At 62.3% G+C, this 56554-nt stretch carries 52 protein-coding genes, 11 tRNA genes and 8 pseudogenes (1 of these 71 running past the window's edge); 22 read left to right on the forward strand and 49 right to left on the reverse strand.

The window, feature by feature from the left end:
• On the reverse strand, positions 1 to 405 hold the 5' portion of the coding sequence (locus ACFQDL_RS00865) for a retropepsin-like aspartic protease family protein (protein WP_379907386.1). Its footprint begins 114 nt before the window's first position; 405 of the gene's 519 nt are visible here — the first part of the coding sequence; the start codon lies at positions 403 to 405; its stop codon lies off the left edge, out of view.
• Between the two features lie 447 nt (positions 406 to 852).
• Between ACFQDL_RS00865 and ACFQDL_RS00870 the strand changes: the two genes are divergently transcribed.
• Positions 853 to 1023 (forward strand): hypothetical protein, encoded by a 171-nt coding sequence (locus tag ACFQDL_RS00870; protein WP_379907387.1) that lies wholly within the window; start codon positions 853 to 855, stop codon positions 1021 to 1023.
• Between the two features lie 184 nt (positions 1024 to 1207).
• Here the strand turns inward: ACFQDL_RS00870 and ACFQDL_RS00875 are convergent, their stop codons facing one another.
• Positions 1208 to 1969: an SDR family oxidoreductase gene (locus tag ACFQDL_RS00875; RefSeq protein ID WP_379907388.1), complete on the reverse strand. Its 762-nt coding sequence runs from the start codon at positions 1967 to 1969 to the stop codon at positions 1208 to 1210.
• Between the two features lie 300 nt (positions 1970 to 2269).
• On the opposite strand from ACFQDL_RS00875, the pseudogene ACFQDL_RS00880 reads away from it, so the two are divergent.
• Positions 2270 to 2853 (forward strand): annotated as a pseudogene (locus ACFQDL_RS00880) (ISAs1 family transposase); the annotation flags it as partial.
• Positions 2854 to 3302: 449 nt separating this feature from the next.
• Here ACFQDL_RS00880 and ACFQDL_RS00885 read toward each other — a convergent pair.
• Together ACFQDL_RS00885 and rlmKL are read right to left on the reverse strand one after the other, a co-directional pair.
• Positions 3303 to 4510: pseudogene (locus ACFQDL_RS00885) on the reverse strand (ammonium transporter).
• A gap of 313 nt (positions 4511 to 4823) precedes the next feature.
• On the reverse strand, positions 4824 to 6959 hold the full coding sequence (rlmKL, locus tag ACFQDL_RS00890) for a bifunctional 23S rRNA (guanine(2069)-N(7))-methyltransferase RlmK/23S rRNA (guanine(2445)-N(2))-methyltransferase RlmL (RefSeq protein ID WP_379907389.1): 2136 nt from the start codon (positions 6957 to 6959) through the stop codon (positions 4824 to 4826).
• A gap of 324 nt (positions 6960 to 7283) precedes the next feature.
• Here rlmKL and rmf point away from each other — a divergent pair, with 324 nt between their 5' ends.
• Positions 7284 to 7490, forward strand: a complete 207-nt coding sequence (gene rmf, locus ACFQDL_RS00895; protein ID WP_379907390.1) for a ribosome modulation factor — start codon at positions 7284 to 7286, stop codon at positions 7488 to 7490.
• A 76-nt stretch (positions 7491 to 7566) separates the two neighbouring features.
• Here the strand turns inward: rmf and ACFQDL_RS00900 are convergent.
• From ACFQDL_RS00900 to ACFQDL_RS00920, 5 genes and pseudogenes are all read right to left on the reverse strand, one after another.
• Positions 7567 to 8600: pseudogene (locus tag ACFQDL_RS00900) on the reverse strand (quinone-dependent dihydroorotate dehydrogenase).
• A gap of 102 nt (positions 8601 to 8702) precedes the next feature.
• Complete coding sequence (locus ACFQDL_RS00905; protein ID WP_379907391.1) at positions 8703 to 8948, reverse strand: DUF2835 domain-containing protein; 246 nt, start codon at positions 8946 to 8948, stop codon at positions 8703 to 8705.
• Between the two features lie 81 nt (positions 8949 to 9029).
• Positions 9030 to 11778: pseudogene (locus ACFQDL_RS00910) on the reverse strand (NAD-glutamate dehydrogenase domain-containing protein).
• Positions 11661 to 12902: a hypothetical protein gene (locus ACFQDL_RS00915; RefSeq protein WP_379907392.1), complete on the reverse strand. Its 1242-nt coding sequence runs from the start codon at positions 12900 to 12902 to the stop codon at positions 11661 to 11663. Before ACFQDL_RS00915 ends, ACFQDL_RS00910 begins: the two are co-directional and overlap by 118 nt.
• Before the next feature lie 107 nt (positions 12903 to 13009).
• Positions 13010 to 13909: a hypothetical protein gene (locus ACFQDL_RS00920; protein ID WP_379907393.1), complete on the reverse strand. Its 900-nt coding sequence runs from the start codon at positions 13907 to 13909 to the stop codon at positions 13010 to 13012.
• A 310-nt stretch (positions 13910 to 14219) separates the two neighbouring features.
• On the opposite strand from ACFQDL_RS00920, the gene ACFQDL_RS00925 reads away from it, so the two are divergent.
• From ACFQDL_RS00925 to ACFQDL_RS00940, 4 genes are read left to right on the forward strand one after another with little or no spacing between them, the layout of a single operon-like run.
• Positions 14220 to 14987: a BatD family protein gene (locus ACFQDL_RS00925; protein ID WP_379907394.1), complete on the forward strand. Its 768-nt coding sequence runs from the start codon at positions 14220 to 14222 to the stop codon at positions 14985 to 14987.
• Positions 14963 to 15322, forward strand: coding sequence for a hypothetical protein (locus tag ACFQDL_RS00930; RefSeq protein ID WP_379907395.1), 360 nt, complete (start codon positions 14963 to 14965; stop codon positions 15320 to 15322). The genes ACFQDL_RS00925 and ACFQDL_RS00930 overlap by 25 nt, the downstream gene beginning before the upstream one ends.
• Positions 15249 to 16265, forward strand: a complete 1017-nt coding sequence (locus ACFQDL_RS00935) for a BatD family protein (RefSeq protein ID WP_379907396.1) — start codon at positions 15249 to 15251, stop codon at positions 16263 to 16265. The genes ACFQDL_RS00930 and ACFQDL_RS00935 overlap by 74 nt, the downstream gene beginning before the upstream one ends.
• 11 nt (positions 16266 to 16276) lie before the next feature.
• Positions 16277 to 16762, forward strand: coding sequence for an ion channel (locus tag ACFQDL_RS00940; RefSeq protein ID WP_379907397.1), 486 nt, complete (start codon positions 16277 to 16279; stop codon positions 16760 to 16762).
• A 142-nt stretch (positions 16763 to 16904) separates the two neighbouring features.
• On the opposite strand, the gene ACFQDL_RS00945 is transcribed toward ACFQDL_RS00940, so the two are convergent.
• Positions 16905 to 17807, reverse strand: a complete 903-nt coding sequence (locus tag ACFQDL_RS00945; RefSeq protein WP_379907398.1) for a TIGR01777 family oxidoreductase — start codon at positions 17805 to 17807, stop codon at positions 16905 to 16907.
• A 139-nt stretch (positions 17808 to 17946) separates the two neighbouring features.
• Here ACFQDL_RS00945 and ACFQDL_RS00950 point away from each other — a divergent pair, with 139 nt between their 5' ends.
• The gene (locus ACFQDL_RS00950) at positions 17947 to 18558 is read left to right on the forward strand and encodes a riboflavin synthase subunit alpha (RefSeq protein ID WP_379907399.1); all 612 of its coding nucleotides are present in this window, start codon (positions 17947 to 17949) and stop codon (positions 18556 to 18558) included.
• A 50-nt stretch (positions 18559 to 18608) separates the two neighbouring features.
• Here the strand turns inward: ACFQDL_RS00950 and ACFQDL_RS00955 are convergent, their stop codons facing one another.
• The 13 genes from ACFQDL_RS00955 to ACFQDL_RS01015 form a co-directional block, all read right to left on the reverse strand.
• Positions 18609 to 19157, reverse strand: coding sequence for a hemerythrin domain-containing protein (locus ACFQDL_RS00955; protein WP_379907400.1), 549 nt, complete (start codon positions 19155 to 19157; stop codon positions 18609 to 18611).
• Between the two features lie 147 nt (positions 19158 to 19304).
• Positions 19305 to 19865 carry an HAD family hydrolase gene (locus ACFQDL_RS00960; protein ID WP_379907401.1) on the reverse strand — a complete coding sequence of 187 codons (561 nt, stop codon included), beginning with the start codon at positions 19863 to 19865 and terminating at the stop codon, positions 19305 to 19307.
• On the reverse strand, positions 19852 to 20661 hold the full coding sequence (locus ACFQDL_RS00965) for an AlbA family DNA-binding domain-containing protein (protein ID WP_379907402.1): 810 nt from the start codon (positions 20659 to 20661) through the stop codon (positions 19852 to 19854). The genes ACFQDL_RS00960 and ACFQDL_RS00965 overlap by 14 nt, the downstream gene beginning before the upstream one ends.
• A gap of 172 nt (positions 20662 to 20833) precedes the next feature.
• On the reverse strand, positions 20834 to 21097 hold the full coding sequence (locus ACFQDL_RS00970) for a hypothetical protein (RefSeq protein ID WP_379907403.1): 264 nt from the start codon (positions 21095 to 21097) through the stop codon (positions 20834 to 20836).
• Between the two features lie 101 nt (positions 21098 to 21198).
• Positions 21199 to 23829 carry an aminopeptidase N gene (gene pepN / locus ACFQDL_RS00975; RefSeq protein WP_379907404.1) on the reverse strand — a complete coding sequence of 877 codons (2631 nt, stop codon included), beginning with the start codon at positions 23827 to 23829 and terminating at the stop codon, positions 21199 to 21201.
• Between the two features lie 13 nt (positions 23830 to 23842).
• Entirely contained in the window at positions 23843 to 24673 is an 831-nt protein-coding gene (locus ACFQDL_RS00980; protein WP_379907405.1) for a DUF2797 domain-containing protein, read from the reverse strand.
• Between the two features lie 3 nt (positions 24674 to 24676).
• Complete coding sequence (locus ACFQDL_RS00985) at positions 24677 to 24946, reverse strand: YeaC family protein (protein WP_379907406.1); 270 nt, start codon at positions 24944 to 24946, stop codon at positions 24677 to 24679.
• Between the two features lie 68 nt (positions 24947 to 25014).
• Positions 25015 to 25677 (reverse strand): alpha/beta fold hydrolase, encoded by a 663-nt coding sequence (locus ACFQDL_RS00990; RefSeq protein WP_379907407.1) that lies wholly within the window; start codon positions 25675 to 25677, stop codon positions 25015 to 25017.
• A complete protein-coding gene (locus ACFQDL_RS00995; protein ID WP_379907408.1) occupies positions 25662 to 25880 on the reverse strand; it encodes a hypothetical protein in 219 nt (72 codons plus the stop codon). Before ACFQDL_RS00995 ends, ACFQDL_RS00990 begins: the two co-directional genes overlap by 16 nt.
• On the reverse strand, positions 25877 to 26728 hold the full coding sequence (locus ACFQDL_RS01000; protein ID WP_379907409.1) for a rhomboid family intramembrane serine protease: 852 nt from the start codon (positions 26726 to 26728) through the stop codon (positions 25877 to 25879). Before ACFQDL_RS01000 ends, ACFQDL_RS00995 begins: the two co-directional genes overlap by 4 nt.
• The gene (locus ACFQDL_RS01005; protein ID WP_379912793.1) at positions 26725 to 27675 is read right to left on the reverse strand and encodes a metallophosphoesterase family protein; all 951 of its coding nucleotides are present in this window, start codon (positions 27673 to 27675) and stop codon (positions 26725 to 26727) included. The genes ACFQDL_RS01000 and ACFQDL_RS01005 overlap by 4 nt, the downstream gene beginning before the upstream one ends.
• 43 nt (positions 27676 to 27718) lie before the next feature.
• Positions 27719 to 28600, reverse strand: coding sequence for an NAD(+) kinase (locus ACFQDL_RS01010; protein WP_379907410.1), 882 nt, complete (start codon positions 28598 to 28600; stop codon positions 27719 to 27721).
• A gap of 43 nt (positions 28601 to 28643) precedes the next feature.
• Positions 28644 to 29777 (reverse strand): 1-aminocyclopropane-1-carboxylate deaminase/D-cysteine desulfhydrase, encoded by a 1134-nt coding sequence (locus ACFQDL_RS01015; RefSeq protein ID WP_379907411.1) that lies wholly within the window; start codon positions 29775 to 29777, stop codon positions 28644 to 28646.
• On the opposite strand from ACFQDL_RS01015, the gene ACFQDL_RS01020 reads away from it, so the two are divergent.
• Complete coding sequence (locus ACFQDL_RS01020) at positions 29770 to 30234, forward strand: aminoacyl-tRNA deacylase (RefSeq protein WP_379907412.1); 465 nt, start codon at positions 29770 to 29772, stop codon at positions 30232 to 30234. The two genes, ACFQDL_RS01015 and ACFQDL_RS01020, sit on opposite strands and share 8 nt — an antisense overlap.
• A 326-nt stretch (positions 30235 to 30560) precedes the next feature.
• Here ACFQDL_RS01020 and ACFQDL_RS01025 read toward each other — a convergent pair.
• The 11 genes from ACFQDL_RS01025 to ACFQDL_RS01075 all read right to left on the reverse strand — a co-directional run bounded on the left by ACFQDL_RS01025 (position 30561) and on the right by ACFQDL_RS01075 (position 32335).
• Positions 30561 to 30637: transfer RNA gene (locus tag ACFQDL_RS01025), tRNA-Asp, on the reverse strand.
• 4 nt (positions 30638 to 30641) lie between these two features.
• Positions 30642 to 30717, reverse strand: a tRNA-Val gene (locus ACFQDL_RS01030).
• Between the two features lie 216 nt (positions 30718 to 30933).
• Positions 30934 to 31010 (reverse strand) — tRNA-Asp (locus tag ACFQDL_RS01035).
• A gap of 4 nt (positions 31011 to 31014) precedes the next feature.
• A tRNA-Val gene (locus ACFQDL_RS01040) sits at positions 31015 to 31090 on the reverse strand.
• A 216-nt stretch (positions 31091 to 31306) separates the two neighbouring features.
• Positions 31307 to 31383: transfer RNA gene (locus tag ACFQDL_RS01045), tRNA-Asp, on the reverse strand.
• Positions 31384 to 31387: 4 nt separating this feature from the next.
• A tRNA-Val gene (locus ACFQDL_RS01050) sits at positions 31388 to 31463 on the reverse strand.
• 133 nt (positions 31464 to 31596) lie between these two features.
• Positions 31597 to 31673: transfer RNA gene (locus tag ACFQDL_RS01055), tRNA-Asp, on the reverse strand.
• A gap of 4 nt (positions 31674 to 31677) precedes the next feature.
• Positions 31678 to 31753 (reverse strand) — tRNA-Val (locus ACFQDL_RS01060).
• 217 nt (positions 31754 to 31970) lie between these two features.
• Positions 31971 to 32047, reverse strand: a tRNA-Asp gene (locus tag ACFQDL_RS01065).
• Between the two features lie 4 nt (positions 32048 to 32051).
• Positions 32052 to 32127 (reverse strand) — tRNA-Val (locus ACFQDL_RS01070).
• 131 nt (positions 32128 to 32258) lie between these two features.
• Positions 32259 to 32335 (reverse strand) — tRNA-Asp (locus tag ACFQDL_RS01075).
• Positions 32336 to 32631: 296 nt separating this feature from the next.
• Here ACFQDL_RS01075 and syd point away from each other — a divergent pair.
• Positions 32632 to 33207: a SecY-interacting protein gene (gene syd, locus ACFQDL_RS01080; RefSeq protein ID WP_379907413.1), complete on the forward strand. Its 576-nt coding sequence runs from the start codon at positions 32632 to 32634 to the stop codon at positions 33205 to 33207.
• A 4-nt stretch (positions 33208 to 33211) separates the two neighbouring features.
• A complete protein-coding gene (locus ACFQDL_RS01085; protein WP_379907414.1) occupies positions 33212 to 33808 on the forward strand; it encodes a YajG family lipoprotein in 597 nt (198 codons plus the stop codon).
• 60 nt (positions 33809 to 33868) lie between these two features.
• On the opposite strand, the gene ACFQDL_RS01090 is transcribed toward ACFQDL_RS01085, so the two are convergent.
• Entirely contained in the window at positions 33869 to 34537 is a 669-nt protein-coding gene (locus ACFQDL_RS01090; RefSeq protein ID WP_379912795.1) for a DNA-3-methyladenine glycosylase I, read from the reverse strand.
• Positions 34538 to 34754: 217 nt separating this feature from the next.
• On the opposite strand from ACFQDL_RS01090, the gene ACFQDL_RS01095 reads away from it, so the two are divergent.
• The 10 genes and pseudogenes from ACFQDL_RS01095 (at position 34755) to ACFQDL_RS01140 (ending at position 45180) form a co-directional block, all read left to right on the forward strand.
• Positions 34755 to 35969, forward strand: coding sequence for a pyridoxal phosphate-dependent aminotransferase (locus ACFQDL_RS01095; protein ID WP_379907415.1), 1215 nt, complete (start codon positions 34755 to 34757; stop codon positions 35967 to 35969).
• Between the two features lie 151 nt (positions 35970 to 36120).
• On the forward strand, positions 36121 to 37857 hold the full coding sequence (locus ACFQDL_RS01100) for a mechanosensitive ion channel family protein (RefSeq protein ID WP_379907416.1): 1737 nt from the start codon (positions 36121 to 36123) through the stop codon (positions 37855 to 37857).
• A 2-nt stretch (positions 37858 to 37859) separates the two neighbouring features.
• Positions 37860 to 38327 carry a mechanosensitive ion channel family protein gene (locus tag ACFQDL_RS01105; protein WP_379907417.1) on the forward strand — a complete coding sequence of 156 codons (468 nt, stop codon included), beginning with the start codon at positions 37860 to 37862 and terminating at the stop codon, positions 38325 to 38327.
• Positions 38328 to 38538: 211 nt separating this feature from the next.
• Positions 38539 to 39123, forward strand: a complete 585-nt coding sequence (locus tag ACFQDL_RS01110) for a glycosyltransferase family protein (protein WP_379907418.1) — start codon at positions 38539 to 38541, stop codon at positions 39121 to 39123.
• Positions 39120 to 40898, forward strand: coding sequence for a glycosyltransferase (locus tag ACFQDL_RS01115; protein WP_379907419.1), 1779 nt, complete (start codon positions 39120 to 39122; stop codon positions 40896 to 40898). Before ACFQDL_RS01110 ends, ACFQDL_RS01115 begins: the two co-directional genes overlap by 4 nt.
• Positions 40895 to 41656 carry a polysaccharide deacetylase family protein gene (locus ACFQDL_RS01120; protein WP_379907420.1) on the forward strand — a complete coding sequence of 254 codons (762 nt, stop codon included), beginning with the start codon at positions 40895 to 40897 and terminating at the stop codon, positions 41654 to 41656. The genes ACFQDL_RS01115 and ACFQDL_RS01120 overlap by 4 nt, the downstream gene beginning before the upstream one ends.
• Positions 41653 to 43536, forward strand: a complete 1884-nt coding sequence (locus ACFQDL_RS01125; RefSeq protein WP_379907421.1) for a glycosyltransferase — start codon at positions 41653 to 41655, stop codon at positions 43534 to 43536. The genes ACFQDL_RS01120 and ACFQDL_RS01125 overlap by 4 nt, the downstream gene beginning before the upstream one ends.
• 14 nt (positions 43537 to 43550) lie before the next feature.
• A pseudogene (locus ACFQDL_RS01130) lies at positions 43551 to 44059 on the forward strand (glycosyltransferase family 4 protein).
• Entirely contained in the window at positions 44052 to 44645 is a 594-nt protein-coding gene (locus ACFQDL_RS01135) for a histidine phosphatase family protein (protein WP_379907422.1), read from the forward strand. Before ACFQDL_RS01130 ends, ACFQDL_RS01135 begins: the two are co-directional and overlap by 8 nt.
• 163 nt (positions 44646 to 44808) lie before the next feature.
• Positions 44809 to 45180: a hypothetical protein gene (locus ACFQDL_RS01140; RefSeq protein ID WP_379907423.1), complete on the forward strand. Its 372-nt coding sequence runs from the start codon at positions 44809 to 44811 to the stop codon at positions 45178 to 45180.
• 27 nt (positions 45181 to 45207) lie between these two features.
• Here the strand turns inward: ACFQDL_RS01140 and ACFQDL_RS01145 are convergent, their stop codons facing one another.
• Positions 45208 to 45699: a 3'-5' exonuclease gene (locus ACFQDL_RS01145; RefSeq protein WP_379907424.1), complete on the reverse strand. Its 492-nt coding sequence runs from the start codon at positions 45697 to 45699 to the stop codon at positions 45208 to 45210.
• Positions 45699 to 46475, reverse strand: a complete 777-nt coding sequence (locus tag ACFQDL_RS01150) for a class I SAM-dependent methyltransferase (protein ID WP_379907425.1) — start codon at positions 46473 to 46475, stop codon at positions 45699 to 45701. Before ACFQDL_RS01150 ends, ACFQDL_RS01145 begins: the two co-directional genes overlap by 1 nt.
• Before the next feature lie 531 nt (positions 46476 to 47006).
• On the opposite strand from ACFQDL_RS01150, the pseudogene htpX reads away from it, so the two are divergent.
• Positions 47007 to 47890, forward strand: a pseudogene (gene htpX, locus ACFQDL_RS01155) (protease HtpX).
• A gap of 97 nt (positions 47891 to 47987) precedes the next feature.
• Here the strand turns inward: htpX and ACFQDL_RS01160 are convergent.
• From ACFQDL_RS01160 to ACFQDL_RS01215, 12 genes and pseudogenes are all read right to left on the reverse strand, one after another.
• Complete coding sequence (locus ACFQDL_RS01160; protein WP_379907426.1) at positions 47988 to 48197, reverse strand: hypothetical protein; 210 nt, start codon at positions 48195 to 48197, stop codon at positions 47988 to 47990.
• A 51-nt stretch (positions 48198 to 48248) separates the two neighbouring features.
• The gene (locus ACFQDL_RS01165; protein ID WP_379907427.1) at positions 48249 to 49208 is read right to left on the reverse strand and encodes an ATP-NAD kinase family protein; all 960 of its coding nucleotides are present in this window, start codon (positions 49206 to 49208) and stop codon (positions 48249 to 48251) included.
• 224 nt (positions 49209 to 49432) lie between these two features.
• Complete coding sequence (locus ACFQDL_RS01170; RefSeq protein ID WP_379907428.1) at positions 49433 to 50080, reverse strand: flagellar brake protein; 648 nt, start codon at positions 50078 to 50080, stop codon at positions 49433 to 49435.
• Positions 50081 to 50115: 35 nt separating this feature from the next.
• Complete coding sequence (locus ACFQDL_RS01175; protein ID WP_379907429.1) at positions 50116 to 50409, reverse strand: DUF3410 domain-containing protein; 294 nt, start codon at positions 50407 to 50409, stop codon at positions 50116 to 50118.
• Positions 50352 to 50951 (reverse strand): NAD(P)-dependent oxidoreductase, encoded by a 600-nt coding sequence (locus ACFQDL_RS01180; RefSeq protein WP_379907430.1) that lies wholly within the window; start codon positions 50949 to 50951, stop codon positions 50352 to 50354. The genes ACFQDL_RS01175 and ACFQDL_RS01180 overlap by 58 nt, the downstream gene beginning before the upstream one ends.
• On the reverse strand, positions 50948 to 51262 hold the full coding sequence (locus ACFQDL_RS01185; RefSeq protein WP_379907431.1) for a Rossmann-fold NAD(P)-binding domain-containing protein: 315 nt from the start codon (positions 51260 to 51262) through the stop codon (positions 50948 to 50950). The genes ACFQDL_RS01180 and ACFQDL_RS01185 overlap by 4 nt, the downstream gene beginning before the upstream one ends.
• Positions 51263 to 51301: 39 nt before the next feature.
• Entirely contained in the window at positions 51302 to 51694 is a 393-nt protein-coding gene (locus ACFQDL_RS01190; RefSeq protein WP_379907432.1) for a hypothetical protein, read from the reverse strand.
• A 290-nt stretch (positions 51695 to 51984) separates the two neighbouring features.
• A complete protein-coding gene (locus tag ACFQDL_RS01195; protein ID WP_379912797.1) occupies positions 51985 to 52191 on the reverse strand; it encodes a group II intron maturase-specific domain-containing protein in 207 nt (68 codons plus the stop codon).
• 168 nt (positions 52192 to 52359) lie between these two features.
• Positions 52360 to 53229, reverse strand: a pseudogene (gene ltrA, locus ACFQDL_RS01200) (group II intron reverse transcriptase/maturase); the annotation flags it as partial.
• 814 nt (positions 53230 to 54043) lie between these two features.
• Positions 54044 to 54801 (reverse strand): annotated as a pseudogene (locus tag ACFQDL_RS01205) (ISAs1 family transposase).
• Positions 54802 to 55056: 255 nt separating this feature from the next.
• Positions 55057 to 55995 (reverse strand): hypothetical protein, encoded by a 939-nt coding sequence (locus ACFQDL_RS01210; protein WP_379907433.1) that lies wholly within the window; start codon positions 55993 to 55995, stop codon positions 55057 to 55059.
• A 34-nt stretch (positions 55996 to 56029) separates the two neighbouring features.
• On the reverse strand, positions 56030 to 56245 hold the full coding sequence (locus ACFQDL_RS01215; RefSeq protein ID WP_379907434.1) for a hypothetical protein: 216 nt from the start codon (positions 56243 to 56245) through the stop codon (positions 56030 to 56032).
• Between the last annotated feature and the right edge of the window lie 309 nt (positions 56246 to 56554).

Raw genomic sequence — 56554 nt, forward strand, 5'->3', positions numbered from 1 at the left:
AACATTGCGAATCAGAATCGCCCCAAGTCGCACTTCGTCCAGCTGAGTATCGTAGACGGTGGCCATGCCATTGGCCGTGGTGACACGCGTCGCAAACCCTGCGCGCAGGCCCAGACGCTGCGCCAGCGGTTCCGGTACGCTGATACGGGTCGCACCGGTATCGACCAGAAACTGAACCGGCTGGCCATTGATCAGCCCGGGGGCGACATAATGACCGGCGCGATTGCGCTGCAGCACCACCTCCGCCTTGCCGTCAACACTCAGGGCTCGGAGCTCGCTGTTGGGGTTGTACTGCCGCTCCAGCCAGCCGTCAAAGCCCAGCACCAGCAGCGCCAGCAATGACAGCCAGGCCGCGAACCACATCAGACGTCCACCATTGCGGGATTTTGCATCGAAATCAGTCATGCCTGTAGGGGCAACCTCCGCAGGCAAAAGTTCACTGCAACGAACGCCACCAGACCGAACTTGTCACCGGTTCTGCGGCTTGACCGTTGCACTGACCAGACATCTATCCCTGTCCCCACCAGGCGCGAGAGACGGGACCGTCCTGATAAGCTGAACGAAACTAACACCATCATCTTCTTATATTGCATCGCAACAAACCAGCAAAGACCCGACATCTCCTTATAAACAGGGCATAAAACGCCTACTCGTTTTCGAGACCAGCCATCGCCAAAGAACAAATAGATGAATATTTTTAATCTAAAGGTTGAAAAACTGTCGTTTGAGTCAGTGACAGCGGATGATTACTATAGCCTCCATCGAATGATTGCTGAGCTCTGAAGAGCCGATGGTTTGGGGACCACGTCGTATCAGTAGGCAATCTGTAACCGTGACACCGAGGTAGGCAGCATGTATAGCGCACAGCAGATGAGTGATATCAACCTGGAAGAAGTGATGGCGGCAGCTCGAATGGAGCGCGCCAGGATGATCCGCGAATTCCTCGTCAAGCTGGGTCAGCGTCAGATCCAGCCGTTCTGGAACAATGCATTCAAGCCACTGTTCCTGCGCTTCAGCCACTGAGTCGAGGCTGCTCCGCGACACCCGTTTTTTGATTGACTTGTTGTTCTTGTGAACTTCGGCCGGCCCCGGATATCGGGTGACCGGCCTTTTTTATTGATGAGCCAACAGTTGCGAGCTAACAGTACACAGACTGCCTCGGCGGAACTAGCCTGCTCTTACTGTTCACTGTCAACTGCCCACTCTCTCAGACTCTCAAGCCACCATCCATCTCGACGATCCGCCCGGTGAAGAAGTCGTTTTCGATGATGTATTGCAGCGTATGCGCCATCTCGGAGATTTCGCCCAGACGCCTCAGCGGTACGGCCTGCAGCATGCGCTCGATCGCCTCCGGCTTCATTTGTGCCGTCATGTCGGTTGCGATGACGCCCGGGGCGATGCCACCGACGCGTATGCCATGACGTGCCAGCTCGCCGGCCCAGCTGACGACCATGGTCGCGACGCCGGCCTTGGTGGCCGAATAATTGGTCTGGCCGATATTGCCGGCGCGGGATACCGAAGAGATGTTGACGATAACGCCGCCTTCGCCCTGTTCGGCCATGATCGCCGCAGCCTCGCGACCACAGAGGAAAGTGCCGCTGAGGTTGACGTTGACCACGCTGGACCACTGCTCATAGCTCATCTTGCCCAGCAACTGACCGTCCTTGACCTTGATGAGCATGCCGTCACGCATCAGGCCCGCATTGTTGACCAGGCCATGGATGCGGCCGAAGTCGCCCCGAATAGACGCGAACACCTCTTCGACCTGGGCTTCCCGCGCGATATCGCAGACATAGCCACGCGCTTCGCCTCCCCTGCCTTCGAGCTTTCGCACCGCCGCATCCAGCGCATCGCGGTCCAGATCGATCAGCGCCAGCCGGCCGCCGAGGCCGGCAAGATGTTCAGCCATACCAAGCCCGAGCCCTCGTGCGCCGCCGGTAATCACGAACACTTTGTTCTGGATCTGCATCGAATTCTCCCGTCGCTCTTTATTCAAAGTTTACGTTAACGTAAAGAATAAGATAGAAAGCCACAGGCGGCAAGCTCTGTCAGCGGGTTACGCAGGGCAATCGCACTATCACGAGGCGATGACAAGATCGTCAGGGTCGATGTGGTCGGGCCTGTCTGACACGCCGTGAACTCGTCCCTGAGGGCTCGGCTGCCGCCGTCCTGGCGGCAGACGGTCAGCCAGACCCGACCACATCAGCCTCGGAGAGCCCGGTGCCGGTACGAAAACGGCTTAGTTCCGGCATTTGCAGAAACCGTTGCCATGCTGCCGAACCCCAAGCCTTTCTTCGAATCCCTCCCCGATCCGCGCCGGACCACGCAAAACAAGCTGCATGGGCTGTCGGACATCCTCGGTATCGCCCTTTGTGCAACACTCTCCGGCATGGATGACTGGGAAGCCGTGGCAGAATTTGGCCGTACCAAGGAGGACCGGTTGCGACAATTCTTGCCGCTGCCCAACGGCACCCCTCCCACGACACCTTCGGGCGCGTCTTTTCCCTGATCGACCCGGAGGCGTTCGAGGCGGCGTTTTTCGATTGGGCCGCCCGTGCCCGAATCGGCGGCGACAGGCAGGATCAACTGGCACTGGACGGCAAAGCCGTCCGCCGCTCCCATCGTGGTTCAGCGGCTCGTGCACTGCGCCTGCTTCATGCCTGGTCCTGTGAGGCTCGCCTGTTGGTGGCTCAACGCCGGGTGGACGCGAAGGCGAACGAGATCACGGCCCTGCCCGAGATCCTGTCCTTGTTCGACCTGGACGGCGTCACGGTGACGATCGACGCTATCGGCTGTCAGAAAACGGTGGCCCGGCAGATCACCGAGGGCGGTGGCGACTATGTGCTGGCCCTCATCCGGCGCTTCGCCCTGAACCTCCTGCGCCAGGCCAGGGCTCCAAACCCGGGGTCAAGAATAAACGGCTGCGTGCTGCCTATGACGACGCCTTCCGGGCCTCGGTGCTGCAGCTGACGCCGCGAGTGCACGGATGGTTCTCGCCGCCGGCTTGCCTGGCCATTGTCGGGTAGCGAACCGGGTTCGGTGCGCCTGTCGGTTGGCACCGCGTTGTCGAGGGGTGGGGGTACCGCTTCAGGGCGACCGTCTGCCGCCAGGGAGGGCGGCAGCAGAGCGGTCAGGGACGACGTAAAGCGTGTCGCCCGGAAACGGTACCGCCGGCCCGGACTGGCTCTCGCAGTCGTCAGGTAGTGCGATTGCCCTGGCGGGTTACGGGCAACTGGCAACTGGCAACTGGCAACTGAAATTACTGCAGGAGCGGCGGGTACCGCTCCTGCCAAGATGGAAACCTATTCCACCGAGGTCGCTTCGATGCTGTGGATACTGAGGTCGGCGCCGTTGAACTCCTGCTCCTGGCTCAGACGCAGGCCAACCAACAGCTTCATGCCGCCGTAGACCAGCAAACCGCCGATCACCGCCACCAGGATGCCGGCCAGGGTACCGACCAGCTGTGACATCAGGCTTACGCCGCCGAGGCCGCCAAGGGACTCGCTGCCGAAAATACCCGCGGCGATGCCCCCCAGGCCCCGCAAAGACCGTGCAGCGGCCAGACACCCAGGACGTCGTCGATCTTCCAGCGGTTCTGCATCAGGGTGAACAGCCAGACGAAGATGGCACCGGCGATACCGCCAACCGCGAGTGCACCAATGGGGTGCAGAATATCGGAGCCGGCACAAACCGCCACGAGACCCGCCAGCGGACCGTTATGAATAAAGCCGGGGTCATTCCTGCCGAGCAGCAGCGCCACGATAATGCCACCGACCATCGCCATCAGGCTGTTGACCGCCACCAGGCCGGAAATGCCGTCGAGGGTCTGCGCCGACATGACGTTGAAACCGAACCAGCCGATGCAGAGGATCCAGGCCCCCAGCGCCAGGAACGGAATATTGGATGGCGGAAAAGCCACCAGCCTGTCGCCACGATAGCGCCCGTTGCGGTTGCCGAGCAGCAACACGGCCATCAGCGCGATCCAGCCGCCAACAGCGTGCACGACCACGGAGCCGGCAAAATCGTGAAAGGACGCACCGAAGCGGTTTTCGAGCCAGCCCTGGAAACCGAAATTGCCGTTCCAGATCACCCCCTCGAAAAAGGGATAGACCAGCCCGACGCTAAGGGCCGAGGCCATCAGCATCGGCCAGAAGCGGGCACGCTCGGCAACCCCTCCGGAAATGATCGCCGGAATCGCCGCGGCGAAGGTCATCAGGAAGAAGAACTTGACCAGGGCATAGCCGTTATCCGCCGCCAGAGTGGCGGCGTCGTCGAAAAAGGTGACGCCATAGGCGATCCAGTAGCCGACGAAGAAATAGGCCACGGCGGAAAAGCCGAAATCGGTCATGATCTTGACCAGCGCATTGACCTGATTCTTGTGCCGCACCGTCCCCACTTCGAGAAAGGCAAAGCCTGCATGCATGGCAAAGACCATGATGGCTCCAAGCAGGATAAAGAGCGTATTCGAACTCTGTACCAGTGCCTCCACCGCACTATTCACCGTTTCCACTGAGCGTCTCCTTCAGCCGCTGCGCCGGGCGCAATCGCACCTCTATGGTGCGCTATGTTATTGAATGACCCGTTCCGGTGCGCAAAACGCTGCAACTGAAACACAGGAGCCCAAGACCGGTAGCCATGGCCGACCGGTAGCCAGGCCCTGGCGTATTCAGCCCTCGATGCCCTTATTTGCTGCATGACAAGCACCCGTTTGGCGCACATCGGATCCTTTGATCACCAAAACGAAGCATGATTCATGCCACAAAACCATGCACCGGGACGCAAGGCGGGCGCCACCGGCTGGCGGTGGCACCCGGCGACGGGGATCAGCCGCGGTGGCGAATCTCGAAGCAGACATGGATACCGGCACTGCGCTTGAAGTCCGGATCCAGCGTCTGGGCGGTGATATCGCGGATATCGAAAGCCGCCAGTGCCTCGTAATCGAGCCTGAAACGACGGTAGTTGTTGGAGAAGATCAGCAGGCCATCCGGGCGCAGCCGCTTCATCGCCGCCTCGATCAGCATCACATGATCGCGCTGGATGTCGAGCACCGCCTCCATGCGCTTGGAATTCGAAAAGGTCGGCGGATCCATGAAGATCAGATCATAGGTCTGCGGATGGCGCTGCTGCAGCCAGCGGGTGCAGTCGGCCTGAATAAAATGATGGGGGCCGCCCCCGAAGCCGTTCAGGGCCATGTTCTTCATCGCCCAGGCGAGGTAGGTGGCCGACATGTCGACACTGGTGGTGGAAGCGGCGCCACCGACGGCCGCATGCACCGTGGCGGTGCCGGTATAGCAGAAGAGGTTCAGCACATCCTTGCCGGCGGCCAGCGCCTGGACACGGCGGCGCACCGGCCGATGGTCGAGGAACAGACCGGTGTCCAGGTAGTCGTGCAGGTTCACCCTGAGCCTGCAGCCATGCTCCTGCACTTCGAAAAAGTAGTCACTCTGCCCCTGGCGATCGTACTGACTGGCGCCCTGCTGGCGCTTGCGCTGTTTCAGCACGACACGCTCGGGCCGCACATCCAGCACTTCGGGTATGGCCTTGACGACATCCTGCAGGCGCTCGAACGCCTTGACCGGATCCACCGAGCGCGGCGGCGCGTACTCCTGCACATGCACCCAGTCGCCGTAGAGGTCCACGGCAACGGCATACTCGGGCATATCGGCATCGTAGACACGATAGCATTCGATACCTTCGCGACGAACCCACTTCGACAGTGCCTTGAAATTCTTCTTCAGCCGGTTGGCGAACATCTGCGCCTGCTCGCCCAGTACGACGGCCCCCTCCTCCGGCAATGGCCGCTCGCGCTCGGCATAGAGCGTATAAAGAAACAGGGTGCACTCGATGGCGCCATTGAAGAGACGGTACTGGCGATCGGCCTTCAGCCCGATCACCTTGCACTGCTCGGGGTTGCCGCTAAACAGCGCCACGCGCCAGCCGCCGAACTGCCGTTTCAGCCGCTCCCCCATCTGCCGGTACATGAACATCAGCTCGCCGGCATCACCGATGCGCTCGGCATAGGGCGGGTTGGTCACCAGCACCCCCGGCCCCGGCTGCGGCGGCGCCAGTTCGACCATAGCCTGCTCTCGCCACTCGACAAGCTCGCCGACACCCGCCCGCAGGGCATTGTCCCGTGCACGCTGCAGCACCTCGGCGTCGCGGTCGAAACCGAAGAAGCGCACCCCGAGACGTTCCAGCCCCTGTTCACGGCGCTGTTCCGCCTCTTCGACCAGCGGCTTCCACAACGATTTGTCGTGGCGCAGCCAGCGACTGAAACCGAAGCGCTGCCGCAACAGTCCCGGCGCGATATCGGCCGCCATCAGCGCCGCTTCGATCACCAGGGTACCGGAACCGCACATCGGGTCCAGCAGCTGCGAATGACTGTCGGCCAGCTGCGGCCAGCCGGCGCGATAGAGCACTGCCGCGGCGAGGTTCTCCTTCATCGGCGCCAGTCCCGCCTCCTTGCGATAGCCACGCCGGTGAAGACTGTCACCGGACAGGTCCAGGGCGATACTGGCCTGGCCTTTCGCCAGATGCACGCTGATGCGCACGTCGGGCTGGCGCCGCTCGACTGCCGGACGACTGCCGGTCTTCTGCCGCACCTGGTCGACGATCGCGTCCTTGACCCGCTGGGCACCGAAATGGGTATTGATGATCTTGCTCGAGCGACCGCTGAAGTCGACCGCCAGGGTTCCGGCCGGGCGCAGATGTTCGAGCCAGTCGACCTGCTGCACCGCCCGGTAGAGGTCGTCGGCACTGTCCACCGGCGCCTCGGCAAGCGGCAGCAACACCCGGTTGGCCAGTCGCGACCAGAGACAGACGCGGTACGCATCGACCAGCCCGGCGTCGACATGCACCCCGGCCGGGGTCTCTTTCGCCACGGTAATGTTCAGAGCGGTCAGCTCCTCGCGCAGCAGGCCTTCGATGCCCTTCGGGCAGGTCACAAAAAATTCATCCACTTCGCTCTTCAGTTGTCTTACCGGGCCGGGGACGCGTCGGGCCCGGCAACAAGAATTTCATTCAATCGTAATCATTTTTTAATGAAAACATTTCAGCAGCTGACTACATCCGGCGACAGCCCAATAAGTCATTGATAACACTACCGTTTAAAACCACATTCGATACTCGCGCTATGGTGGCTCAAATATCGATAGCTTTTTTGGATCGTAAGTCCGACCAATTTCCGATATCAATGAAGCTGTGGTCGACATCCGCTGTCGCCACTGCGTTGGGAGCGGCTCGAGAGCGCCGGCTCCGAATACAGAATTATAGAGAGGCGTACTATGAGAAGACAGAAACGCGACAAAACCTCTACTCTGTTCAATCGCGGTTTCCAAGCTGGTTTGGAAGGCAAGTCCATGAGCAGCTGTCCGGTCAACGAGGTTGCGATGCGCAGCTACTGGATGAATGGATGGCGAGAGGGACGGGAAGCCCACTGGAGCGGCCAATCCGGCGTCTCGGCCATACAGGCCAACCCTTCGCTTCACTAATTCCCGATACGACGACTGACTAATCCGATTTCAGCATGGCTCCCCACGGGGAGCCATTTGCGTTTTGGCCGTACGCTCAGCGCCCGGCCAGCTGCAGCGCCCTGATCGCTTCCACGGAATCGGCCACCAGACTCGGGCCCTGAAAGATAAAACCGGTGTAGATCTGCACCAGGCTCGCTCCCGCCTCGATCTTCTCTGCCGCATCAAAGCCCTCGGTAATGCCGCCTACGCCGATAATCGGCAGGGCGCCATCAAGCTCCTGCGCCAGCTGACGAATGGTACGGGTCGAACGGTTGCGCAACGGTGCGCCACTAAGCCCCCTTCCTCGTGACGCAGCGGGGAGTCCTCGATGCCGTCGCGTGACAGCGTCGTGTTCGTGGCGATCACACCATCCATCTCGTAGGTCTTCAGCGCCTTGGCCACCAGTCCAATCTCGTCGTCGGTCATGTCCGGTGCGATCTTGACCGCAATCGGCACATACTTGTCGTGCAGCCGTGCCTGCCGCGCCTGCTCGCCCTTGAGGCGGTTGAGCAGGCGGTTCAGCGACTCGCCGAACTGCAGACTGCGCAGCCCCGGGGTGTTGGGCGACGAGATGTTGACCGTGATATAGCTGGCCCGCGGATACACCTTGCGCAGACAGTAGATGTAATCCTCGTCCGCCTTTTCGTTGGGGGTGTCCTTGTTCTTGCCGATATTGATCCCCAGCACGCCGTCATAGCGGCTGCGCGAGAGGTTGTGCAGCAGTTGATCGACGCCAAGGTTGTTGAACCCCATGCGGTTGATGATGGCCGAATGCTCGGGAATCCGGAACAGCCGGGGTTTAGGGTTGCCCGGCTGCGGCCGCGGTGTCACGGTGCCCACCTCGACGAAACCGAACCCCATGGCCGCCAGACCATCCACCGCGGTGCCGTTCTTGTCCAGCCCCGCCGCCAGTCCGACCGGATTCGGAAAGCGAATACCCATGACCTCAACCGGACAGCTTTCCGGACGGGCACCGAACAGCCGGTGCAGCCCCAGGTTCGCCACCAGGTTCATGCCCCCGAGGGCCAGGTCATGGGACAGCTCCGGCTCCAGTCTGAACATCGAATAACGTGCGAGCTGATACAACATCGGTCATCCATTAGCGTTGGCAAAATAAGGCGGCATTATAGGCGACGTATCAGAATCTGAACACCCGCTCCGAAGCACGGGTCAGGTGCATGGACAAAAGACCTACGACAGCCGCTCGATCTTCAGGAAACGCCCCCGGGCATCGAAGTGTATCCTGAAGCGCCCGCGGACGCCGTCATGGAGTACGAATGGCTGAAGGATACGCGCCGGGAACCGCACGCGGCGCCCGTCCCGCGCGGTCACGACCACATCCAGGGCGCCCGCGCTGCGGTAGTACCGCAGGTATTCATCGCGGCTGATGTTCAGTTCGACTTCTATCTTCTGGTTCATCCTGATCGCAGATGTCATGGGGCTTTAACGGCTTCGCGTCACGCGTCACGCATATTAGACGCCTGATCCGTAACCTGTCACCTGCAACCTGCCACCGATCTAGTCGCTGTAGGCGCTGTTTTTCGCCAGGTCGAACAGCTCCCTGATCGCCACCGTGTACATCGAGTACTCGGCCCGATCCGCCGCCCTCAGCTCGCCGAGCAGGTAGCGCCAGCGCTCGACCTGGGCACGGTTCTGCACTTCCCAGTCCCCGATCAGGTCCGCCATGCTGCGGCCGCGCCTGAAGCCACGCAGCAGCGACGCTACCAGCGCCCGATGCTGCCAGTCGAGATCGTCACGGAAGGCTTCGCGCGCCAGCGCCTGCCAGTAGTTCTCGACCACCAGACCATCGAGCTGCTCGGCAAACCAGTGCAGATCGAGCTGCTGGCCAAGCTCGTAATAGGCGCGCACGACCTGGTCCATGGTCAGCCCCCGTTCGGCGGCCACCTCGGTCATGCCCAGTATCGAATAGAGGCTGCGGGTGGCCGCCACCAGGCGCGCCAGCTTGTCGGGTACCCCCGCATCGGTATAACGGTCGCGGGCCACCTGCCAGACCTCCAGCGGACGCCCCACCATGAGTTCGCCCAGGCGGGACGCGGCACGCATGACCTTGTCGCCGAACTCCGCGGCTTCGCGGGCGCAATCGAGGGTGCCGCGACGGTTGCGCACAAACCAGCGGCAGGCACGGCGGATCAGGTGTTGCAGATCATGCATCATCGCCACCTGGATCTCGACCTCCACCCGGTGGTCCAGAGCCTCTATCTGCTGCCACAGAGACTCGAGACTGAACAGCTTGCGCACCAGCGCATAGGCACGGGCGATCGTTTCGATATCGGCGCCGGTCGAGGCCTGTAGCCGGTCGAAAAATTCACCCCCATGAAGTTGACGATGTGGTTCGCCAGCTGGGTTGCGATGATTTCGCGTCTCAGGCGATGCTGCTGGTGCAGGGACTCGCCGAAGCGACGCACCAGCAGCGGCGGAAAGGCGGTATCCAGCTCCGGCTGCAGGTAGGGTCCTCCGGAAGGGTCGAACTCAGCAATCGCTCCTTGAGCTCGGCCTTGCTGTAGGATATCAGCACCGAGAGCTCGGGCCGGGTCAGCCCCTGCCCCTGGTTGTGCCGCTCGGCCAGCGCCTCGTCATCCGGCAGATACTCCAGCGCCCGATCCAGCCGATGGCTGTTCTCGAGATGGGTGATGAAACGGCGGTACTCGGCCATCGACTCGGCCGAACGGATCTCCATCAGACTGATCGACTGCACCTGGCGGTAGTTGTTCAGCAGCACCCGTTCGGCCACCTGCTCGGTCATGTCCTGCAACAGCCGGTTTCTCTGCTTGCCGGTGAGGTCGCCGGCCGCCACCAGTTCGTTGAGCAGAATCTTGATATTGACCTCGTGGTCGGAACAGTCGACGCCGCCGGCGTTGTCGATAAAGTCCGTATTCAGGCGCCCGCCCGCCAGGGCATATTCGATCCGTGCCCGCTGGGTCAGACCGAGATTGCCGCCCTCGCCAATGACGCGACACTGCAGCGCGGCCGCATTGACCCGCACGGCATCATTGGCTTTGTCACCCACCTCAATGTGGGCTTCGCCGCTGGCCTTGACGTAGGTACCGATGCCGCCGTTCCAGAGCAGATCGACAGGCGCCCGCAGCAGCGCCGAGATCAGCTCGTTCGGCGTCATGCGCTCGCTGCTGATCCCGACCAGCTGTTGAAGCGGCGGGCTGAGACGGATCGACTTGGCGCTGCGCTCGAACACGCCGCCCCCTTCGGATATCAAGGCCGGATCGTAATCCAGCCAGGTCGAACGCGGCAGTCTGAACAGGCGCTCCCGCTCAGAGTAGCTCGCCTGGGCATCCGGCGACGGATCGATAAAGATGTGCTGGTGATTGAAAGCGGCGACCAGCAGAATCTGGCACGACATCAGCATGCCGTTGCCGAAGACATCGCCGGACATGTCACCGATGCCCAGCACCCGGAAGGGATCCTGGCGGGTGTTGAGGCCAAGCTCGCGGAAATGACGCTCCACCGAGATCCAGGCACCACGGGCGGTAATGCCCATTTTCTTGTGGTCGTAGCCCTGACTGCCGCCCGAGGCGAAGGCATCGCCGAGCCAGAAACCGTAATCTGCGGCAATACCGTTGGCGATATCGGAAAAGCTTGCCGTCCCCTTGTCGGCGGCGACCACCAGATAGCTGTCATCCCCGTCATGGCGCACCAGGTCACGCGGTGGCACCGGCTCGCCCTCCACCAGGTTGTCAGTCAGATCCAGCAAACCGCTGACCAGCAGACGATAGCAGGCGATCCCCTCCTCCTGACGCTGGTCGCGACTCATGCCATCATGCAGCTGCTTGGCGACAAAACCGCCTTTGGCCCCCACCGGTACGATGACCGCATTCTTGACCTGCTGCGCCTTGACCAGCCCGAGCACCTCGGTGCGATAGTCCTCGGGCCGGTCGGACCAGCGCAGGCCACCGCGGGCCACTTTGCCGGCGCGCAGGTGCACGCCTTCGACCCGCGGCGAAAAGACGAATATCTCATACAGCGGACGCGGCAACGGCGCCTCGACGAGTTCCCGCGGTGCCAGTTTGAGGGCGATGTAGGGCTTGGGTTCCCCGTCGGCATCGCGCTGATAGAAGTTGACTCTCTTGGTGGCCCGGATCAGCGTCAGGTATTGGCGAATGATGCGGTCCTCGGTCAGGCTCGGCACCTGCTCCAGCCCATCCTCCAGCGCCTGTACCAGCCGCGTTTCCTGCCCCCCAGCGGATGATCGGGATCGAAACGGGCATGAAACAGCTGCACCAGTTGCTTGCACAGACCCACCTGGTGATAGAGCGCCGCACTGATCGCCTCGCCGCTGATATTGAAATTGAGCTGTTTCAGGTAGGCTGCATAGGCTCGCAGCACCGACACTTCTCGCGAGCGCAGGCGCGCGGCCAGGACCAGGCGATTGAAGTCATCGTTGACCGCCTGTCCGTACCAGATGCCGAGAAAGGCCTCCGCGAAGATCTCCCTGAACTCCTGGAGGGCGATGATCTCATTGCCGACGAAGCGCAGATTGAAGTCGTGTATCCAGATGGACTCGTCCAGATGCATCACCTGATAGGGGTGCTCGTCGATCACCCGCAGCCCCAGGTTTTCCAGCACAGGCAGCACATCGGACAGCGGCAGTGAACGGTGCAGATGAAACAGCTTGAAGTTGAGCGCCTCCTCTTCTGCCTCCAGGTTACGATAAAAGCCCAGGCTCAACGCCTGCTCCTCCCCCAGCTCCATCATGTGACGGATATCGACCACGGCGGTGCGGGCCTGGAAATCCGCACGGTAACCGGCGGGAAAGCCGCCGCCGTATTCGTTGAACGCCCGGGTACCGGCCTCTTCTCCAAGCACCTCGACCAGCGCATCGCGAAGATCGTCGGTCCAGGATCGGGCTGCACGACGCACCGCCTGCTCCACCCGGTCGGGGTCGATACTGTCCGGCACCCGGCCGGATTCGGGCCTCAGGATGAACTGGGTGCGTGCCAGTACCGATTCCGAAAAATGGGTATTGAACTCGGCATGCTGGCAGCCCAGTTCCTCGAGCAGCACCGCTTCGACCTTGCGGCGAAACTCGGTACTGTAGACTTCCCGGGGCGAGTAGACGAGGCAGGAAAAAAACTGACCATAGGCGTCGCGATGAATGAACAGCCGAATCTGACGCCGCTCATGAATCTGCAGAATGGCGATGGCGGTCTGATACAGCTCGTTGACACCGATCTGAAACAGGTCGTCACGCGGGTAGGTTTCCAGTATCTGCAGCAGCTCCTTCCAGTCGTGTCCGCGGGGCACCAGCCCGGACTTGCGCATCACCGCATCGATCTTGCGACGGACCACCGGAATGCGGCGTGAACTCTGGATATAGACCGAAGAGGTATAAAGCCCCAGAAAACGCGCCTCGCCCACCAATTCTCCGTCATCACCAAAACGCTTGAGACTGATGTAATCGGGAAATCCGGGACGGTGGATCCGGGACTTGGCGACCGACTTGGAAAACGACAGCAGCTCCGGAATCAGCGTGAAGTCCCCCGCCTCCCGCTCGCCCCCTGGATCAGCTCGCTGCGCAGGTTCTCGTCGCAGATTTTCAACAGTCCCAGCTGAGAGCCCTCGACCGGCTCGAGTACCGACGCCCCCGGCTTCTCGACCAGCTGATACTCGTCGTAGCCGAGAAAGGTGAAATGATGCCTGAGCCAGCGAATGAACTCCGCGGCCTCGCGCATATCGGCCGCATCGAACTGGGCCGGTATCTGCCGCATCTCCTCGATCAGTCGGCCGGCACGCTCCAGCATGGCGTCGAAGTCCTCGACCACGACGCGCACTTCCGCCAGCAGAAAGGCCAGCGCCTGTTCGAGATCCGCCAGCTGGGCCGGGTCGGTATGACGGTCGACCTCGATCGACACCAGCATCTCGCGAGAAAGCTTGCGCGCGCGGCTGTCGAGGGGCAGCAACTGCCGGAGCTGGTGGCGCTCGCTGCGCCGCACCGCCAGCACGGCGCTGTGAATCGCATGGATGGTCAGATTGCGCCGATTCAGCAGAATCCGTACCGAATCGACGATGAAGGGCATGTCGGTATGCAGCAGCGCGATCACCGTATGAGTCGACTGCCAGCCATGCTCCTCGACTTGCGGATTAAACACCCGAACCTTGGCCGAGTCGCCCGAATATTCCTGCAGAAACTGCCAGCAGGCGATGGTGGCGCCATAGAGGTCGTCCAGACGCCACTCTTTCAGGTCCGTGCGCGCCGCTGTCGCGTAGAAATGACGGGCGAACTCCACCAGGCGCTGAACGCGACGTTTCGGCTGGCGGCAGCGCAAGGTCTCATAAAGGCGCTCGAGTTGCCGCTCGCGTTCGTCAGCGGCTTCGTTGACCCCGGCCATGACGTCGACCTCCCTGGGTTGAACTCCGATTTGCATGGACGACAGCGCCCCCGGGATGCTGGCCGTTTCGTGAGTATAGCCAAGGCGACAGACCGAGCCGGCCCGGCGTCCGGTTGCACGGCGGCGCCTTCCATAACAAGTCATTGATATACCGGGGGGTTACCCGATAATACTTCGTGACACAGGTCTCAGTCCCTGCCCAAAGCAATGCCAGTCCCGGAGATGGCATGACGTTCGGCAAAGGCTGTAAAACCTGTTACCAGCACAGGCGACCGGGGTAGCCTCCATGGCAATATTGCACGCGGCCCTGAAGGGGCCTTTCACAGCAGGCTGAAGCAAAGGCGATATGCGAAAGCTGCCGTTACTACTGAACCTGATATGCCTGCCCGTCCTCGCCGACGTAACAGCCTATCTTGATCGACGCACGATCACGGTTCAGGATACGGTCCGCCTTACGCTCGAAGCCGACGACCGCGTGCAGCAGCCCGTCGATGTCTCCCCGCTTTATCACGACTTCCAGTTTCTCGGCAGCAAGCAATTGACGCTTTCGAGCCACGCCAGTGGCGACAGCCGCTATCGCACACGCTGGGAAATCCTGCTGAGACCGAAAAGCGCCGGTGAACTGGACGTCCCCGCGCTGCATATCGGCACCGAGTCGAGCCAGGCCCTGAAACTGAAGGTCCTGAACTCGGGAGCCAGCCAGAGCGGCCTGCAGGGCGAGCAGGCCTACATCGAATCCGAACTCGATGCGCAAGAAGTCTATCTCGGCAGCCAGCTGCTCTACACCGTACGACTCTATCATGCCATGGCGCTCTCCCCCGGCGCGAAGCTCACCGCACCCTACGTCCCGGGCAGTCAGATCAAGCCCTGGGCGATCAACGGCATTACAGTCGACTGGTCGGAGACCGGGAATACGGCGTCGTCGAGCAGCGTTACGCCATCTTCCCGACCCGCACCGGCACGCTCAGACTCGACGGCCCCATCTTCGAAGGCCGCACCGCCCCCGACGACCGACGTCTCGAGCTGCAGGCAAGCTCCCGGGACTTCAATGTCGTCGAGCCGGCCTACCAGAGCGCGCGGGGCTACTGGTTGCCGGCCACCGCTGTTTCGCTGAGCGACAGCGGCCCGCCGGCCGGCGTCATCGGGGAGAACCAGCCTTTGCAGCACAGCATCACCCTCACCGCCACCGGCCTCCCCGCCTCCCGGCTGCCGGAGCTGGCGCCGGCCTCGAACCAGGCGTTCCAGGTCCGCGTAGACAGCGTGGAACTCGACGAGGAGATAACCGAGCAGGGCCTGGTCAGCCGACGGGTCGAGCATCTGAGCCTGGTGCCGCGACGTACCGGCGAGCTGAGCTTCCCCCGGTGGATATCACCTGGTGGGACCTGGGCGAAAACCGGGCACGCAATGCCAGCCTGCCCGAACGGGTGCTGGAGGTACCGACCGACGTGACAGCCCCCGCTACCGCCCCCGGAGCGCGGCGTTACTGGCGCTGGAGCCCACCCGTCTCGAGCCCGGCCTGCAGCAGGCACTGGACAACAGCCGCCTTCTGATCGGCCTGCTGACCTTCACCAGCCTGGTATCTTCCCTCGGCTGGTTGTATACCTTCAACCATCTGCGACTGATGCGACGGGAAAGCCGCCAGCAGGCTCAGGAAGAGGAGATGCGCCGCCGGCGCAAACTGCTGATGGCCCACCAGATGGCCGAGAAAAACACCTTCCAGGCCCTGGCCATGGCCTGCCAGCAGAACAATCCTGAGGTCGCCAAGCTGCGCCTGATCGAATGGGCCCAGAACTTCTGGCCCGACCAGCAGATATTCAGCGGCGAAGACATCAGCGACGCCGCCCGCAGCCAGGCACTGGACTTCCTGATCCTCGACCTGGAACAGCACCTGTACCAGGGGACGCCTCGCTCTGGCACGGCGACCTGTTGCTCGAGGCCATCGAGAAACTGCGCCAGCGCCGCCCCGAGGGCGCCGAGGCGTTGCCGATGCCGGAACTCCACTACGCCTCCTGACGACGAGGTACCGCTCCATGACGAAAAAAGCCGTCGTCGCCTGATCCATACCCTTGGCCTTGGCGGCGTCGCGCCCGACGAAAACCCGACCGCCAGACGCTGGGGCACCTGGTTCGAATGGCCGATGATTCTGGCGGCACTCTGGATACTGGTCGACTGGTACCTCGCCAGCCAGAAGGGGCTGCCCTCCACCTACAGCCGCTTCACCGACCCACTGGTCTGGAGCTGCTTTCTGCTGGAACTGGTGCTGATGACGATTCTGGTCGACGACAAGCTCGGTCACCTGCGCCGCAACTGGCTCAACCTGGTGATCGTGCTGGCGGGCCTGCCGATACTCTGGGGGCCGAAGTCTACTATGCCGGCGCCCTGCGCACGCTGAGACTGCTGCTGATGCTGGGCATTTTCCTGCGCGTCTGGGACGACGTCTATGCCATTCTGACCCGCCACAACCTCGGCACCACTCTGGCGATCGGCTTTATCCTGCTGATGATCGCGGGCGTACTGATCTCGGGCATCGACCCGGCCTTCGAGTCGCCCATCGACGGTATCTGGTGGGCCTGGGTGACGGTCACGACCGTCGGCTACGGCGACCTGGTGCCCTCAACGACCGAGGGGCGCATTTTCGGCGCGCTGCTGATCCTGATGGGGATCGGACTGTTCTCGATGTTGACCGCCAGCTTTTCGGCTCTCTTCATCGAGCAGGGAGAGGAAGCGCTGACCCGGCGCGAGCAGGAAAACCTCAAGCGTATTGGCCACCTCGAAAACCGGCTCGAGCGTATCGAACGGCAGCTCGAACGCGCCATCGCCGCGCTCGACCGGCTCGAAGACCGCGCCGGCGCGGACGATGACCCGCAACACCGCAAAGCGGATAAGTGACAGGCATCCCACTTTGGCAGGAAGGCAACCTAGGGTGCTGGTGAGCAACGCGAACCGCACCGCGAACCTTCCGGTGCGGTTCGCGGTTCGCGCATCACCAGCACCCTACATAATGTGCCGCCACATACAGCAGGTTGCCGTCTTAGCGCTTCACACTGGCCTCGAGAGCCGGCTCCAGTTGCGAGTATTGAAACTCGTAGCCGGCATCGAGCAGCCGGCGCGGATAGACCCGCTGCCCTGACACCAGCAGCTCACTGGCTTCGCCCAGCAGAAGCTTCATCGCCAGTGCCGGTACCCGCAGCACCGCCGGACGTTTCAACACCCGCCCGAGCGTGCGGCTGAACTCGCCGTTGCTCACCGCTTCCGGCGCGCAGGCGTTGAAGGGACCGCGCAGGGTCTTCTGATCGATCAGGTAGCGGATAATGCCCACCTCATCGGCCAGTTGCACCCAGGACATCCATTGCCGGCCATTGCCGATGGGACCACCGAGACCGAGCCTGAACGCCGGCAGCATCTTGGCCAGGGCCCCGCCCGGGCCCAGCACGATGCCGGTGCGCACCAGACAGACGCGAACGCCAAGCTTTTCCGCCTGCAGCGCTTCGCTTTCCCAGTCGGCGCAGAGCTGGTGTGCAAATCCGGGTACGAAATCGTCGGCCTCTTCGGTCAGCAGATGGTCGTTGTCCTGACTGCCGTAATAGCCCACCGCCGAACCACTGACCAGCACGCCGGGGCGCCGGTCCAGGCGCTCGATAAGCCGCAACAGGTCCCGGGTGATCTGCAACCGGCTGTCCCGCAGCAGCTGTTTGCGCGCATCGCTCCAGCGCCGGTCGACGATAGGGGCCCCGGCCAGATTGACGATCGCGTCGAGCATTTCATCATTGGCAATTGCGCCCAGCCCCTCGATCACCCGAACGCCGGAGCCGAGTTTCCTGGCGGCACGGCCGGTGGAACGGGTCAGCACCACAACTTCGTGACCATCGCCCTGCAGCGAAGCGATCAGCGCCGAGCCGATAAAGCCGGTACCGCCGGTAATCAGTACTTTCATCCTCTCTCCTTGCTGGCGTCTCGCCGGTGCCTCCTGGCAGCAGCGCTCCACCTGACGATTTGCGTCTGCGGACCTCATTGACACCGGAAGGTCAGCTACTTAAGCTGCGAGCTCAGACCAGCAGCCATACGGAATATCCATGTTTACCGGTATCGTCCAGGGCAAGGCCCGGGTCCTCGACCTGCAACGTCACCCACAGTTTATGCAACTCAGTGTCGAATTGCCGCCCGGTCATGCAGATCGGCTGGAACAGGGTGCCAGCATCGCCCTGAATGGCACCTGCCTCACGGTCACGGGCTTCGATGGCAACCGTGTGCAGTTCGACCTCATCGTCGAAACCCTGAGGGTCACAAACCTGGGAGACCTCGGGGTCGGGGACGAGGTCAACTTCGAGCGCGCGGCCCGCTTCGGCGACGAGATCGGCGGCCACTGCCTCTCCGGTCACGTCCATGCCTGCGTCGAGATCCTCGAGATCAGGAAAAGCGGGCACAACTGCGAAGTCTGGTTCGCACTGCCCGCTGCGCTGCACAAGTACATCCTGCCCAAGGGCTTTGTCGCGCTGAACGGCTGCAGCCTGACCATCGGCGACGTGCTCGAGGATCGCTTCAACGTCTACCTGATACCTGAGACCCTGGCCGTAACCGGATTCGGTACGGCGCAGACCGGCGAACGGATCAATCTGGAAGTGGACCCGCAGACACAGGCCACGGTGGATACGGTGGAGCGGTTCCTCTCGCAGAGAAACCTCTAAGCCGTACGCTGGGTTTCGGCCCTAGGGGCCTCTACCCAATCTACGTACAACTATGCCTTCATATCCTGCACCAGCGCCTGGTAAAGTTCGACATACTGCTCGGAGCGATTTTCCCCAAACAGCGGATCCTCGTTTTTCGGCAACTGCTCATCGAGCTTGATCCAGTCACCCTGCTCCGCCACCTGATCGATGCCCGGAAAGATCTCGGCTTCCTCGAAGTCGATGTGCGCCTTCTGCTCATCGACATAGCGTTCGAGCATGTCGATGAACTGGTCCATCGGCATCAGGGTATCGTTGAGAATGCTGTCGATGGCATCGCTCAGCTCGTGGGAGGAGGCATGCAGCTTTCGGTGCTGCGCGGTGCACTGTCGCATCAGTTCGTCGAGGCGGCTGTCCCGACCCTCGAAAAAGGCGAACAGCTGGTCTTCCAGTGGATGGTGATGGCGATCGGCATATTCGCTGATATAGTCGACCGCATCGGCCATCAGGCGAAAGTTCGGACGTGTTCCGGCACGCAACTTGCCAACTTTGGCCCGCAGCACATCCAGCAGGCGATTGAGATTGATATGGTCCTTGTGCAGGACGGACAGGATCGTCATCTTGAACCTCCGCTATAAAGGGATGCCTTTACTATAGACAAGACAACCGGGCCGTTGTTGACGACATTGACATCAAATAAGGCCAGCGGGTGACCCGTTACGCCACCAGGCGGTGAAGCTCGGCGAGACTGCCCACCCGCAGATCGGTCAGTTCCGGCCACTCGGGGCCTGACGGGGGACGACATGGACCGTCTGCATGCCCGCACCGCGGCCGGCTTCGAGATCATAGCGGAAGTCGCCCACCATCAGTGCCTGCGCAGGCGATGCGTTCCAGCAGGCGAGCAGGTGCCGCAGGCCGCCGGGGTCCGGCTTGGGCCGGGCCTCGTCGCGCCCCAGCACGAAGGGTGGCTCGAAATGGTGAGCCACGCCGATGGCCGCGAGCGACAGCAGCGCCAGCTCGCGACTGTTGCGGGTCAGTATCCCGAGCCGGCAGCGGCGTTGCGCCAGGGACTCCAGCAGCGGGTGCAGCCCCTCCGCCGGCTGCGCCTGACGGGCATAATGATGCTCGAGTTCGTCCAGCCGCCGCACGCGTTCGCTGCGTTCCGGCTCGGGCAGCGCCGCCAGCCAGTCGAGGATATCGGCCGCCTGCGGGATCCCGAGCTCGCACCGGATGTGATTGAAGTCATGTACCGGCAGCGTCAGGGTACCGTCCAGGTCGAAGATCCAGTGTCGACATTCACGCAGCCAGTTGATGTCAGTGTTCGCCACCGTTTTCTCCATCGATCGTCTCCAGGATGCCGGCCAGCTTGTTTTCCACCTCCTGCAACAGCCGCTGGTAACGCTGCTGACTGCCGTCGCCCTCACCAAGCAGCCGCTCGAGATTGCCGAGGCTGTCCTGGCTGTCGCGTATCGCCTGCAGCACGTTGCGCGAGCGTTTCTTGTGACTGTCGGTCAGTTGGCCGATACGGCTGAGGGTCCGTTTCAACTGGTCGTCGAGGTCGTGGATATGCTGACTCACCTGCAGGAGGCCGTCGCTGAGCGAATGGCTGATACCGCCGATCTGGTGCTCGAGGCGAAAGACGGCATTGCGGAACCGGGACAGGAACTGCTCCCCTTCCCGATCCATGAAGATCGACAGCAGCTCCTCGGGATAGAGCGCCCGGTTGCGGCCATCGGCACGAATGCTGTACTGACCGCCCTGGGTGCAATAGGGCTTGGCATGCCCCGACGGGATTTCGATCCTCAGGATCGACTTCGCCGCCAGGTTTTCCGCGAAGATTTCCACTTCGATATTGGGGTAGCAGCCGGTGGCCTTGTTGACGATGCTCAGGCGAGCGCTGTCGTCGACCTCGCAGCCGACAACCCGGCCGCGCTGGACACCATCGGTGGTGGTGTACTCGTCGATGCCGATCAGCAGGGTACCACCGGCTGCTGCATTGGCGAAGGCCACGAGATCCGCGGCATGAACCGCGGACGCCTCGCGCTTGAAATCGACGTTGACACCCTCGGGCATCTCCAGCAGACGCCGGGTACGCCCCGAGATCCGACGATACTCCCTTCTCATCTGCGCACCGTTTCAGGCTCGCTGAATAATCGCAGCGGCCGCCCTGCCCTGTCAGCCGTAAATGGCGTCATCGAAGGGGTCGAGGGGATGCTCCAGCATCTTGTCGTCACGGAAATAGAGGATGCGACCTTCAAACTTGAGCCCCTTGGAGGCAAACCAGCGGTCGGTGTCTTCACACCCTCTTCCGCCTTGCCGGTCTGCATCCGCGCCACCAGCAGGCGATAGAAGTAGATGCCGAACAACGCGGCCGCAGCCCCGAGGAAAAATCGGACGCCAGCGCAAAAATCAGCGTCACCAGGCCCGCGACCCAAACCCGGCTGGCCCGGGCGGTCTGCATCGCCCGGGTGGCATCGTCGAGCTGATCACGGAACTTCAGATAGCGACGATAGTTCTGCTGCAGATCGAACTTGTCGTGGCTTGAAAGCAATCTATCCATTTAATGCATCCCTGAGTGTTTTCTTGATAATAAATTTTCACTGCCTGCTCTGGGGCAGTATAACCAACCTGAACTTAATCGTTCATAACACGGCCGCCCGCCTAAAGGCTCTTGCTGACCACCTCGTAAACGTCTTTCGACAGCTCGCCGCTGTCGAGAATCCGCTGCAATGCCGACTGCATCAGCGCCTGGCGCGGGGCATCGTATTTGCGCCAGCGCGTCAAGGGCGTCAACAGACGGGACGCCACCTGGGGATTGAGCCGGTTCATCTCGATGATGCGGTCGGCCAGAAAGTCATAGCCTGCGCCATCAGCGGCATGGAAGTTGACCGCATTCTGGTTGCAGAAAACCGAAATCAGCGAACGCACCTTGTTCGGGTTGCGGATATCGAAGGCTTCATGCTTCATCAGCGCATCTACCCGTGCCAGAGCTCCCGGCTTCGGGTCGCTGGCCTGGATCGCCAGCCACTGATTGATGACCAGGGTCTCGCGCTCGAAACGGCGATAGAAATCCTCCAACACCGCGTCTGCCTCAGCCCCGAACGCCGAATGTGCGATCAGACTCAGCGCGCCCTGACGGTCGGTCATGTTGTCGGCGTCGTCATACTGTGCCCTCGCACGTGCCAGCTGGGCCGGCTGTTCGAGTGCCATCAGATAGGACAGACAGAGGTTGCGCAGGCTGCGGCGCGCCACCTGGACGGCGTCGGGCGCATAGACGCCGGCCGGCGCCAGTGCCAGGTAACGACGCTCGAAACGCCCGGACAGCGCCTGCGCCAGGGCCTTTTTCGCGAATTGACGCGCTTCGTGGATCGCCTCGACATCGATCTCGTCGGACAGCTCGCTCAGATAGGCTTCGGACGGCAGCGTCAGCACCTTGGCGACCATCGCCGGGTCCAGGGCTTCGTCATCCAGCACGGCGGCGAAGGCGTCGATAAGGGCGCAGTCGAGCTGCATCGGCCGACCGGCACGATACTGGTCCATCAGCTCCCGCAGTATATCGACCGCGAGGGCCTGCCCGGCATCCCAGCGGTTGAACCCGTCACTGTCATGGCTCATCAGGAACACCCGCTCATCCCGGCTGCAGGGATACTGCAGCTTCACCGGCGCCGAGAAGCCCCGCAACAGCGACGGCACGGGACGCTCGGCAACGCCTTCGAAGACGAAGGTCTGTTTCGTTTCGGTCAGTTCCAGCACCTCGGTGGTGGCACCGCCGGCCAGCGGCAGATCGCGGCCGCCCGGTCCCAGCAGGCCGATGGCCAGCGGAATATGAAAGGGCTTTTTCTCCGCCTGATCCGGCGTCGCCGGGCAGCTCTGCTCGACATGCAGACTGTAACGCTGCGCCGCAGCGTCATAGTCGTCGCTGACATGCAGGCGCGGCGTGCCGGCCTGGTCGTACCAGAGACGGAACTGGCTCAGATCGCGTCCGGAAACCTCCTCCATCGCCCTGACGAAGTCGTCGGTCGTCACGGCCTGGCCGTCATGGCGCTCGAAGTAGAGGTCCGAGCCCTTGCGAAACAGCTCGGGCCCCAGCAGCGTATGGATCATACGCACGACTTCAGCGCCCTTCTCGTACACTGTCAGGGTATAGAAGTTGGAAATCTCGATAAAGGATGCCGGCCGTACCGGGTGCGCCATGGGGCCTGCGTCCTCGGCGAACTGGGCCGTACGCAGCAGCGTCACATCCTCGACCCGCTTTACGGCGCGCGAGTTCATGTCGGCCGAAAACTCGGCGTCGCGGAATACCGTAAAGCCCTCTTTCAGGCTGAGCTGAAACCAGTCACGACAGGTCACGCGGTTGCCGGACCAGTTGTGGAAATATTCGTGGGCCACCACCCCCTCGACGCGCTGAAACGCTGCATCGGTGGTGGTTTCGGGACTCGCCAGCACGCAGGAGGTATTGAATATGTTAAGCCCCTTGTTCTCCATCGCCCCCATGTTGAAGAAATCGACCGCCACAATCATGTATATATCGAGATCGTATTCGCGGCCGTAGACCTTCTCGTCCCAGCGCATCGCCTTGACCAGCGACTCCATCGCATGATCGAGCTTGTCCAGATCCCTGCTCTCGGCATAGATGCGCAGGGTCACATCGCGACCGGAAGCGGTTTTGAACGGGCGTTCGATATGCGCCAGATCACCGGCCACCAGCGCAAACAGGTAGGCGGGCTTGGGGAAGGGGTCCTGCCAGGTGACCCAGTGCCGCCCCTCGTCCTCCAGGCTGCCGGATGCGACCGGGTTGCCGTTGGACAGCAGCACGGGGTAGCGCCTGGCATCCGCCTCGACGGTGGTGGTGAAGACCGACATCACGTCCGGCCGGTCAAGATAGAAGGTGATGCGGCGAAAACCTTCCGCTTCGCACTGAGTGCAGTACATGCCGTCAGAGCGGTACAGCCCCTCCAGCGCGGTATTGTCCTGGGGTCTTATGCGGGTCAGGCACTCGAGGGTGAACTCGTCGGGCACTGCGCGGATAAGAAGGCTCTCGCCCTCCCGCCGGTAGTCCTGCGGTGACAGCACCTGCCCGCTGATGGCCAGCCGGCAAAGCTCCAGACTTTCGTGTCCGTGCAGATCCAGCGGCGCCTGGCGCGACGGCGAAGCCGGATTGCGGCGCATCTTCAGCACCGATCGCACCAGCGTATGGTCATCGCCGAGTTCGAAGCGCAACTCCGTGGTATCGATCAGGAACGGCGGGACCTGGTAATCCTTGAGATAAATCGCTCTGGGTTGTTCGGCCATTACAGCTATCACCTTATTCGGAACTGAATTCCACCTGATAGGCGGTAAATTTGCGTAGATTGATCACGCCACTGTCGAGGATCAGGTACTGCCCCTTGATGCCCTGGAGCTGACCGCCGACTTCGGGCGTCTTGTCCAGATTGAGGGAGCTGACTTTGAGCGGATAGTTCAACACCGGATAATCGATCTGCAACTCCTCGGCGTCCAGGCGCTGGATGGCCTGCAGACCGAACTGCCGCTCGACCTCGCCGAGCGGTGCGGCAATGACATCGAACAGACGGTCGCGCTCCGCCTTCAGGTCGAGGGCTTCCACTTCGCCCTTGAGCATTTTGCGCCAGTTGGTCTTGTCCGCGACCTCCGCCTTGAACAGGTGTTCGACCAGCCCCGACTGATAGCGCGAATCGACCCGCAGGATCGGCAGCGCCTGAACCGCGCCCTGGTCGATCCAGCGCGTCGGCACCTGAGTGCCCCGGGTGATGCCGACCTTGATACCCGAAGAGTTGGCCAGATAGACGATATGGGACTGGAAGCAGTACTGCTCACCCCAGGCGGGATCCCGGCAGGTGCCGAGATGGTAATGGCATTTTTCCGGACTGACGATGCAGCTGTCACATTCGGCCAGTTTGGTGAAACAGGGATAGCAGTATCCCTGATTGAAACTTTTCTTGGTCTTGCGGCCGCAGTGAATGCAGTTGATTTCGCCAAGATGGCGCAATCGAACCTGACGTCCGAGCAGCGTATTCAGCGCCAGCGTCTGGTCGCCGCAGACCAGTTCATATTGCGCCACACCCTGGTCGAGCCCGACCCGCATTTTGCGCAGCGCGCCCTGTAGCTCTGCCTGCATCGATCAGTCCTGATTAATGATTTTCAGGGTCTGGGGCTGCAAGGGGTCGGCACCATGCTGACTGCCGTCCGGGCGCGTGCGGTCGATGTAACCGGTGCGTTCGTCTTCCGGCAGTCGCTGATCATAGGCGATCACCGCCCGCAGGCTGATACTGCGCTGCTCCTCGCTGAGACGTTCCCCATTCGGCCACTTGCCCAGCTCGACGGCGCGTTTCAGCGAACGGTGCATTTCCGGGGTCATGGACTCGATCAGTTGCTCGTAATTCATCGTCATCAACACTCCAGGGAGGCCTGTTCGGTAATGCACGCAGTGTACCAGACTCCGCACGCCCGGCTGAACCATCAGCGACCGCTATCGGCGAGAAAGGCCAGCACCCGCTGATGCAATTCGCGGCGGCTGTTGCGTCCGGGAATATGGCTGTCGTCCAGCAACAGGATATCGCTGAGTTTCGGCAGCGCTTCCCGGGCCGCCGCCTCCAGGGCTTCGGGCTCGAAGTAGAGATCGTGACGCGCCAGCACCAGTTGAACTGCGCCGTCGAAATGCCGCAGTTCGGCCGCACTGAAGGGACCAGGCGGCACCCGGACGGGCGGATGCAGGTCGCTCAGCACCGCCTGATAAAACTGACAGAGCTCCGGCCAGGGCTCGGCCATCAGAGGTTTCATCAGGGCAGCGAAGTGCGGGTCGTCCCGATGCCAGCGGTAGCTCAGCCAGGGTCGCAAAGTTGCCTTGAGCGTGCGCCAGAGGCTGATTTCCAGACCTGCCGGCACGATCAGCGAGGCCCGCTCAACCCGCAGCGGCGCCAGCCGGATCGCATCCAGCACCACGGCCCCGCCGAAAGAGATTCCGACCATCGCGCAACGTTCGATGCCCAGCCCATCCAGCATCGAAAGCAGCCAGCGACCGTAGCCGCCGTCGCGATCCGGCGGCACCTCAGCACTGAGACCGGCCTGCCCCGGTATATCCGGCGAAATCAGCCGAAAAGCGCCGGTCAGCGGCCAGAGCAACTCGAGATTGAACCCCCGCCCGTCTGCAGCCCCGGCACAGCCAGCAGCGGCCGGGCATCCGGGTCGCCGGCCAGCAGCAGATGGGTACGGCCACAGGGGGTTTCGACAAAGCAGGACTCGACCGGTTGCGGCAGGCGTTCGACCTGGCGACGGTAAAGGTGCCGGATACGCTCGCGCGCCGCCGGATCAGCGTAAAGACTCAATGACGGCGGATCCGAAGCAGACGCAGCCAGGCCCAGGCCAGACCGGCAACAAGCCCTGCCAGGTGCGCGGTATTGGCAATGGCGCCGAAGCCGAGCGCTTCCAGCAAGCCGGTAAAGCCGAGCACCAGCCACAGCAGCATCAGCCCCATCAGCGCCGGCGGCAGGCCTATCGAGGGCCGCCCGCCCTGCCGGTCCCAGAACCAGGCATAGGCCAGCAATGCAAACACCACGCCCGACATGCCACCGAACATCGGCCCACTGATCCAGAACTGAGCCAGATTCGAGATCAGCGCCGACAACAGCGCGAGCCCGAGCAGCGCCAGGGTACCGTGAAGCGCCTCGATGGCCCGTCCGGCCACCCAGACCCAGAGCAGGTTGAACAACAGGTGAGGCATATTGAAATGCAGCAACGCCGGGGTCAGCAAGCGCCACCACTGCCCGGTCGCCAGGCTGTGTTCGAGCCCGGCATAGTAGATATGATCGCCACGAAGCTGAAAATCGACGATCGTCAGGTGGCGCATCCAGTCGATATTGTCGCCGAAACCCACCAGCAGCGAAGACAGCACGCTGCCCGCGATCAGCAGCAGACTGAGCCAGGTACGGCGCAGCACCGCCGGGCTTAGCACACCTGGTGCGTTGCGGCGTCGCAGCCGCAAACGACTCGGATCGCCCCCTTCACGCCAGCGGCGATAAAGGCTCAGTACCTGCTCGGCATCGACCTGGGAGGCGATCCAAAGCTCCTGGACGGTCGCCTGCTCCACCACCCGGTGCGGCACCTCGTATTGCCAGAGTATCTCGGTAAAGCCGCTGAGATCCTCGGCCAATGGCACCTCGAGCACCTTGATCATGAAGGCCCTCCACCGAACCCCGCCGACACTTCACGGGCGACATCGACCCAGACGAACCTGGCCGGGTCAATACGCTTTTCATGGTCGTGGCGATAGGCAACCAGCTTGCCGAACTTGACGGCACTGTAATCGAGACAGGCGATATTGTCGGTAATCGGTTCGGGCTCGCCTTCGCGCCAGTAGTGGCCGATGAACAGCAATTTTTCGTCAGCCCCGTAGTGCAGCAGGTTTCGCCGATCCGAGGCCTTGAGACGCATGCGGGCGACATGCTCGGGAAGCGGGTCCGGCTGAAACACCACATCGGCGTAGTACTCCGGCGCCTCGACCCAGAACCGGGTACGGAAAAAGTGTCGCTGAAAGCCGTCCTTGCTCATAATCACTTCGTCGTTGGGAAGCTTGAGATGCGTGCCACGCAGCGCCTGATCCATCAACCGGCACTCGAACGACTGCGGCACCACCGAGCGGTGCAGAAAATCCGTGCTGATGTGATTGCCGCCATATTCGCGACGAAAGCGCTCGATCAGCGCTGCGGGCCAGCAGGCATGAATCACCCGGAACTCGTCGAATTCCAGAAACAGCGGCAGGCCCTGGATCCACTCGAGTACCTCCTGCTGCTCCTGCGGATGCCCGGCAAATTCCGCCAGCGTCTCCTTCAGAATACGGTGGTGACGGGGCGTGTGGCTGCGCAGGTAGTCCAGCCCCGAGCCCGGCCGCCCCGGCGTACAGTAGCAGAGAAAGTTGTATTCGTGATTGCCCATCACGATCTGAGCAGCCCCGGCTTCCACCATCCCTCGCACCAGGTGCAGCGACTCCCTGATCCGCGGCCCGCGGTCAATGATATCGCCGACGAAGATTGCCTGGCGCCGCGGATGACGATACACGCCTGCCACCCGACTGTATCCAAGGCGCTCCAGCAGCATGCGAAGGCTCAATGCACAACCATGCACATCGCCTATCAGGTCGTATCCCTCAAAGACCGCTGCAGTCAATTCAGTCTCCCAGCTTGGTGCCCCAGCCCAGTTTCTCGCGGCAGGTGCGGTAGAAATCGTAGTTCAGTGGATGCAGCAGCTTCAGCTTGTGCGGTTTCTTGTGCACGGTGATCACATCCCCCGGTGCCAGCCCGATACTCAACTGGCCGTCACATGAGACCGTCGGATAGGTCTTATTGTTCTCGCTGATGACCATTTTCAGCTCGCTGTTGCCATCAACCACTATGGGTCGACTCGAGAGAGTATGGGGAAACATCGGCACCAGCACCAGCGCATCGAGCTTCGGCGACATGATCGGGCCTCCGCCGGAAAGCGAATAGGCGGTGGAACCGGTCGGGGTCGAGACAATCAATCCGTCGGATCGCTGGGTATAGACGAACTGCCCCTCGATATAGAGCTCGAACTGGATCATCTGAATCGCCTTGCCGGGGTGAAGCACGATATCGTTCAGCGCCGTACCCTCGGCGATCGGCTCGCCGTCGCGCTTGACCACCAGATCGAGCAAAAAGCGGCTCTCGACCGTGTACTTGCCCTCCAGCACCTCGGTCACCTTCTCCTCGATCTCCGCCGGCGAAATGTCGGTCAGAAAGCCGAGACTGCCGCGATTGACCCCCAGTACCGGCACATGAGAGGGTGACAGAGCCCGTGCCGCGCCAAGCAAACTGCCATCGCCACCCACCACGATCACCAGATCGCAGATCTCGCCCATCATTTTCTGCTTGCAGGTCTGCTGGCCGTGACCCGGTATCATGTCGGAAATACGTTCATCGAGAACGGTGGTCAGCCCCTTGTCGTTGAGAAACCGAATCAAGAGCTTGAGAGAGTCGATTACCGTTTTGCTGCCCAGACGCCCGATCAATCCAACATTGCGAAAATAATCCATTTACCATTCCTGTTTGCAAACCCGGGCCACAATGCGCCAAGAATCAGAGCGGCAACGCCCCCTGAAACGCCAGGCGACGATCGTACAACGTTTTTGCCATTCCTCTAAGCCCCTGCAGGCCTCCGGTATGGATCAACAGTACCCGGGAGCCGGCTGGAACGTCTCCGTCAGCGACCTGCTGATTGAAGCGCAACAGCATTTTGCCGGTATATACCGGATCGAGCAGAATACCCGTTTCCCGCTCAAAAGCAGCAAGAAACGCCGCCAACTGAGTGGTGACGCAGCCATAACCGCCACCATGGGCATCCAGCTGCAAATGCCAACCCCCGGGGTCGGCAATACCGGCGTCCGCCAGCTGACTGCGGATGTCCCGGAACAGAAACTCGGCCCCCTTCAGCACCGGGAAGCCAAGGAGACGACAATGCGCCGGCCGGGATGCGATCAGTCCGGACAGTGTCCCACCCGTTCCCACCGCGACAGCGATGAGATCGAACCGGGCCAGCTGTTCGGCCGGCACCTGCCCCAGTATTTCTCTACACCCCCTCGTCGCCAGAGGTCCGCAGCCGCCCTCTGCAATGAGATAACAGGGCCCGAACAGCCCTTCCAGATGCGATAGAAAAGCCTGCTGCGCCTTCCGGCGATACGTCGCCCGGTCGACGAAGTGCAGCCGCATGCCCCAGGAAGCGGCGTCGCTCAACGTCGGGTTTCCGGCATAATCGGACTCGCCCCGGATGACGCCGATAGTATCGATCCCGCGAGCGAAACCGGCGAAAGCCAAGGCGTGGATATGGTTGGAGAAAGCGCCGCCAAAACTGAGAATCCGCGCAGCACCGCACGCCTGCGCCTCTTCGAGCGCATATTTCAGCTTGAAGCCCTTGTTGCCACTGACCTGAGGATGCAGGGTATCGAGCCTGAGCAACCAGACCTCCACACGACTGCGACGGTAGAGTTCCAGCTGCAACTTTTGCAGCAAAGGCGGGGACAGGGAAACGGTCTGATCGGAGACGACGGATGACATGGCGGCATAAGCTACCAGAAGCCCCGCCCAATGCCTATCGAGATTCGGATCGCCCCCAGGAACGGCGCCAATCCGATACTCTTGGGCTATGCTTGGAGTTGCAGAAGAACCTGCATCAATCCGAGTCCGAATTTTCGGGGAGGCTAGCACTATGTCCATTGCACCGACAGTGCAGATGTTCCTGGATCGCCAGCATGTGCCCTATCGCCTTTTGCACCACACCTATGCGGAAACCATGATGAGCTCGGCAATCGCCGCGCAACTGCCTGCCCGCCAGGTCGCCAAGGGCGTTGTACTCAAGGATGAAGAGGGATTTGTCATGGCCGTGGTCCCATCCGACCGCATGGCGGATATCGATGCTATCAACAGCCGCATGAACCGACTGCTGGAGCCCGCCTCGCAACAGGATGTCAAGATACTGTTCCGCGACTGCGACAAGGGGGCGGTCCCGTCACTGGGGCAGGCCTACAATATGCCGGTCATCTGGGACGATGCCCTGGCACAGGAACAAGACTGCTATTTCGAATGCGGAGATCACACCGACCTGATACGCATCGACAAGAGTTCGTTCGACCAGCTTATGCACACCTACCCGCATGGCAGCATCAGCCACTGACTGCGATCCGGCAGGTTCGAAACGGCGTCTCGATGGCGCCGTTTTTTGTTGAGTCACTATCGATAGTTAACAGTGAACAGCACAGGCGGGAAAGCCTGAAACACAGACGTGTGACGGAGATCAGAGAATACCAGAGAGACGACGGAACTGCAGGATGTGGCGGAACGGACGGTTTTCCCGCGACCGCATCCTGTGAAGAGATGACAGGCAGGTATTCCAACCTTTCTTCTCTTCAAGCGTTGGCGGAACGGACGATTTTCCCGCGACCGCATCCTGTGAAGAGATGACAGGCAGGTATTCTAACCTTTCTCTCTCATCACAAATGTTGGCGGAACGGACGGGACTCGAACCCGCGACCCCCTGCGTGACAGGCAGGTATTCTAACCAACTGAACTACCGCTCCGTTATGGTGGGCGAAGAGGGGTTCGAACCCCCGACCCTCTGCTTGTAAGGCAGATGCTCTCCCAACTGAGCTATTCGCCCATAACACTGGCCTTCGTACGACTCTTCAGCGCTTCGAAGAGAAGTGGCGGAACGGACGGGCTTCAACCCGGCACCGAACCTTGTGAAGAGATGGCAGGCATTCTAACCTTTCGCCTCCCCCACAAATGTTGGCGGAACGGACGGTTTTCACCGCGACCGCATCCTGTGAAGAGATGACAGGCAGGTATTCTAACCTTTCTCTCTCATCACAAATGTTGGCGGAACGGACGGGACTCGAACCCGCGACCCCCTGCGTGACAGGCAGGTATTCTAACCAACTGAACTACCGCTCCGTTATGGTGGGCGAAGAGGGGTTCGAACCCCCGACCCTCTGCTTGTAAGGCAGATGCTCTCCCAACTGAGCTATTCGCCCATAACACTGGCCTTCGTACGACTCTTCAGCGCTTCGAAGAGAAGTGGCGGAACGGACGGGCTTCAACCCGGCACCGAACCTTGTGAAGAGATGGCAGGCATTCTAACCTTTCGCCTCCCCCACAAATGTTGGCGGAACGGACGGTTTTCACCGCGACCGCATCCTGTGAAGAGATGACAGGCAGGTATTCTAACCTTTCTCTCTCATCACAAATGTTGGCGGAACGGACGGGACTCGAACCCGCGACCCCCTGCGTGACAGGCAGGTATTCTAACCAACTGAACTACCGCTCCGTTATGGTGGGCGAAGAGGGGTTCGAACCCCCGACCCTCTGCTTGTAAGGCAGATGCTCTCCCAACTGAGCTATTCGCCCATAACACTGGCCTTCGTACGACTCTTCAGCGCTTCGAAGAGAAGTGCTGGAACGGACGGGCTTCAACCCGGCACCGAACCTTGTGAAGAGATGACAGGCAGGTATTCTAACCTTTCTCTCTCATCACAAATGTTGGCGGAACGGACGGGACTCGAACCCGCGACCCCCTGCGTGACAGGCAGGTATTCTAACCAACTGAACTACCGCTCCGTTATGGTGGGCGAAGAGGGGTTCGAACCCCCGACCCTCTGCTTGTAAGGCAGATGCTCTCCCAACTGAGCTATTCGCCCATAACACTGGCCTTCGTACGACTCTTCAGCGCTTCGAAGAGAAGTGCTGGAACGGACGGGCTTCAACCCGGCACCGAACCTTGTGAAGAGATGACAGGCAGGTATTCTAACCTTTCTTCTCTTCAAGCGTTGGCGGAACGGACGGTTTTCACCGCGACCGCATCCTGTGAAGAGATGACAGGCAGGTATTCTAACCTTTCTCTCTCATCACAAATGTTGGCGGAACGGACGGGACTCGAACCCGCGACCCCCTGCGTGACAGGCAGGTATTCTAACCAACTGAACTACCGCTCCGTTATGGTGGGCGAAGAGGGGTTCGAACCCCCGACCCTCTGCTTGTAAGGCAGATGCTCTCCCAACTGAGCTATTCGCCCATAACACTGGCCTTCGTACGACTCTTCAGCGCTTCGAAGAGAAGTGGCGGAACGGACGGTTTTCAACGCGACCGCATCCTGTGAAGAGATGACAGGCAGGTATTCTAACCTTTCTCTCTCATCACAAATGTTGGCGGAACGGACGGGACTCGAACCCGCGACCCCCTGCGTGACAGGCAGGTATTCTAACCAACTGAACTACCGCTCCACTTTCAAGGCCTTAACTCGAGTACATTACCCCGAGCTGCCGACCTGCGCTCTGTGCATACCGCCCCAGAACGGAGTGCGAATTTTAATGATTTTATGAGTGCTGTCAAACGTTTAGCGCAACTTTTTTCGATCATCAAATCGCTCATATTTCAGCCAAGCCGCCATCGGCCGGTACCGCCTCTGAAGGCCAAACCGGGCCCGGTGTCGCTTTCCCGCACCAGCCTCCGTTTCCTTGTACAAGCAATTTGATAGCAGCTAGAGTAAGCCCAATCCTCGTCCTTGCATCCAGAGAACATGACTCGAAGCTCCAGCACCGCCGCAGCACTCGACCACTTTATCGAGCGCGCCCTGGCCAGACAGCTAGACCAGATCGGCAGACTGCCACAGCTGCCATACGACCCCGAGTGGCCTTCGGACTGCTATCAGACGCAAGCCACGCCGGGAGAGCCTGTCGGCTGGCGACCGGTACGGCAGCCCGGGACCAGCGATCTTTTCGCGCGCATCGGCTCCGCACTGCAACTGGACATCCATCCGGACATCGTCAGCTATTACGGCCGATACTGGTCGGACCCGCTGCCCGCCCGGCGGAGCGAGGGCCAGCTCAATCTGCTGCAGCTCTGGAACCCGGAAGATGGCGAACGGCTGCGTGCCAACCTGATTGGTCATGTTCTGGAACAGGCGCGCCGCAAAAGACCCCCGACCCTGTTCTTCGCCTGCATCGAAGACGATGACCTCTTCATCAGCCTCGATAACCGGGACGGCAGTATCTGGCTCGAAGCGCCCGGCAAAAAGCCCCTCCGTCAATTGCACGATACACTGGCAGACTTTCTGGACAGCCTGCAGCCCGACATCATTGCGGATCAGGAGTAGAGCGATGATCCATCTGAAACGACTCGCGGGACCCCTCCTCCTGCTGTCCCTGGCGCTGACCGGCTGCACCAGCCTGAGCCCGCAACAGGTGGAGCTTCAGCCCCGGATCGATACCCGACAGCGCCTGCCGAACGGACTGCAGGTCGAACTGGACGCCCGGGACCTGCGCAAGTCGCCGGTTCTTGGCTACCGCGTCTCGCACTTCGAACAGAACGCATTTCTCACCCTGGCCCGGGACGCCCGTTACAGCCTGCTCAGCAGCGCCCATCAGGCCCTGCGACAAATGGGGGTCTACCGTTTCGGAGCCGTAGCCGGGAATCCAGGCGGCCTCAAGCTGACACTGCTGCTGGACAGGTTGAGCTATGACGCAAGCCAGCACACGACTCAGCAACAGGTCCTGATGCAGATGGAGTTGCGCCTGGTCGCCGACTACAGGGGACGCACCTTTACCGGTCGTTACCAGTCCCAAAAGGAGTACCGCTCACCGCTGCCGCCCTCGGAAGCCAAGAACCAGACGCTGCTCAATGAACTGGCCGGAGACACGCTGACCCGGGCGTTCAACGACCCGAAACTGCTCGACTTCATACGCCGGGGCGGATAGCCCTGCCGCTTACCCGCAAATCAGCCTTCAGCAAGTTGTGGTAAAGGACTGAACTAACCGTTACCAGCCGACGGTCATCGACAGCAGCCTGCTGATCTGACAGAGAGGCCGGCCCGACTCTCGCTGCCACTGATTGAAGGCGTTCTGCACAAGTTGCAGATCCCGCTTCGCCGTGGGCTTCCTGTCGACAATGCCCTGGGCCTTCAGAGCCGCGACCACATCGTCGGTCAGCAGGAACGTATCCTTGCCCACCATGCGGAGAAAAGCCGGCCCGGAATTGCCGCCCAGCTGGGATCCGCGCTTTTTCAGCAATGCCCAGAGCCCGATAATATCCTCACCGGGCCAGTCCGCCAGAAAGCGGGCGAAGCTGCCGGCCTCGGCCGCGAGCTCGGTGACCATCAGCGCATTCGCACGCACCGACTTGATCTTGCCGAAGTGGCGAATAATCCGGTCATCATGCATCAGGCGCTCGAGCTGTTCATCGGACATCAGTACCAGCTTGTGCGGATCGAAACCCCAGAATACCTCCTCGAAGACCGGCCATTTGCTGTCCACCAGCGAATGCTTCAGACCCGCTCTGAACACCCTGCGCGACAGGTCGGACAGCAGGCGATCGTCTGCGACAGCTGCCAGTTCGTCGCGGCTTCTGGGGTGCGGCAACAACGCTTCCAGATCCTCGCCCGCGCGGTGGGCGCGCACATGTTCGTATAACCAGTCGAAGGATTTCATCATTACCTGTTCCTGTCTGCCACCGCACCGGCCGTGTCGAGCCGCGACCGGTGCCTCCCCGGCCCGGCAGGGCCGGGGATTCCGCGGCACGGATATTCTTTTGCCGTCGAATTCGGCGTATGATAACCGCCTTTTTCGTCGTTCGGCGCTCGCGCTAATCAAACCAGCCGTCCGGCTCGTCGCAGTGACTCGTGCAAAGGAGTTCAGGGTTGCAACCATGCCAGTAATCAGAAAATCGAACAAGCTGATCAACGTCTGCTATGACATCCGCGGCCCCGTACTGCAGGAAGCCAAGCGACTCGAGGAGGAAGGTCACCGTATCCTCAAGCTGAATATTGGCAACCCGGCGCCCTGGGGCTTCGAAGCCCCCGAGGAAATTGTCCAGGACGTGATCCACAACCTGCCGTCGGCGCAGGGCTACTGCGACTCCAAGGGTCTTTTCTCGGCTCGCAAGGCCGTGATGCAGGAAACCCAGCGCAAGGGTATCCGCAACGTCACCATCGAGGATATCTATATCGGCAACGGCGTCTCCGAGCTGATTGTGATGGCGATGCAGGGCTTGCTGAACGACACCGACGAGATGCTGATTCCGGCACCCGACTACCCGCTCTGGACCGCAGCCGTGAGCCTCGCCGGCGGCAACCCGATCCACTACGTCTGTGACGAGCAGTCGGACTGGTTCCCCGATATCGACGACATCCGCAGCAAGATCACCGAACGCACCAAGGGCATCGTGGTCATCAACCCGAACAACCCGACCGGCGCGCTCTACCCGCCGGAACTGCTCGAGCAGATCATCGACCTGGCGCGCGAGTACAAGCTGATCCTGTTCGCCGACGAGATCTACGACAAGATTCTCTACGACGGGAACGAGCACTGCTCCCTGGCTTCCCTCTCCGACGACGTGCTCTGCATCACCTTCAACGGCCTTTCGAAGACTTATCGCGCCGCGGGTTTTCGCTCCGGCTGGCTGATCGTCAGCGGGCCGAAACACCTGGCCCGCGACTATATCGAGGGCCTCGACATGCTCGCCAGCATGCGCCTGTGCGCCAACGTGCCGGCTCAGCATGCCATCCAGACGGCACTGGGCGGCTACCAGAGCATCAATGAACTGATCGTACCGGGCGGCCGCCTCTACGACCAGATGGACAGCGCCTGGCGGCTGATCAACGATATCCCGGGCGTTTCCTGCGTACGTCCGAAAGCCGCCATGTACCTGTTCCCGAAACTCGACCCGGCCATGTACCCGATCAAGAACGACGAAAAAATGGTGCTCGACCTGCTGCAGCAGCAGAAGGTTCTAGTGGTTCAGGGCAGCGGCTTCAACGTACCGGATACCCAGCATTTCCGGGTCGTTTTTCTGCCCCGCCAGGACGAGCTCGAGGATGCAATCGGCCGCCTCGCGGAGTTTCTCCAGCACTATAGCCAGTAATTCCCCGATGCCGGGGTGACAGGTTCGCCACCCCGCTCCACACTTAGTCTGACGTCACTCTTGCTGGAATTCGCCATGACTGCCCTGCTACGCCGCTGCCTGCTGGCCACCCTCATGCTCCTGCTGCCGGCCTTTCAGCTCCAGGCTGCGGATGCCGGAAACAGCCCCCACCACCAGCACCGAAAAAGTCGCCCAGATGAGCGACGGCGAGGTGCGCAGCCTGTTGATCAACCGGCTCGAACAGGAGTCGATCGCTCGGCGACCGAACCCCTACGACGCGCTGCAGCAGGCAGCGCCGCTGCCCACCGGCGACCTGGAAGACCGAATCGACCTGCTGCAACAGAGCCTTGGCCGCTGGCCGGAACAGCAGGCACGCATCTGGCAATCACTGACCGATGGGCGCGGCGGCGCCGGCATCCTCGACCTGATCACCGTATTCGGCCTGATGCTGCTGTCGGGATTCGCCGCCGAAGCCCTGATCGGCTGGAAGATGCGGCGGATGTCGACCGACATCGCGTCCCAGCAATGCGACCACTTCGCCACCAGTGCCGGTTACCTCCTGCTGCAGTCGGTATTGAGCCTGGTACGCCTCGGCGCCTTCTTTCTCGGCGCTCTGGCGCTCCCTGTACTGGCCTATGATCGCGGTGACGGCCTCAGACCGACACTGATGCGAATCCTGTTGACGATTGTCCTGCTCAGACTCGTCGGCATTCTCTCGCGTTCGCTGTTCGCCCCCTACGCCCGCGGTATCCGCCCCTTCCACATGGCCTGCGAGGAAGCGCGAAACTTCCACCACTGGATTCTGGGGTTCGCGGCAATCTATGTCATCTTCGCCCAGGGCCACAAGTTGCTGCTCCACCATGGTCTGGAGCCTGTACTGCTCAGTCTCAGCATCCCGCTCTGGGGCGTATTGCTGACCGGTACCGTCATCGCTTTCGTCTGGCTGCACCGCGATACCGTGACGGCCTTGTTCGACCGGGACGACGAAGTCGCCGACGCCTCGATGCGACGCATCCTGCGACAGAACTGGCCGCTGCTCGCCAGTCTCTGGCTGCTCGCGCTCTGGGGCTTGTGGAGCTACTACTGGTTCATCGGCGACATCGATACCGCTCTCGACATTCAGCCCGCCTGGTGGCTGACACTCGGCTTCATCCTGATCGACCGCCTGCTACATGCCCTGCTGCGACGGCTGTGCCGCATCGAGTGGCTGCAGAGCCATACGTTCGAGCAGCGCTCGCAGCGCTTCATCCGGGTGGTGCAGAACGGCACCCGCCTGATTCTGCTGGGCGTACTGTTGTTCGTGCTCTGCGAAGCCTTCGGACTTACCTCGATGTCGATGCTGGAAGAGACGCTGGTGCAGCGCGTACTCAGCGCCGGCATCGACATCCTCGCGGTGCTGTTGCTGGCCTATACCTGCTGGCAGGTGATCCAGTCGGCGATCGAGCGGCGCCTGCCGGAACCTTCGCCACTGGAGCAGGACGCGCTGGCCAGCCTCGATGGCGAAGGCGGCGCTGGCGGCGCCTCCCGAGCCGAAACGCTGCTGCCGCTGGTGCGCAGCTTCACCTCGGTGATCCTGGTCATCATCGTCGCCCTGATGGCGCTGAGCATTATCGGCGTCGAGATCGGCCCGCTGCTGGCCGGCGCCGGCGTGGTCGGCATCGCCATCGGTTTCGGTGCCCAGAAACTGGTGCAGGACATCATTTCGGGCATCTTCTTCCTGCTCGACGATGCATTCCGGCGCGGCGAATACATCGAGGCCGCCGGCCTTCGCGGCTCGGTTGAACAGATCTCGCTGCGTTCGATGCGCCTGCGACACCACCTGGGGCCGTCCAGACGATCCCCTACGGCGAAATCCAGACGGTCAAGAACCTGTCCCGGGACTGGGTAACGATGAAGCTCGAATTTCGCCTGCCCTATGACACCGATATCGAGAAGGTGCGCAAGATCATCAAGAAGACCGGGCTGGAAATGCTGGAGGACGAGGAGATGGGCCCTCACTTTCTGCTGCCGCTGAAATCCCAGGGCGTGATGCGGGTCGAGGAGTCGGCGCTGATCTTCCGCATGAAATTCACCTGCAAACCGGGCGAACAATGGGTCATTCGCCGCGAAGCCTACCGCCGGGTGAAGGAAGCACTGGCGGCCAACGGCATCGAGTTCGCCCACCGCGCGGTCCATGTGCTGCTGCCCCGGGAACTGTCGGAACAGCTGCAGCACTCAGATCCGCACACGCAGACATCGGCACTGAACGCCGTCAGCTCGGCCGCCGCCCAGGAAGGCCTGCACCCGGAACTCAGGCGCAGCGATCGCATCGATGACGAGCGCAGCAAGAGCCCGTTCGAGGATGAGGGTTCTGCTTAGAAAACAGATTACAGTCGACAGAACGAGCGGTTCTCGAGGGGCCACTTGCATCGGCGGTGTGTTACAGCGTATCGCCCGAACCTCTCGAACGGGGCTTCGGGCTGCACCCTGCCAGACCATTCGCCGCGGGGCGCGGCTCCTACGATCTGTTCCCTGTCTTCTATTCACCAAACTATACAAAGCGGGAGACAGTGCTTACCATGGCCGCTGAATGGACGCAGACGCTAAGGGCACCATTTTGAAAAGCCGTCGCTTGCTGATTTACAGCCACGATTCCTTCGGACTCGGCCACCTGCGTCGATGCCGGGCCTTGGCGCACGCCCTGGTGGAAGCCTACAAGGATCTGTCGGTGCTGATCCTGACCGGCTCACCGATCATCGGTCGCTTCGATTTCAAGGCTCGCGTCGACTTTGTGCGAATACCGGGCGTGATCAAGCTGCATAACGGCGACTACACCTCGCTGGCGCTGCATATCGACCTCGCCGATACGCTGGCGCTGCGCGAGTCGATCATTCTGCACACCACCCGGGTCTTCGCGCCAGACATCTTCCTGGTCGACAAGGAGCCGCTGGGGCTCAAGGGCGAGGTGCACAGCACCCTGAAGATGCTCCACGAAACACCGACCCGTACCATCCTGGGCCTTCGCGATGTCATGGACGCCCCGGAGCTGCTGACCGAAGAATGGCGTAACAAAGGGGTATTCGGCGAACTCGAACGCCTCTACGACGAACTCTGGGTTTACGGCACCCGGGCCATGGGCAACCCCTCGAAGGCCTGCCCCTGGATCCGGCGTTGAATCAGCGCATACGCTATACCGGCTATCTGCGCCGCGAAGTACCGGCGATTGCCAATACCGTCGACTATCCGCCGCCGGAACAGCCCTACCTGCTGGTGACACCCGGCGGTGGCGGAGATGGCATCGAGATGATCGACTGGGTACTGCGCGCCTACGAGAGCGGCGCCGAACTGCCTTGGCGCGCCCTCTTCGTGCTGGGCCCCTTCATGCCCCAGGTCGAGCGACAGCAGTTCCTGCAGCGCGCCGAAGCACTGACAAACGTCGATATGATCACCTTCGACGCCCAGCTCGAGCGACTGATGGCCAATGCCCGCGCCGTAGTGGCGATGGGCGGCTACAACACCTTCTGCGAGATCCTGTCGCTGAACCGGCCCGCGCTGATTCTGCCTCGCAGCCATCCGCGACGGGAGCAGCTGATCCGGGCGCAGAATGCCGCCCGGCTCAATCTGGTCAGCCTGCTCGATCCGGACGGCGACCGTACTACGGCGGAAATGGTCGAAGGCCTGCGTCGCCTCGCCACACAACCCGCCCTCCGTTGCCGGCGACCCGACCTGGCTGAACGGTCTGGACAGCGTTATCGAGCGCGTCGGCGAACTTTTCGGACAACCGGACGCATGAGCAGACCTGCAAAATACCGGGTGCTCTTCTATGTACAGCACCTGCTGGGAATCGGCCATCTGCGCCGCGCCGCGCTGCTCTGCGAAGCCCTTCTTTCCCGCGGGAACGAAGTGCATATGGTGCTGGGTGGCGAAGCGGTACCGGCGATCACCTTCGCCGGCGCCAACTGCCATTATCTGCCGTCTGTACGGGTGCGCGATGCGAACTTCACCGAGCTGATCGACAACGTCGGGCAACCGCTGACCGAAGCCTTTCGCCGCACCCGGCGGGACCGCCTGCTGAGCCTGGCCGCACAGATCGAAGCGGACGCGATCATCACCGAACTCTATCCTTTCGGCCGCCGGCAGATGCGTTTCGAACTAGAGCCCCTGCTGGACTGGGCACGGCGGCAACCGCGACCGCCGCTTTTGATCTGCTCGCTGCGGGACATCCTGCAGCAGCGCAGCCCGCAGCGGGAAGCGGAAACCCTCTGCCTGATCGAACGGTTCTACGACCGGGTCTGGGTTCACGGCGATCCGTCCCTCAACCGGCTGGACGAAAGCTTTTCGCTGACGCCGCGACTCGGAGAACGACTCTCCTACACCGGCTTCGTCGCCCCGCCAGCGCCCCGCCCCCGACCGCGCCGCGGCGTGGTGGTCTCGGCCGGCGGCGGCGCCGTGGGGCTGTCACTGTTGCAGGCCGCCATCGATGCCTGGCGCAGCGGCGTTCTGAACGACCGGCCCTGGACCCTGATCGCGGGCCCGAACCTGCCCGAGGCGGAATTCGAGGTCCTGCGACTGGCCCTCGCCGGCTCCGGGATGGAACTGATCCGCTTCTGCCCCCGCTTCGTCGAGCGGCTTGCCGGCGCCGAACTTTCGATCTCCCAGGCTGGCTACAACACCCTGATGGATGTACTGGTGAGCCGTGTGCCATCGGTGCTGGTCCCCTTTGCCGGCGACGGCGAGACGGAGCAGATCAGCCGGGCACGCCGGCTGCGTGACCTCGGCCGCAGCACCCTGGTCGAAGAGGAGCACCTTAGCGGCGAACGCCTCGCCCGGGCGGCCGAGCAGGCCCTGACCCTGTCGACCATCCTGCCCTCGCTGAACCTGGACGGCGCGGACCGGGCCGCGGCGGACCTGCAGTCGCTACTCGAGGCCCGCCCGGAAACGACATCATGAAACACTGGCGACGTCTGGAACGGGAGCTCGATTGCTGGGAGACGCCACCGACGCTCTGGTGGCGCGATGACGATGCGACGGCGCCCAGCGCCGCCCTGGAGCAGCTGCTGCAACTCAGCGACCGGCACGCGATCCCGCTGCACCTGGCGGTAATACCGGCGCACAGTGAAATCGCGCTGGCAAAGCGCCTGAGCCGCAGCCACCTGACCTGGGTGCTGCAGCACGGCTGGGACCACCAGGGCTATGCCGGGCCCGGCGAGCGCAAGCGCGAACTGGGAGGCCCTCGCCCCCGGCCGGAAATTCTGCAACAGCTGCGCCAGGGGCGTGAGCGGCTGCAGCAGCAGTTCGGCCCTCGCGCCCTGGATATTCTGGTGCCACCCTGGAACCGCATCGATGACGACCTGCTGACGCTGCTACCGGCACTGGGCTACCGCAGGCTCTCGATACTGGGACCTCGCCCGATGGAACCCGAGGGCCCACGGCAGATCAATGTACATATCGACATCATCGACTGGAAAGCCCGCCGTTTTGCCGGCCAGGAGGCGGTCATCCACCAGCTGGTCCGCCATCTCGAGGCCCGCCGCCTCGGTAGCGTGGACGCGACCGAACCGACCGGCCTGATGACCCACCATCTCGACCATGACGACGCCTGCTGGGACTTTCTCGCCGACCTGACCGGGGCGCTGGGAGATCGCGTGCGCTGGGTCGGGGGCCGGCCCTGCTGGACAGCTGAACGGCGACTGAGGAGTATTGCTTGAGCCGACAGATCACCCTGGTACTCAAAGGCTATCCGCGCCTGTCGGAAACCTTTATCGCCCAGGAAATCCGCGCCCTGGAAAAACGGGGCCTGAACATCACCCTGGCATCGCTGCGCCACCCCACCGACAGGGCACGCCACCCGATACACGGAGAGATCGAGGCCGACGTACTCTACCTGCCGGAATATCTGCACCAGGAACCCTGGCGTGTGCTGCGCGCCTGGTGGCAGGTGCGCCGCCGACCCGGCTACCGCCGCTGCCTGAAGCGCTGGTGGCAAGATTTCGGACGTGACCGCAGCCGCAACCGCATCCGCCGACTCGGCCAGGCCTTCGTACTGGCGAGCGAGCTGCCCCCCGACACCGAACAGCTCTATGCCCACTTCCTGCACACTCCGGCGTCCGTGACGCGCTACTGCGCCCTGATCACCGGCCTGCCCTGGAGCGCCTCGGCCCATGCCAAGGATATCTGGACCAGCGACGCCTGGGAGCTGCGGGAAAAGCTGGCGGAACTCGACTGGCTGGCCACCTGCACCGAAGCCAACCACCGCTATCTGAGCGGCCTGGCCGACGACCCCGACAAGGTGCACCTGGTCTATCACGGCCTCGACTTCAGCCGCTTCCCGGCCCCCAAGCCTTCGGTACAGTCCCGGGACGGTGGAGACAACAGTAACCCGGTACGACTGATCTCGGTCGGCCGCGCAGTCGCCAAGAAAGGCTACGATGACCTGCTCAGCGCACTGGCCGCTCTGCCGCGGGAACAGGCCTGGCAACTGACCCATATCGGCGGCGGCCCCCTGCTCGATACTCTGAAGAAGCAGGCCGACGCACTGGGAATCGGCGATCGTATCCGCTGGCTCGGCGCGCTGGCGCAGCACCAGGTGCTGGAACACTATCGCCAGGCGGATCTCTTCGTGCTGGCCAGCAAGATCGTCGAGGATGGCGATCGCGACGGACTGCCGAATGTCCTGATGGAGGCCCAGAGCCAGGGGCTGGCCTGCCTTGCCACCGGCATCTCCGGCATTCCCGAGCTGATCCGGGACCGCCAGACCGGCTGGCTGGTCGAACCGGCCGACCCGGCAGCGCTGAACAAGGCGCTACAGACGCTGATCGCCGACCCGGCCCTGCGATGGCGCCCGGCCTGGCCGGCCAGCAACGGGTACGCGAGGCCTTCGATGTCGAGCGCGGTATCGATCAGCTGGCACAGCTGTTCGACCCTGCGAGCGGCCACGGCCGGGACTGCGCCCTGCAGTGCGACATCAGCACCTGCTGCGGCTCTTCATGAAGCCGCCCGTAGCCTTCTATGCGCCACTGAAACCACCGGATCATCCGAATCCCTCCGGAGATCGCCTGCTGGCCCGCCTGCTGATGCAGGCGCTGAGCGAAGCCGGCTTCGATGTCCGGCTCGCCAGCCGACTGCGCAGCCGCGATGCCCTGGGCAACCCCGGGCGCCAACAGCGCCTGGAAGCCTTGGGGCAACGGCTGGCCGATCGCCTGCTACGCCGCTGGCGACGCCAGGGCTGGCAACCGAAACTCTGGTTCACCTATCACCTCTACTACAAGGCGGTCGACTGGATAGGCCCCAGGGTCTGCCGCGAACTGGCCATCCCCTATGTTGCCGCCGAGGCCTCCTGGCGGGCAGCCGCGCGGAAGGCCCCTGGGCACTCAGTCATCAGTGCCTCGACGAAGCGCTACAGCTGGCGCAACGGCTGTTCACTTTTAATCCGACCGACATCGAGGGACTGCAGGCCTGCCTGGGCGGACGGGCGCCAGTCGTCGCACTGCCGCCCTTTCTCGACCTGGCGAATCTGCCCCGGACAGCCGAGCCGGACCGCACGCGCCTGGCGGCGCTCTGGGGGCTCAACAGCCGTCTCCCTGGCTGATCAGTGTCGCGATGATGCGCCCCGGCGACAAGCTGGCGTCGTACCGGCAGCTGGCGCGGGCGATGCAGCGGCTCGACAGGCCCTGCCAGCTGCTGCTCGTCGGCGACGGCGGCGCCCGGGCCGAGGTTGTCGACGCCTTTGCCGGCGACCGGCGCGTTCGTCTGCTCGGGCGGCTCGACCAGCAGACGCTGATGCCACTGCTGGCCGCCTGCGACCTGATGGTATGGCCGGCGGTCAACGAAGCCTTCGGCATGGCCCTGCTCGAGGCCCAGGCCCAGGGCTGCCGGTGGTCGCCGGCCGCGAAAGAGGGGTTGCCGCCGTGGTGCACGACGGTATCACCGGCCGCCTGGTGCCACCCGGTGACCTGGCTGCGCTGGCCGGCGCCGTCGACCAGGCGCTGGCACAGCCGGCGCTGCTGCAGCGCTGGCGAGCCAACTGCAGGGTGATGGTCGAACGGCATCATTCCCTGAAGTCCGCTGCCGCCACGCTGAGACACGAACTGGAGCCCCTGATCGATGCTTGAACTGATCTGCCTGCGCCACTGGCCGACCCGCTGGAACGCCGAAAAGCGACTGCAGGGCCGGTGCGATCTGCCGTTGAGCGAGACCTCGATCGAGGCGCTGCAGCGACGGAGGATTCCGGCCTCACTGACCGCAATCCGGTGGTACTGCAGCCCGCTGAGGCGGGCCCGCGAAACGGCCGAGTTACTGGGCCTGGGCGCCACACCGGAAGCCTCGCTGATTGAGATGGACTGGGGTGACTGGGAAGGAAAGACCGTACTTGAACTGCGAGAGGCGGATCCCGACGGTATGGCCGAGCTCGAAGACCGCGGCCTCAACCTGCTGCCGCCGGGCGGCGAGTCACCGCGTGAGGTTCTGCAGCGGGTCAGCGCCTGGGCCGAGGTGATGCGCCTGGAGGGCCGGCAGCAACTCGGCGCCGTCTGCCACAAGGGCGTGATCCGCGCGCTGCTGGCCGCCGCCTGCGACTGGGACATGCGCGGCAGGGCGCCGGAGAAACTCGACTATCGCTGCCTGCAGCACTTTCTGTGGGACGGCCAACGCTGGTCGCTGGGCGAAATCAACCGTCCGCTAGCCGACAGGATGCCCTGAAAAGCGCGTTTCGATGCGCCTTGAATATGCCTTACTCCAATAAAATCAAAGAGATTCGCCGAACCGCTCAGCTCGCCTTAAGAGGCGTTCGGGGCTATGCTGTCATCGCAGCATCATCATACTGTCGTAATCTGCCAGCATCAGCCGTCAAGGAATCCCGGACATGTTCATCAAGATCAGAAAAAACAGCGGTATCTACATGGAGCACAACGGACTGGAGAAGCAGCACCTGGTCCCGGTGACGTCCAACTTCCTGATCAACCTCAACCATGTCGCCGAAGTCTCGTTCTACAGCATCAAGGAAGCCAAGACCCGGTATGACCTGGAAAACCATGAATTCAAGGTGCAACCGAACACCCGCGTGATTCACCTGCAGATGAGTTATCTCTACGGCACCTACAAGGAGACCATCAAGGGCAACAAGGGCCGCCTGGTGGAGCGTTGCTATTACAAGCTGTATTTCATGCCCGAAGAAGCCGGCCAGTACGACGAAATCCGCCACCAGATCGACGCGCTGATACTCAACGCCGACTGAACCACAGCGACTTGAAATAGACGCGCCTCAGCCGGACGACTGACCGGCAAAGGCATATTCCAGGGCACTGATCAGATCCGTCACATCGTCCAGTGCCCGATGCCGGCGCTTCTGACCGGCAATGCATTCGAGAAAACGTTCCAGCCGGTCGCCCTCCAGCCGGCTCTCGAGCCCTTCGAGCCGGAACAGCGGGCGCATCCCGGCCGCGTCATAAAGCCGCCGCAGCCAAAACAGATCGAATTCGAGTGCATCGCAATAGAGCGTACGGCCTTCCAGCGCCTGATTCAGCCGCTTGCAGGCGGTCTCCGGCGCCAGACCTTCGGCCAGCAGACGCGTCCGGGGGATCCCGTGAATACCCTCGGCGATCTCGCACCAGTCGCCCCAGCCGGTCACTCCGTCCGGACTGATCAGAAAACTGTCCTCGGCACCTGCCGCAGGGTCGCGCCAGGCCACCTCGATCGGATAGGAACGCGGCCCGAGCCCGCTGGCCTCGAAATCCAGACACACAAGATCGATCATCAAGCCCCCTGCTCGAACAACATGACTTTGAGTCCCCGTTCCGGGTCACGCTCGGGAAAATCGTCCGGATTCGGCAGCCGCTCCCGCAATCCGAACTGCGGACACGCCTCCGCCATCAACTGGCGCACGAATTCGCTTCCATGGAGCGGGTCATTGTGGCAGGCGAGAATCCGCGCCCCGGCGCTCGCCAGATCCGGCAAACGCCTGACCACCTTGCGATAATCCTGCTCGGCGACAAAGCTGCCCGGCTGGAAACTTGGCGGATCGACCAGGATCAGGTCGTAGGGGCCCAGCTTGCGCAGCTTGCCCCAGGACTTCATCAGATCATGGCCAAGAAAGCGCACCTCGGCTTCGCCCTGACCGTTGAGGCGATGATTGTCCCGCCCCTGCGCAAGGGCCGCGCGACTCATATCCAGATTCACCACGCTTCGGGCACCACCGGCGACCGCCGCCACCGAAAAGGCACAGCTATAGGCAAAGAGGTTGAGCACGCGGGCATCCTCGGCGTGTTCCCGAACCCAGCGCCGCCCTTCGCGCATATCGAGGAAGAGACCGCTGTTCTGGTTCTGCAGCGGCCGGACCCAGAATTTCAGGCCCGCCTCCGTGACGGCGAGCTGATCCGGCACCTGGCCCCAGGCGATACGCTGCCTGGCTTCCCGTCCCCGGCCGCGCTCCTGTACCACCAGAGCATCGATGGCGGGCAGCGCCTTCAGTGCCAGACAGAGTCCCTCGAGCCAGGCCTCGTCCACGGCTTCATAGAGGCGCACAACAGCCACGGGGGAAACCAGTCGATCACCAGGTGCTCGAGCGCCGGGTAACAGTGCCCGCGGCCATGGAACAGGCGGCGGGCATTACCCTGTGCGCGCCCAAGTTGCTGTTCGACTGTCGCAGTCAGTTGGTCCATAGAGGGTTCCGGGCGGTAAAAAGCGGCAGATTATAGCGTCGGGACGGTACAGCGGCCAGACAGTACTAACGTTTCAGGAAGTCATGTCGCCCTCAGCCACACTGTCCAGGTTCACGGCAAGGCGTGAGTCACGCGGTGTAGTTGCTCTACATAAGTGGCGAACAACGCAGTCGTGGGCCTGGACAGCGCGGCCCGGAGGGAACCCCACAAAGCGCCCCCCGCGGCGTTGCGCCGCCTCGACAGGGAACCACCCTGCCTTCGCCGGCGTGCCTGGCTGGAGACGCTTTGTGGGGCTCTGAGAATGGCATTATTTCCTGAAACGTTAGTATTCTTCACAGGTATTGAAACTTTGACTGGAAGGCCTTATCTAATCTGCAACTTTCCAGCCAGGTAATACACGACCATGATGAGGATCATCCTGTTTCTTGCCACCAACATAGCGGTACTGATCGTCGCCAGCATCACGCTGAGCCTGTTGGGCGTCGATCACTACCTCAGCGGTACCGGGCTCGACCTCGGCTCGCTGCTGATCTTCTGTGCGGTGTTCGGTTTCGCCGGCTCGCTGATCTCGCTGTTTCTGTCCAAGACGATGGCGAAGATGTCGACCGGTACCCGCCTGATCGACCAACCCCGCACCGACGCCGAACGCTGGCTGATGGATACGGTCGCCGAACTGTCGCAGAAAGCCGGCATCCAGATGCCGGAAGTCGGCATCTTCCCGGCTCAGCAGGCCAACGCCTTCGCCACCGGCTGGAACAAGAACGCCTCGCTGGTCGCCGTCAGCCAGGGGTTGCTGGAACGCTTCCGCCCCGAAGAGATTCGCGCCGTACTGGCCCATGAAATCGGCCATGTGGCCAATGGCGATATGGTGACGCTGGCGCTGATTCAGGGGGTGGTCAACACCTTCGTGATGTTCTTCGCCCGTATCGCCGCCTATGCCGTGGACTCCTTCCTGCGCCGCGACGGCGAAGAGTCGGGCCCCGGCATCGGCTACTACATCACGACCTTCGTGTTCGAGATCCTGTTCGGCATCATCGCCTCTGTCATCGTGGCCTGGTTCTCGCGCCGCCGCGAATACCGGGCCGACCATGCCGGCGCCACCCTGGCCAGCCCCCATGCAATGATCGGCGCGCTGCAGCGCCTGAAGGCGGAATACGGCATGCCGGACCAGCTGCAGGGCCAGTTCCAGGCCTTCGGCATCAGCAGCCACATGAAACAGGGGCTGATGGAACTGTTCTCCAGCCACCCCCGCTCGACAGCCGTATTGCCGCACTGAAAAATAGCTAACAGCGGCAAGTGTACAGTTAACAGAAGGCCCGCAGTGCGGGCCTTTCTCTTCCGTAAACTGTCAACTCGAAACTGTTAACTTTTAACGGTTAACCGCTCACTGCCAGCCGCTTTCGTCGAGAACGCAGAAGGAGAGACAGGTGCTGAACAGGGCCACCGCCATCATCAATGGCGGCTGCGCCAGCCACAGCATGAACAGGCCAGACAGTATCCAGATGTCGCGCACCAGCGCCCGCCTCGAATGGACCTGCCAATCACTCAGCAACCCCGACCACAGCAGCAGATATCTGAGCAGACCTGGAAACATGACGACCTCCCCTTTGCCGGCGCCGGACATACTGTCAGGTTAGAAGCCGGATCAGAGATCCGCCACCCGGTAGAGCACCGCATCGTGGTAGCCGGTCGTCACGCGGATCAGACCGGCCAGCTCGCGATCGAGCTGTGGATCACCGCTGTCGACGATCAACGGACGCCCTTCCAGCGCCTTGAGTTTGGTCTTGGTGGCCAGCAACTGAATGTTTTCACGGCCGATTCGGCGCAACAGTGCAGGGCTGAGCTGCTGGTTGCCGCGACCGATGATATGGCCCTGCCCACCGATCAGGGTGACCACCAGCCGGCAGTCGCGACCTTCTGTCAGGTCCAGCAGCTGCGCAGCGGTACAGTCGGCCGCGACCAGTTGCCCATCCTGCACCAGGTCGACACCGAGCAGCGTATTGGGCAATCCGAGTTCGTCCATCACTGCCTGAACCGTGGTACCTGAGCCCATTACATAGCAGACACCGGGCGCCATTGTCTCCACCACGTCCGCGGCGATATCCGCCAGCACCAGCTCTTCGGCCTCGCGGGCTCCGTTCTTGACATGCTGCAGGTAGCGATGCTCCTGGGGTACCAGCAGTTCACCATAATATTTGGCGCGCACCCGCCCCTGGCGGAAGGCCTCCTCGTCGATATCACGGACCTCCTCGTCACCGAGCGTCACCAGCTCACCCCGCACCAGCATCGCAACAATCTCACCGGCCGCTCTCGGTGTGACGCCATAGACACCGGAGTGGATCTTGACACCGGCCGGAATGCCGAGCACCGGTAAACGGTCCGACACGGCATTGCAGATATTGCGGGCGGTGCCATCGCCACCCGCAAAGAGCAACAGGTCGACACCGGCTTTCTCCAGCTCGATGGCGGCCCGCTCGGTATCATCGGGACCTGTATGGCCGGAATCAATGGCACCGAGTACCACCGGCTCGAACCCGGCCTCCCGGGCCACATCCGCCCCCATTTCCGCCGGCCAGGTGAGGATCTGGACGGGCAATCCACGCAAGGGCTCCAGCGCCTGCAGCGTGCGCAGCCCAGCCCTGGGTTCGGCGCCGAGCCCGAGCGCGCGACGGACCGTATCGACACCATCGCTGCCCTTGAGCGCGACACTGCCACCGAGACCCGCCAGGGGTTGATGATCAGTCCGAGTCGGAACACGTTACTCTCCTCAAAATTCATCGATAAAGCCGGTTTCCACCAGAAACTGCTGGTAAACGAAGGCCGCCAGCATCAAGCGCCCGTCCTCCTCGAGTTCCTGAAACTCGACCCCTGGCGAAATATCCGGGTCCCCGCAACCTGCTCGCTGCCGAGGTTGCGTACGATCGCCGGGACCAGCAACACCTGATCGATACCGGCGACCGCCATGCGCAAGGTCAGAAAGAGAGGGTCGCCGGGCTGCCCGACCGGACGAGAGGTCTCGATACAGGCCCCCTGCAGACTGATATCGGTACAGAGGCCGGGACAGGGCGGCGTGCCGTGCAGAGGGCTGTCGTCGTCCTGGCTGTCCACGGCCACCTGAAGACGCACCGGAACCCGGGCACTGGCGCGAATTCGGCGCACCTCAACCGTCGCCGGGTACTCAAGGTGCCAGCATCCGTAGGGTGTCGTGGTGATGTGCGACAATCGGGTGCTGAAAGCGCCGATACGGTTACCGGCCATCAGCCGGACCGTCACCTGCGCCCCCTCGACGATGCGGCCGGCCAAAGCGCCTGCGCGGGGCGCACTGATGAGTACGCTGGCACCACGCCTGTAACCGATCAGCTCGGATGCGAAACGACTGCGGGGCGACCGGCTCTCGACACGCAACCGGTCTCCCGGCCGTAGCTTGAGATCGTCCAGGCTGAGGCTTTCGGGCGTGTTTTCCAGGGACTTCGGCATGGAGATTTCAGTCGACAAAGGACAAACCGCCTAGCTTACGCCAATTCGACACTGAAACCGAGCGCCGCCAGCTCCCGCGCCCTGGCTTCACCGGCATGGCCGCAGATGGTCAGACTGGCGAATTCCCGTCGCACCGGGTAGTTCTTGCGAAGCTGATCGAACGCCAGGCCGCGCGCGCGCGCCGGCTGTGCCATCGTGTCACGCAGCGCCCGGTCATCGCGCCATGGATCGTAAAGCAGCCGCATCAGCTCCAACGGCTCGACGGTATCGGTCACCTCGATACGACGCACCGCCGCCGGCGGCAGATAGGCCGCCAGCGGCGCCTGCACAGGCATATCCAGGTAATCACAAACCGCCTGATAGAGCATAAAGGTACCGCGGATCTTGCCATCGAGGCTGTAACCGGCAATGTGAGGCGTGGCCATGCGTACCTGCCTGACCAGCTCTGGATCGATCTCCGGCTCCCCTCCCAGACATCCAGCACCAGCGTCAGGTCGGGGCGGCGCTGCGACACCAGGCGCAGAGCCTGATTGTCAATGGCACCGCCACGCCCGGCATTGAGCAATATCGCGCCCGGACGCAGCCGTTCCAGACGCTCGCGATCCAGCAAATGCCTTGTCGGCCAAGGCCCTTCCGTCACCAGCGGTGTATGCATCGAGATGATATCGGCGGACTCGAGCAGCTCGTCGAGCTCGACGAACCCCTCGGGCGACTGCTGGGCCCTGGGCGGATCGTTCAGCAGGAGCCGCACCCCCAATCTCTCGAGACGCCGCTGCAGGCGAGCACCGACATTGCCCACACCCACAATGCCGACCGTTTTGTCGGCGAGTTCGAACCGCTGTTCGGATGCCAGTTGATAGAGAACGGTCAACACGTACTCGACGACTGCGTCGGCATTGCAGCCCGGTGCACTGCTGAACGGAATCCCCTCTCGGCCAGATACCCAAGATCGACATGATCGGTCCCGATGGTGGCGGTACCGACAAACCCAACCGGCGTACCGGTCAGCAGTTCGGCCCCGACGTCGGTGATCGAGCGCACCAGCAGGAGATCGGCGTCCCGCAGGTCCCGGTTCGAGACCCCACGCCCGGGCACGCGACGAATGTTTCCGAGCGGGCCGAACATGGCATCCAGCGCCGGTATGTTCTCGTCCGCGACGATATTCAGGGGCCTCTGCTTCAAACTCACCTCCGGGGCTTTACAAATACTCAGGATTCGGGCTCAATGCGCCGTTACGTCTGTCGGCCATGGATGCACAATGGCTGCCGACAGGCCGCCGCGTTTTGATACCGCGATATTCTCCCCCGTTTGAGTTAGGGTAAAAGCCCCTTGATAGTACGCTGGCGCAAAGAACAGGAATACTTCGTCGTCCGCCTGTATCAGGATCTTGTCGGTGACTGGATCCTGAGCCAGAGCTGGGTCGACTGCCAGGCAGACGAAGCCAGCGTTACCCATACGGTACTTCCCTCCTACCAGGAGGCGCGCCGCCTGCTCAGCAGCATCGCACGACAACAGCGCCAGCGCGGCTATCGCCATGAAGGACGCAGCGAAGAGCAGCTCGGATTCGATTTTGGCTGAAATTCCGGTGACCCGTAACGCCTGACCTGTCACCATCGCCGCTCCTCGGTTTTGGCATCCTGCGTCACCCTACCTCCTACATCCTTGTAGTCGTGCGCATCCATGCGCCCGCGGCATACCGTTCGTCCTGAACATATCGGCATAGGGGCGGTCAGCACTGCTGACCGTTCCCCTGCCACACCACCCGGCATGCGGGTCCGCACCGGGCGGTTCGAGAAGTTGAGGTCATGAGAGACGCGGCACCCCCAGCCGGTCAAAGTAGGCAATCGTCAGCACATGGTGCCCCGCCGAGAGGCTGTTATGCCACCAGCGGCGGCTCAGCGCCGCTACCGATTGCGCCACCCACCAGCCCCCAGGCCGATCAGCTCCCGGTAGATCGTCTTGCCCCGGCGCCACTGCTTGAACTGGAGGGCCCTCAGGCGGCGACGTATCCAGCCATCCAGACTGCGCCAGATGCGCGGCGTCTGTGCCAAGCCGAAGTAGCCTTTCCAGCCCAACAGATAGCGTCGCAGCTTCTCGACCACCTCGGCCATGCTACGTCCGCCGTTTCGTCGGGTCAGTTGCCTGACCCTTTGCTTGAACGCCTTCAGCGCCTTTTCCGATACCGCGCGCCGCACCTCGCCATCCCGACCCTGCCACAGGGCATAGCCAAGGAGTTTGCGGCTGAACACGCGGGTCACCGCACTTTTGGATTCATTGATCTTCAGGCGCAGTTTATCGTAGCAACGCCGCAGCAGGCGCATCACCCGCTCGCCCGCCTTCTGACTGCGCACGTATACATTGCAGTCATCAGCGTAACGGGCAAAGCAGTGCCCTCGACGCTCAAGCTCACGATCCACCTCATCGAGCAACACCTTGGCCAGCAGCGGTGAGAGCGGACCGCCTTGCGGCGTGCCCTCCACCCGCTCGATCACCACGCCGCCTTCCATGATCCCCGCGTTCAGTTAGGCACGAATCAGCCGGATCACCCCGGCGTCCTTCACGCGCTTACTGAGTCGGTCGATCAGGATGTCGTGATTGACCCGGTCGAAGAACTTCGACAGGTCAACATCGACCACGATGTGGCAACCTTGCTGGACATAGCGCTGCGCGGCCAGCACCGCGTCCCGCGCCCGGCGACCGGGGCGAAACCCGTAGCTGTGCTCGCTGGAGGTCGGATCGATCAACGGTTGCAGCACCTGCAACAGTGCCTGCTGTATCAGACGGTCGGTCACAGTGGGAATACCCAACTCACGTTCACTTCCGTCTGGCTTCGGGATGCCCACACGCCGCACAGGCCGGGGCCTGTACGTGCCGTCCAGCAGTTGCTGTCGGATGCTTGGCCATGCCTGTTTCAGGCACGTCCCGGTCTGGGCTATATCCAGACCATCAACGCCTGCGGCACCCTTGTTTGCCTTCACGCGTTTCCAGGCACGCTGCATGTTTTCTCTCGCGAGCACCTGCCTCAGCAGGTCTCGCCCTGCGTCCTCCGACTCTTGTCGCGCAAGGCCGGTTTCATCGCTGGCCGTTTGGGGCAGGGCTTCACCCTGACCGGGCACGACCCGCCCCGCGCAGGCGGGCATCTGATGCATTACCGTTCTCGTCGACAAGACGTTTGACGCTCCTTCTCGTTTGGCCCTTCGCCCCTTGCCGGCGGCTACTATGGCCTCTGCTGACTTCTCGCTCCGTGTCTCCACGTCGCCCTTTCAGGCACAAGGCGAGACCTCCCCGGGTAAGAACACACGCCTTCACCGCACAACCGCCGGATATACGCCACTTCGCCTTGGCCACGAGAGCTTCGCGGCTTCTTGCCCGCTCGCCCTGCTCGGCGGCGCCTCATATCCGATTCTTGTTCATCGGCTCACGGTTTACGCTCCACGCTTCCTCCCCACGGTCAGTCACCTTTGCGCAGTTGCGCTTCACTTCGTTCGCTGTGGCCAGCTTACGGGAGGACTTGCACCTCAGGAGTGCGCCCGTGCCGGGCGCACAAAAAAACCGGCCTCGAAGGGCCGGCTTGCAACATGCAAAGTGATAAGAGCCTGAGGGATCTGTGAAGAGATCCCAATCGTCCTCAATTGAGGGGGTGGGCCCCGCCCCGCCAAAGGCAGGACCCTTTTGCTCGGCAATGCGTCAGTGAGGTGAGGTCCGAACATTGCCGATCACTTACGAGCGGGACAAATAATAACCTTACTGATAATTGTTCGCAATAGCATTTCGTGGCAATCGCACTACCTGACGACTGCGAGAGCCAGTCCGGGCCGGCGGTACCGTTTCCGGGCGACACGCTTTACGTCGTCCCTGACCGCTCTGCTGCCGCCCTCCCTGGCGGCAGACGGTCGCCCTGAAGCGGTACCCCCACCCCTCGACAACGCGGTGCCAACCGACAGGCGCACCGAACCCGGTTCGCTACCCGACAATGGCCAGGCAAGCCGGCGGCGAGAACCATCCGTGCACTCGCGGCGTCAGCTGCAGCACCGAGGCCCGGAAGGCGTCGTCATAGGCAGCACGCAGCCGTTTATTCTTGACCCCGGGTTTGGAGCCCCTGGCCTGGCGCAGGAGGTTCAGGGCGAAGCGCCGGATGAGGGCCAGCACATAGTCGCCACCGCCCTCGGTGATCTGCCGGGCCACCGTTTTCTGACAGCCGATAGCGTCGATCGTCACCGTGACGCCGTCCAGGTCGAACAAGGACAGGATCTCGGGCAGGGCCGTGATCTCGTTCGCCTTCGCGTCCACCCGGCGTTGAGCCACCAACAGGCGAGCCTCACAGGACCAGGCATGAAGCAGGCGCAGTGCACGAGCCGCTGAACCACGATGGGAGCGGCGGACGGCTTTGCCGTCCAGTGCCAGTTGATCCTGCCTGTCGCCGCCGATTCGGGCACGGGCGGCCCAATCGAAAAACGCCGCCTCGAACGCCTCCGGGTCGATCAGGGAAAAGACGCGCCCGAAGGTGTCGTGGGAGGGGTGCCGTTGGGCAGCGGCAAGAATTGTCGCAACCGGTCCTCCTTGGTACGGCCAAATTCTGCCACGGCTTCCCAGTCATCCATGCCGGAGAGTGTTGCACAAAGGGCGATACCGAGGATGTCCGACAGCCCATGCAGCTTGTTTTGCGTGGTCCGGCGCGGATCGGGGAGGGATTCGAAGAAAGGCTTGGGGTTCGGCAGCATGGCAACGGTTTCTGCAAATGCCGGAACTAAGCCGTTTTCGTACCGGCACCGGGCTCTCCGAGGCTGATGTGGTCGGGTCTGGCTGACCGTCTGCCGCCAGGACGGCGGCAGCCGAGCCCTCAGGGACGAGTTCACGGCGTGTCAGACAGGCCCGACCACATCGACCCTGACGATCTTGTCATCGCCTCGTGATAGTGCGATTGCCCTGAATAGCATTTAGTGCGTTATTGCGTATATACCCTCTATCGTCGCACACTACTGCCGCAAGGCATCGCTCTTCCCGATAAAGCGTACCCGAACGCTGTGAGCTCCCGGTGGCGGATCCGGTACTTCGGAACGAAAGGATATCGACTCGCCAGGCCCGATTTCCGCAGCGGGAGCGGCAAATTGCCAGCGCCTCAGTACCTGCCCGTCGCTGCGGTGCAGATAGCCCGACAGCGGCGGCACCGGCTGAGCGGTGTCGGACTCGTTGACGATCACGCCCTGAATGACCATCGCGCGCCCCTCTTGGGAAGCCATCGCCTGGGGCGTCACAAGGTAGAGGTTCAGGCCGCCTGAGGCAGCAGCGAGCGGCTGCTGGCCGCACCGGCGATACAGCTGCCCAGTGCCGGGATAACGGTCGACACAGGTGGCTGCTGCATAGTCTTTCCTGTTCACGGTCGGCCAGCCGATCCCGACGCGAGTGTTGTATACCCCTTCGGCCGTGCGGAACTTCAACGAATAGAGCCCCGGCTGCAAGGGCCTGATCGGGACCGCTACCAGCATGTCGCGGCGCAGGTCCACGCGCTGAAACTCCAGCGGCACCCGGAACGCCTCGAGGCGGGACGTCGCCCAGGTATTGGCCGGCACCGGTGTGACCGCGCCATCGGCCGCAACCTCGCTTCGCACCCAGGACACCTGTTCCAACCGGATAGCCGTTGCTGCGTCGCCGCCAGATAATTGCGCCACCGCGGGATGGTAGATCACGAAGTCCGTGCGGGGACCGAGGTTGGAGCGCTGAGCCCAGGTCTCTCTTTCCCATTCCGGAGAACCGTTCAGGCGCACCAGTTGCTCCCCTGTCGATGCGTATATTCCCTGTTCCTCGGGCAACAGTCGCGCCCGCTGATCCAGGCCTGCACAAGCCGTCAAAAGCGTTGCCATAACGCTCAGCGCCAGTGGTCGAACGACCGCCGGCCATTTCGTTGTCATGTTCATCGGAGCCCACCCATTTCCTGTTCCTGGCAGCCCGTCAGTTGTTCGGACCGCTCCTGGCACTGGCCTTCGATTCGGCATGGGCGCTGCAACCGCCCTCTTCCTCGATAGCCTCGTCATGATCCTCATCACGGTCGTATTGATCGCCGGCGCGGGCCTCGGCACTGGCGCTCGACCGGGCACGGCAACCGCTTTCTTTGCCAGCGCTGGTCGACGACGAAGCACTGGTGCTGGCATGCGCGCTGGCCGACACCTTCACCTGCGACGGCTTACTGCCCGTGGCTGTTATCTTGCTGTCTTGCGCAGCTTCGCTGTATTGAACACCAGGCCCCAGATGCATCGCAGACAGAAACACCACTGCGCAGGACCGGATAAAGCTAAGTAACGACATCTGAAATCTCCCTTGCTGATTCGCTGGTTGCGCCCGATGCGAGGCAGGGCAGCCCGGGCTGAAAAGCGCCGGCCGCCCTGCAATCATCGAGACGACTCCCGAGGCCTTACCATTCGATAATGGCTGTCGCCTCACCGTCGCCGCTGGCACTGACATCTCCGTCTTCAGACG

Source organism: Marinobacterium aestuariivivens (assembly GCF_042661465.1).
Lineage (GTDB): Bacteria > Pseudomonadota > Gammaproteobacteria > Pseudomonadales > Balneatricaceae > Marinobacterium_A > Marinobacterium_A aestuariivivens.

Bases quoted from the DNA above. Each gene is read 5' to 3' on its own strand.
- ACFQDL_RS01085 (WP_379907414.1), top strand. From the start codon at position 33,212: ATGATCCATCTGAAACGACTCGCGGGACCCCTCCTCCTGCTGTCCCTG.
- ACFQDL_RS01110 (WP_379907418.1), top strand. From the start codon at position 38,539: ATGGACGCAGACGCTAAGGGCACCATTTTGAAAAGCCGTCGCTTGCTG.
- ACFQDL_RS01135 (WP_379907422.1), top strand. From the start codon at position 44,052: ATGCTTGAACTGATCTGCCTGCGCCACTGGCCGACCCGCTGGAACGCC.
- ACFQDL_RS01170 (WP_379907428.1), bottom strand. From the start codon at position 50,080: ATGCCGAAGTCCCTGGAAAACACGCCCGAAAGCCTCAGCCTGGACGAT.
- ACFQDL_RS01145 (WP_379907424.1), bottom strand. From the start codon at position 45,699: ATGATCGATCTTGTGTGTCTGGATTTCGAGGCCAGCGGGCTCGGGCCG.
- ACFQDL_RS00955 (WP_379907400.1), bottom strand. From the start codon at position 19,157: ATGACGATCCTGTCCGTCCTGCACAAGGACCATATCAATCTCAATCGC.
- ACFQDL_RS01105 (WP_379907417.1), top strand. From the start codon at position 37,860: ATGAAGCTCGAATTTCGCCTGCCCTATGACACCGATATCGAGAAGGTG.
- ACFQDL_RS00940 (WP_379907397.1), top strand. From the start codon at position 16,277: ATGCTGGGCATTTTCCTGCGCGTCTGGGACGACGTCTATGCCATTCTG.
- ACFQDL_RS01190 (WP_379907432.1), bottom strand. From the start codon at position 51,694: ATGGTGACAGGTCAGGCGTTACGGGTCACCGGAATTTCAGCCAAAATC.
- ACFQDL_RS01160 (WP_379907426.1), bottom strand. From the start codon at position 48,197: ATGTTTCCAGGTCTGCTCAGATATCTGCTGCTGTGGTCGGGGTTGCTG.
- ACFQDL_RS01100 (WP_379907416.1), top strand. From the start codon at position 36,121: ATGCCGGAAACAGCCCCCACCACCAGCACCGAAAAAGTCGCCCAGATG.
- ACFQDL_RS01010 (WP_379907410.1), bottom strand. From the start codon at position 28,600: ATGGATTATTTTCGCAATGTTGGATTGATCGGGCGTCTGGGCAGCAAA.
- pepN (WP_379907404.1), bottom strand. From the start codon at position 23,829: ATGGCCGAACAACCCAGAGCGATTTATCTCAAGGATTACCAGGTCCCG.
- ACFQDL_RS00985 (WP_379907406.1), bottom strand. From the start codon at position 24,946: ATGACGATGAATTACGAGCAACTGATCGAGTCCATGACCCCGGAAATG.
- ACFQDL_RS01095 (WP_379907415.1), top strand. From the start codon at position 34,755: ATGCCAGTAATCAGAAAATCGAACAAGCTGATCAACGTCTGCTATGAC.
- syd (WP_379907413.1), top strand. From the start codon at position 32,632: ATGACTCGAAGCTCCAGCACCGCCGCAGCACTCGACCACTTTATCGAG.
- ACFQDL_RS01195 (WP_379912797.1), bottom strand. From the start codon at position 52,191: ATGGCCGAGGTGGTCGAGAAGCTGCGACGCTATCTGTTGGGCTGGAAA.
- ACFQDL_RS00970 (WP_379907403.1), bottom strand. From the start codon at position 21,097: ATGGATAGATTGCTTTCAAGCCACGACAAGTTCGATCTGCAGCAGAAC.
- ACFQDL_RS01120 (WP_379907420.1), top strand. From the start codon at position 40,895: ATGAAACACTGGCGACGTCTGGAACGGGAGCTCGATTGCTGGGAGACG.
- ACFQDL_RS01090 (WP_379912795.1), bottom strand. From the start codon at position 34,537: ATGAAATCCTTCGACTGGTTATACGAACATGTGCGCGCCCACCGCGCG.
- ACFQDL_RS00920 (WP_379907393.1), bottom strand. From the start codon at position 13,909: ATGCAAATCGGAGTTCAACCCAGGGAGGTCGACGTCATGGCCGGGGTC.
- ACFQDL_RS01140 (WP_379907423.1), top strand. From the start codon at position 44,809: ATGTTCATCAAGATCAGAAAAAACAGCGGTATCTACATGGAGCACAAC.
- ACFQDL_RS00905 (WP_379907391.1), bottom strand. From the start codon at position 8,948: ATGACATCTGCGATCAGGATGAACCAGAAGATAGAAGTCGAACTGAAC.
- ACFQDL_RS00925 (WP_379907394.1), top strand. From the start codon at position 14,220: ATGCGAAAGCTGCCGTTACTACTGAACCTGATATGCCTGCCCGTCCTC.
- ACFQDL_RS01015 (WP_379907411.1), bottom strand. From the start codon at position 29,777: ATGGACATAGTGCTAGCCTCCCCGAAAATTCGGACTCGGATTGATGCA.
- ACFQDL_RS00875 (WP_379907388.1), bottom strand. From the start codon at position 1,969: ATGCAGATCCAGAACAAAGTGTTCGTGATTACCGGCGGCGCACGAGGG.
- rmf (WP_379907390.1), top strand. From the start codon at position 7,284: ATGAGAAGACAGAAACGCGACAAAACCTCTACTCTGTTCAATCGCGGT.
- ACFQDL_RS00980 (WP_379907405.1), bottom strand. From the start codon at position 24,673: ATGCAGGCAGAGCTACAGGGCGCGCTGCGCAAAATGCGGGTCGGGCTC.
- ACFQDL_RS00870 (WP_379907387.1), top strand. From the start codon at position 853: ATGTATAGCGCACAGCAGATGAGTGATATCAACCTGGAAGAAGTGATG.
- ACFQDL_RS00965 (WP_379907402.1), bottom strand. From the start codon at position 20,661: ATGAGAAGGGAGTATCGTCGGATCTCGGGGCGTACCCGGCGTCTGCTG.
- ACFQDL_RS00945 (WP_379907398.1), bottom strand. From the start codon at position 17,807: ATGAAAGTACTGATTACCGGCGGTACCGGCTTTATCGGCTCGGCGCTG.
- ACFQDL_RS01020 (WP_379907412.1), top strand. From the start codon at position 29,770: ATGTCCATTGCACCGACAGTGCAGATGTTCCTGGATCGCCAGCATGTG.
- ACFQDL_RS01210 (WP_379907433.1), bottom strand. From the start codon at position 55,995: ATGAACATGACAACGAAATGGCCGGCGGTCGTTCGACCACTGGCGCTG.
- ACFQDL_RS01000 (WP_379907409.1), bottom strand. From the start codon at position 26,728: ATGATCAAGGTGCTCGAGGTGCCATTGGCCGAGGATCTCAGCGGCTTT.
- ACFQDL_RS00950 (WP_379907399.1), top strand. From the start codon at position 17,947: ATGTTTACCGGTATCGTCCAGGGCAAGGCCCGGGTCCTCGACCTGCAA.